Raw genomic sequence first — 56,614 nt, forward strand, 5'->3', positions numbered from 1 at the left:
AACACCGTCACCATCGCCGACTCCGCCGACCCCACCCAGGCCTCCTACCGGATGAGCGTCGACAACCTCGCCGACTGACTCCCGCCGCGGGACGGGGCGAGGAACTCCAGCCGGTTGCCGTGCGCGTCCTGGGAGTGGAAGCGGCGCATCCCCGGCAGCTCGTCGTTGCCCCAGGTGACCGGGTACCCGGCGGCGGCCAACCGGGCGGCGAGCGCGTCCAGGTCCGGCCGGAGCAGGCCCGGATGTGCCTTGCGGGCGGGGCTGAAGTCGTCCTCCACGCCCAGGTGCAGCTCCGCGCCGTGACCGGTGAACCAGCAGCCGCCCCGGGCCACGAGCGCCGGCGGCTTGGGCTTCTCGGTCATCCCGAGCACGCCGACGTAGAAGGCCCGCGACGCCGCCTCGGAGCCGCGTGGGCAGGCGAGCTGGACGTGATGGATCATGATGGCACCTCCTCGTCCCGAACGATGGCACGAGGTTGCGAAGTTAGCAAGACGAACGTACGGTTTTGTTGACGACGAGATCGGCGGTAAGTGTCCCCTAACCACGGCGGCACCCCGACCGGTGCGACAGACTGCTCAGGACTACTCACGGTCGCTGGTGTGAAGGAGTACGACGTGGCGAGCCTCGACACCTTCGGTGCGAAGACCCAGCTACGCGTCGGAGACGCGAGCTACGAGATTTTCAAGATCAGCAAGGTGGAGGGCCACGAACGGCTCCCCTACAGCCTGAAGATCCTCCTGGAGAACCTGCTCCGGACCGAGGACGGCGCGAACATCACCGCCGACCACATCCGGCAGCTCGGGGCCTGGGAATCCGACGCCGACCCGAGCGTCGAGATCCAGTTCACCCCGGCGCGGGTGCTCATGCAGGACTTCACCGGCGTGCCCTGCGTGGTCGACCTGGCCACCATGCGCGAGGCCGTCCGGGACCTGGGCGGCGACGCCAGCAAGGTGAACCCGCTCGCCCCGGCCGAGCTGGTCATCGACCACTCCGTCATCGCCGACCTGTTCGGCCGCGAGGACGCCTTCGAGCGCAACGTCGAGCTGGAGTACGAACGCAACAAGGAGCGCTACCAGTTCCTGCGCTGGGGCCAGACCGCGTTCAACGAGTTCAAGGTCGTCCCGCCGGGCACGGGCATCGTGCACCAGGTCAACATCGAGTACCTGGCCCGCACGATCATGGAGCGCAACGGCCAGGCGTACCCGGACACGGTGGTCGGCACCGACTCGCACACCACGATGGTCAACGGCCTGGGCGTGCTCGGCTGGGGCGTCGGCGGCATCGAGGCGGAGGCCGCGATGCTCGGCCAGCCGGTCAGCATGCTGATCCCGCGCGTGGTGGGCTTCAAGCTCTCCGGCGAGATGCCGGCCGGCACCACCGCCACCGACCTGGTGCTCACCATCACCGAGATGCTGCGCAAGCACGGCGTGGTCGGCAAGTTCGTCGAGTTCTACGGCCCGGGCGTGGGCGCCGTGCCGCTGGCCAACCGGGCCACCATCGGCAACATGTCCCCGGAATACGGCTCCACCGTGGCGATCTTCCCGATCGACGCCGAGACCGTCCGCTACCTGGAGCTGACCGGCCGCGACGCCGCGCAGGTCGCGCTCGTCGAGGCGTACGCCAAGGAGCAGGGCCTCTGGCACGACCCGGACGCCGAGCCGGAGTACTCGGAGCGCCTGGAGCTGGACCTGGGCACGATCGAGCCGTCCCTGGCCGGCCCGAAGCGCCCGCAGGACCGGGTCCCGCTGGGCAACGCCAAGACGCTGTTCCGTTCGGCGCTGACCGACTACGTGGCCGCCGACGAGACCGGCGGCGACCGTGGCCGCAAGTCGGGCGTGCCGCAGCTGGAGAAGCCGTTCGGCGTGCAGGGCCACGCCGACGAGGCGAGCGCCGAGTCCTTCCCGGCCAGCGACTCCCCGGCCAACGGGGTCAGCGACCCGGCCGACGCGCCGCGCGACCTGGAGACGGCGGCGGTCGGCTCCGGCGGGCGGGCCAGCAACCCGATCCGGGTCACCAGCGCCGACGGCGTCGAGTACGAGCTGGACCACGGCGCCGTGGTGATCGCGGCGATCACCTCCTGCACCAACACCTCCAACCCGCAGGTGATGATCGGCGCGGCCCTGCTGGCCCGCAACGCGGTCGACAAGGGCCTGACCCGCAAGCCGTGGGTGAAGACCACCCTGGCCCCGGGTTCCAAGGTCGTCATGGACTACTACGAGCGGGCCGGCCTCACGCCCTACCTGGAGAAGCTCGGCTTCCACCTGGTCGGCTACGGCTGCACCACCTGCATCGGCAACTCCGGCCCGCTGCCGGAGGAGGTCTCCGCCGCGGTGAACGAGGCGGACCTCGCGGTCGTCTCCGTGCTCTCCGGCAACCGGAACTTCGAGGGCCGGATCAACCCGGACGTCAAGATGAACTACCTGGCCTCCCCGCCGCTGGTGGTCGCGTACGCGCTGGCCGGCACGATGGACATCGACCTGGCCAACGAGCCGATCGGCGAGGACAGCGAGGGCAACCCGGTGTTCCTGCGGGACATCTGGCCCAACAGCGCCGAGATCCAGGACGTCATCGCCTCGGCGATCGGCGCCACCGGCTTCAGCGCCGCGTACGAGGACGTCTTCGCCGGTGACGAGCGCTGGCAGTCGCTGCCCACCCCGACCGGCGACACGTTCGCCTGGGCGGGCGAGTCCACCTACGTCCGCAAGCCCCCGTACTTCGAGGGCATGGAGCGGGAGCCGAAGGCGGTCGTCGACATCACCGGCGCCCGGGTGCTGGCCAAGCTGGGTGACTCGGTGACCACCGACCACATCTCGCCGGCCGGCTCCATCAAGGCCGACTCCCCCGCCGGGAAGTACCTCGCCGAGCACGACGTGCCGCGGCACGAGTTCAACTCGTACGGCTCCCGCCGGGGCAACCACGAGGTGATGATCCGGGGCACCTTCGCCAACATCCGGCTGCGGAACCAGCTGGTCCCCGGCGTCGAGGGCGGCTTCACGGTCAACCACCTGACCGGCGAGCAGAGCTCGATCTACGACGCCTCGGTGGCCTACCAGGAGGCGGGCATCCCGCTGGTCGTGCTGGCCGGCAAGGAGTACGGCTCCGGCTCGTCCCGGGACTGGGCGGCCAAGGGCACCATGCTGCTCGGCGTCCGGGCGGTCATCGCCGAGTCGTACGAGCGGATCCACCGCTCGAACCTGATCGGCATGGGCGTGCTCCCGCTCCAGTTCCCGGCCGGCGAGACCGCCGAGTCGCTCGGCCTCACCGGCACGGAGACGTTCTCCATCGCCGGGGTCACCGCGCTGAACGACGGCGAGACCCCGCGCACGGTCAGGGTCAGCACCGACACCGGCGTCGAGTTCGACGCGGTGGTCCGGATCGACACCCCGGGCGAGGCGGACTACTACCGGCACGGCGGCATCCTGCAGTACGTCCTGCGTCGCATGATCGCCAGCTGACGGCACGGACGGAGGGCCCCCTGCCATCGCGGCAGGGGGCCCTTCGCGCGTCCGGTCAGATGCGGCCGGTGCCGGCGCCCGCGACGACCAGGGCGGGCACGTCCGCCGCCGCGTCGAGGGTGTACGGGTAGTACGTGCGCGGCTCGACCACGGTGCCGTTCGTCTCCGGCGTGCCGGAGTCGACGTACACGTTGTGGCGCTGCACCGCCCGGCCGGGGCCGCTGTCGGCGTAGCCGCTCGCCGACCACATCGGGTGCGGCACGTCGCGGAAGTAGTTCCCCTCCACCAGCACGCCCGCGTTCTCCGTCGACGCCACGCCGTAGAGGGCGTTGCCGAGGAAGTAGTTGTTGTAGACGTGCACCGGCTCGCCGAAGCGGACCCGGGGGTGCCGCTGGCGGCTGTGGTCGAAGAAGTTGTGGTGGATGCTGACCTTCAGGCGGCCGACGTCGGTGGAGGCCGAGCCGTCGGAGTGACCGATCAGCATGGACTTGTCCGCGTGGTCGAAGTGGTTCCACGACACCGTCACGTAGTCGGCGCCCCGGACGATGTCGACCGACCCGTCCACCGCGCCGGAGAAGCGGTTGTGGTCGATCCAGATGTGGTGCGAGTTCTGGCCGACGTTGATCGCGTCGTCCTCCGCGTTCGTGAAGTTGATGTTGCGGACGATCACGTTGTACGACCGGTAGAAGTCCAGCCCGCCGCCGGTGATCTCGGCGTTGCCGACCCCGACGATGGTCTTGTTCGGGCGTACCCCCTGCTTGCTGGTGATCGCGATCCGCCCGGTGACCTGGATGACCAGCGGGCCCACCGTGTCGATGTGCTCCAGGAAGTCCGCCGCGTTGGTGGCGGTCACGGTCGGCCCGCCGGCGCCGCCGGTGGTGCCGTTCTGCCCGAGGGCCGCGACGGCGGCGAAGCCGTCCGGGCCCGCGGCGGCCGGTGCCGGGGCGGCCAGGGCCCGCGCCGGGGCGGTGGCGACGGCCGCGACCTTGCCGGGCCCGGCACCCGCCGGGACGATGGTCGGCACGCTCGCGGCCGGGTCGAGGGTGTACGGGTAGTACCCGCGCGGGTCCGGCACCGTGCCGCGGGTCTCGATCGGGTGGTTGCAGGCGACCAGGATGTTGCCCCGCTCGACGATGCGGCCGAGGTCGCCGCTGAAGTCGACCCGGCCCGGGTTGTTGACGCTGTAGAAGTAGTTGTTCTCCATCAGCACGGCGGCGTCGTACGTGGAGGCCACCCCGTAGCTGTTGTCGTGGTAGTGGTTGTTGTAGACGTGCGCGAGCGCGGAGAAGCGCACCCGCGGGTTGCGCTGGTCGGAGCGGTCGAAGAAGTTGTGGTGGTAGGTGACCCGCAGCCGGCCCATGTCCTGCGGGCCGGCGTCCTCGTCGTGGCCGAGCAGCAGCGTCTTGTCGTGGTCGTGGAAGTGGTTCCAGGAGACCGTGACGAAGTCCGAGCCGCGCTTGATGTCGACCGCGCCGTCGTCGCCGTTGGAGAACTCGTTGTGGTCGATCCAGATGTGGTGCGAGAACATCTGCACGTTGATCAGGTCGTCCGTCGCGCCGGTGAGGTGCAGGTTCCGGATGATGATGTTGTGCACCGCGTTCGCCGGGGGCGAGGTCACGTCGTCGTCGACCGGCACGCCGATGTTGAGCCCGCCGCCGGAGAGCGTCGCGTCGTCGCCGAGCCCGACGATCGTCTTGTCGGAGGCGACGTTCCACATCCCGTCGTTGGCGCCGGTGGGCAGCGTGATGGTGCCGGCGACCTGGATGACGTACGGCCCCGGGCGGGCGATGTGGTCGAGGAACTGCGCGGTGGTGGTGACCGTGACGACCGGCCCGCCGGCACCGCCGGTGGTCCCGTTCTGGCCGAGGGCGTCGACGCTGGCGAAGCCGTCCGCCGCCGCGAGCGAAGCGGTGCCGGCCGCCGCCTGCGGGGCGGTGCCGGGAGCCGCCTGCCGGGCGCTGCCGGGAGCCGCCTGCCGGGCGCTGCCGGGAGCCGCCTGCGAGGCAGTGCCGGGCGTCGTCTGCGCGGCGGTGCCGGACGCCGCCTGCGGGGCGGGTGGGGCCGGCGCGGCGGGCGGGAGCGCCGCGCCGGCCGGCGACGCCGGTGCCAGTAGCGCGGCGGCCAGTCCGGCGGCGGCGAGCAGCCGTCGGCGCCGACGGGGCCGTGGCGGCCCGTCGGGGTTGCGGGTCGCGAGCATGGGGTTCCGCCTTTCTCGTACGGCGGATCGCCGGAGCCGGCGCACGACGAGCCGGCGCCGTTCTCCGGTGCCGGGGCGCGGTCGCGCGACCGTTTCGGGGCACGCTCGCGCGACCGGACGCGAGGGGACGGGTCCCGCGTCGGGGTTGCGGACCGGCTCCGGCGATCAGCCAGGTGATGGACGGCGGAAAGCGCTTTCCAAGGCCCATGCTAGGCAGCCCAATTGATCGAAGTCAATCAATCACGCCCGGTGACCCCGCCCCGCTCCTGCGGGACGACGGCGACAGGCGCGGGGTTCACGCCGCGAGACCTTGGTACGGAAAGGCCCGAGGAGGGGCTGTTCCGTACCAAGGTCTCGCGGCGGGCGGCGCGGTGCGGTGGTGGTGTCGCGGTTACTCGGTCACGGCGGCGCGGCGGCGGGCCTCGCGGGTCTTCATGGCGTGCTCCATCAGGGTGATGAGCACCTCCTTGCTGGACTCCCGCTGCCGGGCGTCGCAGAGCAGCACCGGCACCCCCGGGTCGAGGTTGAGCGCCGCCTGCACCTCGTCGAGACGGTACTGCCGGGCCCCCTCGAAGCAGTTGACCGCCACGACGAACGGGGTGCCCCGGCCCTCGAAGTAGTCGATCGAGGGGAAGCAGTCGGCCAGCCGCCGGGTGTCGGCCAGCACCACCGCGCCGAGCGCGCCGAGCGCCAGTTCGTCCCAGACGAACCAGAACCGGTCCTGGCCCGGGGTGCCGAAGAGGTAGAGCACCAGGTCGTCGCTGATGGTGATGCGGCCGAAGTCCATCGCCACCGTGGTGGTCGTCTTGCTCTCCACCCCGGAGAGGTCGTCGATGCCGACGCCGGACTCGGTCAACACCTCCTCCGTACGCAACGGGCGCGTCTCGCTGACCGCACCGACCATGGTGGTCTTGCCGACGCCGAAGCCACCCGCGACGAGGATCTTGATCGCGGTGGGCAGTGGCGTCGCTCCCGCCGGCCGCTCAGAGTGCCCGTAGTCCATTGATTACCGCCTCGAAAACGCTGTTGTCGGGAAGGCCGGCCGTGGTGTGCGGCTCGCGTACCTGCACCAGGCTGCGGGCCGCCAGGTCACCGAGCAGGACCCGGATGGTGCCCACCGGCAGGTCCAGGTGGGCGGCGATCTCGGCGACGGACTGGATCCGCTGACAGAGCCCGACGATCGCCAGGTGCTCCGGGCCCAGCCCGACCTCCGGGGTCACGTCCGCGCGGGTCGCCGTCACCAGGGAGATCAGGTCGAACGTGCCGGTGACCGGCCGGGCCCGGCCACGCGTCATCGCGTACGGGCGCACGACCGGCCCGGCATGGTCGTCGACCCACTGGTGCTCCGAGGACTCCCCCTGCACCGTCATCGCGGCTACTTCTCGCCGGTCTGCTGCTCGCCGGTCCGGGACGGCGACGCCACGTACTTGCCGACGCGGGTGACCAGCATCGCCATCTCGTACGCGATCAGCCCGACGTCGGCGTCCTCACTGGCCAGAACGGCGAGGCAGGCGTTGCGCCCGGCCGCTGTGACGAACAGGAACGACGACTGCATCTCGATGATCGTCTGCTGCACCTGCCCGCCGCCGAAGCGCTTGCCCGCGCCCCGGGCCAGGCTCTGGATGCCGGCCGCCATGGCCGCCAGGTGCTCGGCGTCGTCCCGGCTGAGCCCTCGCGAGGCGGCCATCAACAGGCCGTCCGTCGAGAGCGCGACCGCGTGGTCGGCCTGCTTCACCCGGCCGACCAGATCATCCAGCAACCACGTCAGGTCGGCACTCGAAGCCGTCTTCTGCGCCACTCGTCGTCCTCTTCTCCCCCGGCAGTTGTTCGCCGTGCTCGTCTCGGCTGAGCGCCACGACGCGGGGATCCCCCGCGCCGTGGCGGCACCGGTCAGGTCGCTTGCAGGTCGTCGCCGGCGTCGGTTTCCTCGCCGGCCTCGGTTCGGCTGTCGCCCGCTCCGCCGAGCAGTCGGGCGGCGTCCGTACGGCCGCGCCGGGTGCCGGTCTGGTAGGAGCTCATCATCCGGCGTACCTGCTCCGGCGGGCGCACCGTGTCGTCGTCCTCGTCGCCGCCTCCGGTCGCCGGGTCGTCGCGCAGCTCCGGCACGATGCTGGCCTGCCGGACCCGGACCGGCAGGCCCGAGTCGGTGCGCGCCGTCACCTGGCGGGCCGTCGGCGTCGGGCCGGCGGCGGTCGCGGGCGCGGTGTCCGCCTCGGGCGCCTCGGCGGGCGCTTCCGTCGACACGGGCCGGGCGGTGGCCATCGGCAGGCCGGTCGGGAAGGTAGGGCCGTCCAGGGCGTACTGCTCGGATCCGCCGCGCTGCCGGACGGGCAGCGGCGCGTCGCGGGCCGGGGCGGTCGTCGGCAGGCTCCGGCCGCGCGAACGGGTGGGCAGGGCGCCCCCGTCGGCGTCGGGAGCCGAGGGCGCGTGGGACGCGAGCGGCGGCTCGGCCAGCGCCACCGGCGCCGTGGCGAGCGGCGGCTCGGCGGCGGGCGGCGCCTGACCGGGGACGCCGGCCACCGGGCCGGCGGCGGGCAGGCCGGCCGGGAACCCGCCGGAGGTGCTCGGGTCCTCGTCGTCGGCGGTGACCAGGTCGGCCGGGATCAGCACGACAGCCGTGGTGCCGCCGTACGCGGACTCCTTGAGCTGCACCCGCACGCCGTGCCGCTCGGTCAGCCGGCTGACGACGTAGAGGCCCAGGCGGGAGGCGTTGGCCAGGTTGAGTTCGGACTGGTCGACGATCCGGTGGTTCGCGGCGGCCAGGTCCTCCTCGCTCATGCCCAGGCCACGGTCCTCGACCTCGATGGCGAAGCCGTTGGCCACCATCTGTCCGCGCACCTCGACCGAGGTGTGCGGCGGGGAGAACGACAGCCCGTTCTCGATCAGCTCGGCGAGCAGGTGGATGACGTCGCCGACCGCGCGGCCGGTGAGCGAGACCGCGCCGAGGGGCAGCACGTTGACCCGGGTGTAGTCCTCGACCTCGGCGACCGCGCCGCGGACGACGTCGACCATCGGCACGTTGCGCCGCCAGGCGCGGCCCGGGGTGGAGCCGGAGAGCAGGATGAGGTTCTCGGCGTTGCGCCGCATCCGGGTGGCCAGGTGGTCGACCCGGAACAGGTCCTCCAACTCCTCGGCGTCGTGCTCGCGACGCTCCATCGCGTCGAGGAGGGTGAGCTGGCGGTGCACCAGCGCCTGGGTGCGCCGGGCCAGGCTGAGGAAGACGTCGCGCACGTTGCGGCGCAGCTCGGCCTGCTCGACGGCGGTGCGGATGGCGGTCTCCTGCACGGCGTTGAACGCCTTGCCCACCTGGCCGATCTCGTCGTCACCGAACTCCAGCGGAGGCGCCTCCTTGGCGACGTCGACCTCCTCGCCGTGGCCGAGCCGCTCGACCACGCCGGGCAGCCGCTCGTTGGCGAGCCGGAAGGCGGCCTCGCGCAGCCGCTCCAACTGCCGCAGCAGCGCACGGGTCGTCGTGACGGAGACGACGATCGAGGCGATGACCGCCAGCAGGCCCAGACCGGTGGCCAGTACGAGGCGCACCATGACCATCGCGGCCACGGTGGACGCCCGGCCCACGATGTCGTCGCCGCCCGCCACCACCGTGCTGTTGACGACGGCCAACGCCTGGTCGACCGTGTCACGCCAGTCGGCCCGGCTCACCGGCAGCTGCGGCGTCGGCTGGCCGCCGCGGATGATGCCGTCCTGCACCGAGCGCAGGCGCTTGAACGGCTCGCTCTCGACGAGTTGCTGATAGCGCCGCTGGTCGGCGGCGGAGAGCTTCGATCTGGTCTCCTCGCCGAGGAAACGCTCGGCGCCGACGAGCGCGGTGTACCGGGCGTACTCCGGCCCACTCATGCGGCCACTGCCGAACAGGCCGCTGAGCAGCGCGTCCTGTTGTGAGATCAGCTCCTTCATCCGGTTGAGCTGGATGAGGGCCGCGGCGTCCGCCGCCAGCTCCTTGTCGTCGAGACTGCCGGTGACGTCGTAGATCTGGAAAATGGAGCCAATGGCACGGGTGTAGGCGTCCGCCGCGGAAATCCGGTCGATACCGCGATCGAGTACCGCGCTGCGTACCGCCCCCAGCGCCTCCAACTGCGCCACCGATTCGTCGAGCTGCCGGCTCAACGCGTCACCGCCGGCGAGGTCGACCTGCCAGTGCCGCACCGACGTGGTGAAGGAGGTCGTCAGCTCCGCCGTCGTGCGCTGTTCGGCCTCGAGCGCCGCCCGCTGCTCCGGCCCCGGGTCACTGAGGTACGCCTGGGTCAGGCGGCGTTCCAGCTGGAGTTCCTGGAGCAGCGGCTCGCTGGGAACGTAGATCTTGGCGTTGAGCATCTGGACGCCGAGCAGATTGAAGCCGTCCCGCAGGGTCACCCAGGCCGCGAACGTCCAGAGCGCTACGAGGGAGAGCAGGAGAGCGACAACCTTCGTGCGGATACTCGTACCGCGAGAACGCATTGAACCGTCCCAGGCCGGCGTTGACTCAGGTCATCAACGGCAGATCGTAAAAGTGCGGATGTCCCGCCGGAGGGCCGTGCGGGACAAAGGCAGTGGGTACGCTAGCAGTGTCCACATGGCACCCTCAAGTTGCTGATTTCTGCCGTCCCGTCACGACATGTGCAGCACCGCGGAAATGTGCGAGTCGGCGGTGTGCGAGGTGGGAGGCGGCGAGCACCGCCGAGCGGACGATCGTGGTGGGGCAATAGAGCTCCTTGCCGTACCACAGTGGCGGCTGCCCGCCCCGGCCGACGCCCGCTCGCAGGTGGGCGCTTCCCCGCAGGGCGGCCACAGCCACCGCCGGTTCGTCCGACGGGACGGCCAGCAGGATCTGCAGGGCGTAGGCGGTCTCCTCCGCGGTGCCCGCCCACCGGCCCCACGACCCGTCGTCGCGTTGGTTGGCCAGCACCCAGCGCACCGCCCGACCGATTGTGCCCACGCTGTCGTCGTCCGGGCCGGATTCAGCCAACGCGAGCACGCAGCAGGCGGTGGCGTAGTACGGCGAGGCGTGCCACCGGTCGCGCCAGCTGCCGTCGGTCTCCTGCCGCTCCCGGAGCACCCGGGCCAGCCGGCCGACGGCGGTGTGGTGCCGGGAGCCGGCGCCCGGATCACGCGCGGCGTGCTGCGCCAGGGCGTCGAGCACGTGCGCGTTCGTGGTGACCGAGAAGCCGTCCTCCCCCGGCCAGGTGCAGAACCCCTCCGCCGTCTCGTACCCCCACAGACTCGCCGGGTCGAGCGGGCGGCCCAGGCGCCCGAGCGCGTACAGGGTCACGGCGGTGGTGTCCGCGTCGGGAAGCAGGCCCGCTCCGGTGGCGGCGCCGGCGGGGCCGACCGCGTCGGCCAGGCCCGCGAGGACCGCCTGCGGTGGTCGTACCTCGATGCCGGCCCGGGACAGCCAACTCAGGACCCAGGCACGTTCGAAGACGGTGATTGGCGTGGGGCAGGGCACCGGCCCGCCGCCCTCGCTGACCAGCCGGTCCAGGAAGGCGCGGGCCGCTCGCGCGTCGGTGTGCGGACCGGCGGTGGCCAGCCACGCGGCGGTGGCCGCCGGGGAGGCCCCGACAGTGGTCGGCTCGGCGGCGCGCGGCCGGGGCCACCGCTGGGCCGGCCCGTGGAGCAGCTCGCCGAAGTGCGCCAGCTTCGGGTGCAGTTCGGTGCCCGCGGCGTGTGCCGCCCGGACCGCGGTCAACCGTCGGCGGTCCGTCCCGGCGGGCAGGCTCAGCGGGTGCGTGACCGGCAGCGCGGCGTCCGGCCCGGACGTCCGCGCGTTGATCGATTCCACCAGGGCCGGCACGATGAGGTCGGCGGCGGGCGTGTCCGGCACGGCGGAGCCCGCCGCGAGCAGGGTGGAGAGGGCCCGCAGTCCGCGCCCGGCCGCGGCGGCCGAGGCCTGGCGGGCGGCCGTCGGCAGGTCCTCGTCGGCCAGCGCCGCCAGCAGGGCGTCCGTGGCGCTCAACGTCGGCACCAGCGCGTAGCCCTCCGGGGGTCCCCACGCGCCGTCGGCGCGCTGGTGCCGGACGAGGAACGCGACCCGGTCGGCGTGCCCGGCGAGCAGGGGCGCGACGGCGACCAGCCGGCCGGTCTCGTAGACGGAGGGGGCGACCTCGCCCCACGGTCTCCGCGCCATCGCGTCGACGAGTTCCCCCGCCAGGCTCCCGCAGTCGTCCGGGCCACGGCCGGCGCGCGGCGCGGCTGCCGTGCCCGCCCGGGATCCGCCGTGGCTCATGGCGTCCCCCAGAAGTCCGAGACCTGGTAGAAGCCGGCGGTGAAGGAGAGCTGCCGGCGCATGTAGTCGGCCTGCCGGGGCTCGCGCTCGGCCAGCAGGTCGAGCAGCCCGTGGCAGCGCCGCGTGAGCTGGGCCAACCGGTCGCGCACGAGGACCGGGTCGGGAACCAGCATGAGCGCGTTGAGGTCGCCCCACTGGACGTCCCGCCCGTGGGTGGCCAGATCGTTGACCAGGCGCAGCACCCGCTGCACCTCGCGGCCCACCGTCAGCAGCTCGTCCAGGTGCCGCAGGCAGTTGCCGTCGCCGGTGGCGGTCCAGTGCGTGACGTTGACGAAGGAACAGGCCAGGTTGTCGGCGTTGTCGAGGTACCGGTCGAGGGTGGGAAGGGATCCGCCCGGGGCGTTCTTCCAGTCCCACTCCCGGGCCACCGCGGCAAACATCCGCTCCAGCTCGTCGCGCCACACCGGCCGGAGCCGGTCGAACGCCGGCACGGTCGCCAGGTCGTCGCGGAGGTCGGCCAGCAGCCGGGCCAGGTGTCGCCCCGCCGGTGGATCGGCGCCGTCGGCGACCGCGAGGCACTCCGCCACCAGCGTGCGCACGTCGTCGGCGGACGTCGCGAGGTAGTCGACCTGCCAGTCGGCGGCGAAGACCCAGAGCAGCGTACGGGTGGTGATCCGCAGCTCGTCGGCGCTGTGCCAGGGAGCGGTGAAGGCGATGGCGGTGGCGACGGAACTGAGCATCGCGGAGTCGAACGTGTCGGCGGAGAAGAGTCCGGGGTGCGCGGCGGTGACCTCCTGCAGGTCGCGTACGCCCCGCGTGGCCAGGGCGCAGATCCTGCCCTGTTCGGCCACGTCGGCCTGGCCGGCCCTCGACCGCGCGTCCGTCGCGTTCACGGGGCGACCGGCCGCTGCACCGGCGACAGGGTCACCCGCAGCCGTTGCCGGGGCGAGAGCGAGGCGCCCATCCGTGGGGTCAGGTCGGCCGGCGCGGTCGGCCGGAACCGGAAGCGACTCAGCACCGTGCTCACGATGAGCTGCGCCTCCAGGAGGAACAGGTACTGCCCGAGGCACTGGTGCGGGCCCCCGCCGAAGGGGTAGTAGGAGTAGCGGTACCGGCGACGGGGCCGCTCCGGCGCGAAGCGCTCGGGGTCGAACCGCTCCGGGTCGTCCCAGAACATCGGCATCCGCTGGGTCACGTACGGGCTGACCAGCACCGTCGCGCCCGCCTTGATCCGTACCCCGCCGAGCACGTCGTCGGCGACCGCCGTGCGGGGCACCATCCAACCGGCGGGATACAGCCGCAGCATCTCGTCCAGCACCATGCGCCCGTACCGCAGTTCGGCGAGGTGCTCCCGCCGGACCCGGCCGCCGCCCACCACCCGGTCCACTTCGGCGTAGAGCCGCGCGGCGACCTCGGGTTGGGTCTCCAGCACCGGCCAGAGCCAGGACAGCAGCGCGATGGTGGTCTCGGTGGCGGTGGAGAACATGGCCACGACATCGCCGCGGATCTGGTACTCGTCCGGCACGCTGCCGTCGGCACGGGGCCGGCAGAGGGTGGAGATGATGTCGTCGTCGTCGCTCGGCCGGGCCCGCGCCTCTCGGATGATCGGCAGCACCACCTCGTCGATGGTCCGCACGGCCGCCCGGAACGCGCGGTCGCCGGGCATGGGCACCGAGTAGGGCACGAAGGGCACCAGCAGGCGGGCGATCATCGAGGTGGTGACGGTGTCGAGCGCGGCGCTGATCCGCTCGGCCTCCGGCACGGAGATCCGGTCGGCGAAGAGCACCCGCATGGTGGTACGCAGGACGATCCGGGTCAGCTCGGCCGCCGTGTCGATCGGCCGCCCCTGCCGGGCCGGCTCGTCCCACTCGTCGACCGCCTCGCTGATCACCTCGGCCATCCGGTCCACCATGGTCTCGACCCGCTTCGCCGTGAACAGGGGTAGCAGGGCGCCACGGCTGGACTCCCACACCTCCCCCTCGGCGACCAGGATGGCCTCCCCGACGACCCGGCGGACCGGGCGCCACAGCAGGCCCCGGCCGTCCCGGATGTAGTTGTCCGCGCGGTCGCGCAGCACGTACTGCAGGTGTTCGGGGTGACTGACCAGGTACGGGCGGAACGACCCGAGGTTGAGCCGGACGACCTCCCCACCGGATCCCTCCGCGAAGCCGACCAGCGCGCCGAGCGGATCCCGGAGCAGGGCGGGCAGCGCCTGTCGCAGCGGGATCGTGCGCGGGTTCGCGGGGAGGGGGACGCCGTGGCCGTCGGGCAAGCTGGACATGCGTACCAGGTCTCCTCGTCGTCTCGGCAGTCGCCCACGAGCGGGTCCCACGTGGAACTTCCACCGCCTGAGTGCGGAAGCATCTCACCAACGTGGACAACAGTTCCAGTGTTTGTGCTGCGAAATGTCCCACTGTCAACAGTGGACGGTCAGCGACGAGGCAACTCCCGCAGGTAGCGCCACTCGGCGGCCACCGGCCGGTACCCGAACCACGCGTTGACCGTCCGCATGGCGTCGTTGCCGGCGTCGTTGATCGTGGACGCCCACCGGAAGCCCGCCGACCCGGCGGCCCGCAGCGACGCGTGCTTCACCAGCCGGGCGAGGCCCCGGCCCCGCCACCCGCTCCGGGTGCCCGTCATTCCCGACAGGTAGCGGTCCCGGCCGTCGGTCAGCGCGAGGCTGAACGCCACCACCACACCGTCGGCCGTCGCCACGGTGCTGAGCGCCCGGTCCAGGTCCGGCCGGTGCCAGTACGCGGTCCGCCAGTCGGAGAAGCTGATCTCGTCCACCCCGACGTCGCCCGGCTCGTCCGCGGCGGCGGCCAGGTCCGCCTCGTACAGCGGACGCGGGTCGGCCAGCTCCGCCGCCGTGCCCAGCCGCACCCCGGCCGGCGGGGCGGGCGCGGCCGGCAGGACCGCCCTCGCCAGATCCAGGCCCAGGATCACGCTGCGCCGACCGGACCGGTACCCGCGCCGCTCGGCGAAGGCGAGGGCCGCCGGCTCGTCGTCGACCCGCGCGTACGCCCGGCGCACCCCGAGCCCGGCGAGCCGCTCCTCGGCGGCGGCGAGCAGCGCCGACCCGACGCCCCGCCCCCGCCGGTCGGGGCGCACGACCAGGTTGACGAAGCCGAGCCCCGGCTCCGCGCTCTCGTGCAGCAGCCCCGTCCGGGCGACGCCGGCGATCCCGTCGCCCGCCTCGGCGACGAGCATCCCGAAGCGCTCGGCCGGCTTGCCGGTCGCCTGCCAGGCGAGCAGTTCCGGCGTGACCACCAGGTGGGGCCGGGCGGCGCGGAGCAGGTCGGCGACCGGCGCCAGGTCGCAGGGGCCGGCGGCCCGGAGGCTGGGGACCATGGCTGGGCAACCTACCGCAGCGGCGGGCGCGGCGGGGGCACACGCCGGTGGAACCCGGGCGCGCCCGCGCGGCCTGTGCCAGGCTCAGGGCATGGACGACAAGACCATCCTGAACCGGATCTCCGAGCTGGTCGACGAGGAGCACCGGCTGCGCGCCGACGCGCAGGCCGGCGAGTCGGGCACGGACGACGACGCCCGCACCCGGCTGCGCGAGTTGGAGGAGTCCCTCGACCAGTGCTGGGACCTGCTGCGTCGGCGGCGGGCCGCCCGGCAGACCCACGGCGACCCGGACGCCCAGGGGACGCGCCCCAAGCCGGCGGTCGAGCGCTACCTCCAGTGACCGGGTCCCGGGCGGCCCGTTCCGGCCGCCCGGAACGTCGCGGTCAGCGGAGCCCCGCCTCCCGCAGCAGCAGCGCGGTCAGCGCGCCCGGGTCGGCGTCCGTCGCGGGCAGGCCCCGGCCCGCGAACCAGGTGGCGACCACCCGCACGTCGCGGGCCAGGAACTCCGGCCCCTGCGGGTTGGCCACCACGTCGACGACCTGCGGCAGGTCGATCAGCACCAGCCGCCCCGCGTGCACCAGCAGGTTGTACGGCGACAGGTCGCCGTGGGCGAGGCCGGCGCGGGCGAGCACCACGAGGGCGTCGACGAGCTGGCCCCACAGCTCACGCAGCTCCCCCGCCGTCGGCCTCAGCTGGGCCAGCCGGGGCGCGGCCAGTCCCTCGTCCTGGTCGCCGAGGAACTCCAGCATCAACTCGGTGCCGCGCACCTGCACCGGATAGGGGACGGTGATCGTGCCGTACCGGGCGCCGACCTCCCAGAGCCGGGCCAGCGCGGCGAACTCGGCCGCCGCCCACTGCCCGGCGATCATCTGCCGGCCGAAGGCGGTACGGCCGGCCATCGCCCGGTTCTCCCGGGACCGGCGGACCCGGCGTCCCTCCAGGTAGCCGGCGTCGCGGTGGAAGAGGCGGTGCTGGGGGTCCCGGTACCGCTTCGCCGCCAGCAGGCAGGACCGGTCGGTGCCGGGCACCGCCCGGCGGACCAGGTGGACGTCCGCCTCCTTGCCGGTCTTGAGCACCCCCAGCTCGGTGTCCTTGGCTGCCAGTTCGGTGACCAGCCACTCCGGGTGGGGTTGCGGGCCGTGCACGGCGTCGTCCCAGGAGGACCAGCGCTCCCCCGTGTCGGGGTCCGGCTCGGCGTCGGGGTCGGCGAGGGCGGGCTCGGCGGCCCGGCCCCGCTTCAGGAAGAGCTGTTCGTCGTCGTCGAAGCGGCGCTTGCCGCGGGTACGGCGCTCGCGCGCCGGAAGGTCGTGATCGCGCACTGCGGTGGTGATCCCTTGATCGAGGCTGATGGGGGCAGGTGGAAGCGACCTGCGAAGACGGCCATGACCGACCCCCTCTCCTCGACCGGGCGCGGACCCGGTTGCACGATGCGCCGACCATGCTCACGGGTCGGCGCGGCCCGGGTCAACCGAATTACGCCCGGCCGGCGGACCGTCGCCGCGCCCGTTACGCCCGACCGGCGGACCGGCGCCGCACCCGTCAGGCGGCGAGCACCGTCGCGACGGCGGCGATCACGCCGTCCGCCGTGCGGGTGGGGGCGAACCGGCTGTCGACCCAGCTCCGTTCCCGGTGCAGCCAGACGCTGGGCAGGCCCACGGCGGCGGCGCCCCCGATGTCCGCCTCCGGACCGTCGCCGACCACCCAGGCGTCGCGCAGGGGCAGCCGTACCCGCCGGGCGGCCAGCGCGAAGATCCTCGGGTTGGGCTTGCTGACGCCGACCTCCTCGGAGATGACCCAGCCGGCGACGACGCGGTCCAGCCCGGTACGCCGGATCATGGCCTCCTGCTGCCGCGCCCCGCCGTTGCTGACCACCACGGGCGTCCAGCCGGCCCCGTCGGCGATCCGCAGCGCGCAGGCGACCAGCGGATCGAGCCGGACCTTGGCCACCACGCCGTCGTGCAGCTCCTCGACCAGGTCGATGGACGGGATCCGCAGCCCGTAGCGGTCACGCACGGCGTCGGCCACGTCCCACCGGTCGGTCAGCCCGTCGGCGTCGACGGACAACAGCCAGTCGATGTCGGCCGGCGGCGCGCCGACACCGGCCAGGAAGCGCTCGCCCCAGGCGCGGAACGGACCGGCCCGGTCGAGCAGCGTGTTGTCCAGGTCCAGCAGGAGCAGCGGCACCCGGGCACCCTACGGGACCGCCACCGCCCGCCGACAGTGCCGAGCCCTCTCCGGACGCCCGTCAGGCCGGCAGTGCCGAACGGGTGCTGCCCTGGTCGGGCAGGCGGTCGAGCAGCATGCAGTGGGCCGCCCGGGTCGCCGCGAGGGCCTCCGGGGCGAGCGTGACGACCAGCACGGCCTCGCCGGTGTCCGCGCCCCGGGCCAGCGGCCGGCCCTCCGGGTCGTAGACCGCCGCGCCTCCGTTGAACCGCCACGGGTGGGCGCCGCCGACGAGGTTGGCGAACACCACGTACATCGTGTTGTCCAGCGCGCGGGCGGCGTAGTAGAGGTCGCGGCGGTGCTCGGAGCCGACCAGGTAGCCGCTCGAGCAGAGGTAGCCGTGCGCCCCGTCGACCGCCGCGGCCCGGCCGTGCTCCGGGAAGCAGCCGTCGTAGCAGATGCCGAGACCGAGCCGCCAGTCGTCGACGAGCAGGGTGGCGCCCCGGTCGCCGGCCACGAAGAGTTCCCGCTCGCCGCTCCACAGCTGCTGCTTGTCGTATCCGACGCGGACGGCGCCGGCGCGGTCGACCAGCAGGGCGGAGATCGTCCGCCGGCCGTCCGGGTGCCGGACGGCCGCGCCGACCACCACGGCGCCGCCGCCGTCGCGGGCCGCCTCGCGCAGCGGGTCCAGCCGCGGGTCGTCGACCCCGCCCGCCGCGTCGGCCGCGACGTCGGTGCCGGCCGGGTCGGCCGCGAGCGTCGGCAGGTGGTACGCGGGCAGGAAGAGCTCGGGCAGCACGCTCACCCGGGCGCCCCGCTCCGTCGCGTGGCGGACCAGCCGGGCGGCGCTCGCCGCGTTGCCGGCCACGTCGCCGGGGACGGGCTCGGCCTGCACGGCCGCGACGGTCAGCGGCGCGGCGGGGACCGCGACGGCGGTGGGGAGTGGCGTCACGGGGCGATCCTAACCGCGATCGCCCCACGCGGATGATCATGCGAGCGGCCAAACCAAGCCGTACGTACGGTTTGCACGGCGGGGGGCGAGCTGTCACGATCGACCCGTGCCCAGAGTAAGTCAGGACCAGCTCGACGCGCGCCGGCAAGAGATCCTCGCCGCCGCGCGGGCGTGTTTCGCCCGGCACGGCTACGAGGGCGCCACCGTCCGCCGGCTCGAGGAGGCCACCCGGCTGTCCCGGGGCGCGATCTTCCACCACTTCCGCGACAAGGACTCGCTCTTCCTGGCGGTGGCCGAGGACGACGCCGCGGCCATGGTGGAGACGGTGGCCCGCAACGGCCTGGTCCAGGTCATGCGGGACCTGCTGGCCGGCGCGGTCTCCCCCGACACCACCGGCTGGCTCGGCAGCCAGCTGGAGGTGTCCCGGCGGCTGCGGACCGACCCGGCGTTCGCCAAGCGGTGGGCGGAGCGCTCGGCCGCGATCGCCGAGGCGACCCGCGACCGGCTGGCCCGGCAGCGGGAGGCGGGCGTGCTCCGCGAGGACGTGCCGATCGACGTGCTGGCCCAGTTCCTCGAACTCGCCTACGACGGCCTGGTGCTGCACCTGGCGATGGGCCGCCCCGCCGGCGACCTCGGCCCGGTGCTCGACCTGGTCGAGGAGGCCGTCCGCCGCCGCTGACCCGCCCGCCACCCTGCCCGGCCTCCGACGCGCCCCGGGCAGCCGACCCCGGGCGCCGGCCGCCGTATCGCCGTGCGTATCGGTCCGGTAACTCGGTCCACGCGGTGGGTACGCCCTGGCGGGCCTGCTCCACAATTGGGTCGCGATCCCCCTCGCCCGACAGGAGCAGCCCATGACCGTCCTCGCCGCGCCTGGTGACACCTGGGGCATCCCCGGTCCCGTCTTCCTCGGGGCCTATCTCCTCGCGGCCGTCGTGATCATCGTCGGTACGGTCGTGCACCGGCGCTCGGTCCTCGCCGGCCCACCGGTGGGCGACGTGGGCCAGCTCGGCCCGCAGCAGGTCGCCTACCTCAACGGCGGGCAGCAACTGGCGATCTGGACCTCGCTCGGCGGGCTGCGCGGCAGCGGGGCGATCGGCGTGCGGCCGGACCGGCGGCTCACCACCGGCGGTCCGCTGCCGGCCGGGATCACGCCCCTGGACCAGGCGGTCCATTTCGCGGCCGGGCGGAACGCCACCACCAAGGAACTGGCCCGTGACGAGTGGGTCCGCCGGGCGCTCGACCAGCTCCGGACCAGTCTGGAGCAGCGCGGGCTCGCGCTCGCACCGGCCCGCCGGTCCGCGCTGCGCCGGGGCGCGTTCCTGCTCTCCGCCCTGCTGCTGGTCGGCGTGTTGCGCATCTTCGCGGGGCTGGGCAACGACCGCCCGGTGGGCTGGCTCGTGCTGAGCCAGGTTCCGCTGATCGTCGTGGCCGTCCTCCTGCACCGGGTGCCGTGGCGCACCCGCGCCGCCACCCGGGCCCTGCGCGACCTGCGGCGTCAGCACACCTATCTCGCGCCCGCCTCGGCCCCCGCCTACGCCACCTACGGCGCGGCGGGCGCCGCGATGGGCGTCGCGTTGTTCGGCACCGCGTCGCTCTACGCCATGGACCCCGGCTTCGCCGCCCAGGCCGAGATCCAGCGCCAGGCGATCAGCGGCAGCAGCGCCTCCTCCAGCGGCGGCGGGTGCGGCGGGGGCAGCTCGTGCAGCGGGGGCAGCTCGTGCAGCGGCGGCGGGGGTTGCGGCGGAGGCGGGTGCGGCGGATGACCGGCCCCGCCGGCGTGGGCATCGGCTGGCGGCCGGAGATCGCCGGGTTCGTCGCCGACCTGCCCGGGCTGCGCTTCGTGGAGGTGGTCGCCGAGAGCGTCGCCGCGACCGGGCCACCGCCCGCCGGGCTGGCCGCGCTGCGCGAGCGCGGCGTGACGGTCGTACCGCACGGCGTGCGGCTCTCCCTCGGCGGCGCGGAACCGGTCGACCCGGCGCGCGTCGCCCACCTGGGCGCGGTGGCGCAGCTGGTCGGGGCGCCGCTGGTCAGCGAGCACATCGCCTTCGTCCGGGCCGGCGGCGTCGAGGCCGGCCACCTGCTGCCGCTGCCGCGCAGCCGGGCGGCGGTCGACGCGGTCTGCGCCAACGTCGCCCGCGCGCAGGCCGAGCTGCCGGTGCCGATCGCGCTGGAACCCATCGCGGCCCTGTTCGACTGGCCCGACGACGAGCTCAGCGAGGCCGACTTCCTCACCGAGATCCTGGACCGCACCGGCGCGCTTCTGCTGCTGGACGTCGCCAACGTGTACGCCAACGCCCGCAACCGGGGCGCCGACCCGGTCACGCTGCTCGACCGGCTGCCGCTGGAGCGGGTCTCCTACGTGCACGTGGCAGGCGGCGCCGACCACGGCGGCTACTACCACGACACGCACACCGATCCGGTGCCCCCGGCGGTGCTCGACCTGCTACGCGAGCTGTGCGCCCGCCGCCGGCCGCCGGCGATCCTGCTGGAACGCGACGGGCACTACCCGCCCGCCCCGGTGCTCCGGGCCGAGTTGGACGCCCTCGCCGCCGCGTCCGGCTTCCCGGTGGTGACGTGAGCGGCGACCTGGCCGAGCGGCAGGCGGCGCTGGTGGCGGCGCTGGTGGCCGGCGGCCCGGTGCCGGCGGGCTTCGACCCGGCGGCGCTCGCCGCGGCCGGGGCCGCGCTGCTGCGCAAGCGCGCCGGGGAGGTGGCCCGGCACTGGCCGCTGCTGGCGGCCGGTCTCGGCCCGCGGTGGCCGGCGACCTTCGCCCGGTGGGCCGCGGGGCGGCCGACCGCGGGCTCGCTGCGCGACGGCTGGGACCTGGCCCGTGACCTACGCGACCGGGGCGAGCTGCCGCCGTTGGGCGCGGAGGAGCTGGCCGCGCGCGAGGCCGCCGACCGCTACGACGGGCACGGGCCGCCGCGCCCGCGCCGGCTGCCGGCGTGGGGGCGCGCCGGCGGGGCCGTCGCCGTCCAGGTCGCCGGGCGGGTACGCCTGCTGCGTCCCGCCCACCGCTGACCGCCCACCGCTCACGAGGGCCCCGCTGGCGGATCCGGCCGGGTGCGGCAGGATCGACGGCATGGATCTCGGACTGACCGATCGGGTGTACGTACTCACCGGCGCCTCCCGAGGGCTGGGCTACGCCACCGCGGAGTGCCTCGTCGCCGACGGTGCCCGCGTCGTGCTCTCCGCCCGCGACGCCGACGCGGTGGCCGCCGCCGCGCAGCGCCTCGGCGGGCCGGAGCGGGCGGTCGGGCTGGCCGCCGACCTGGCCGACGCCCACACGCCGGAGCGCCTCGTGGCGGCGGCGCGGGAGCACTTCGGACGGCTGGACGGGGCGCTGGTCTCGGTCGGCGGGCCACCGCCGGGCAGCGCCGCCTCGGTCACCGACGAGCAGTGGCGCCGGTCCTTCGAGACGGTCTTCCTCGGCACCGTCCGCATGGTCCGTACCGTCGCGCAGGAGCTGGCCGGGGGCGCAGGTGGCGCGGTCGGGCTGGTCCTGTCGACCTCGGCGCGCGGGCCGGTGCCCGGCCTGGGCGTCTCCAACGGCCTGCGACCCGGCCTGGCGGGCATGGCCAAGGACGTCGCCGACGAGTACGGGCCCCGGGGCGTGCGGGTGGTCGGTCTGCTGCCCGGACGGATCATGACCGACCGCAACGTGGAGCTCTTCGCCGCCACCGGCGATCCCGAACGGGCGCGCGCGGAGGCCGAGGCCGCCATTCCGCTGCGCCGCATCGGCGCGCCGGCCGAGTTCGGCCGGGTGGCCGCGTTCGTGCTCTCCCCCGCCGCGAGCTACCTGACCGGCGTCACCGTGCCGGTCGACGGCGGCGCGCTGCGGGGCCTGTGATGGTCACGCCCGCCGGCCGGCCGGGCCGCGGCTCCCCCACCCGACAGCGGGCGCGGGCGGCGGATGCGGCCGGACGGTATCCGCGGCCCACGCGGGAGGAACTCGCGGCGGCGGCGGAGCGGACCATTCCCGACGTCATCGCCCCCGGCCTGGACGTGCTCTTCGTGGGGATCAACCCGGGCCTGTGGTCGGCCGCGACCGGGTGGCACTTCGCCCGGCCGGGCAACCGGTTCTGGCCGGCGCTGCACCGGGGCGGGTTCACGCCCCGGCTGCTGCATCCCAGCGAGCAGGACGAGCTGCCGGGGTACGGCCTGGGCATCAGCAACATGGTCGCGCGGGCCAGTGCCCGCCCCGACGAGCTGACCCCGGCCGAACTGGTCGAGGGGGCGGAGATCCTCACCGGCAAGGTCGAGCGCCATCGCCCCCGGTGGGTGGCCGTGGTCGGGGTGACCGCGTACCGGATCGGGTTCGCCCGGCCGAAGGCCGGCTTCGGACCGCAGCCGGAGCGGCTGGCGGGCGCCCGGCTCTGGGTGCTGCCCAACCCCAGCGGCCTGAACGCGCACTTCACCCCCGAGACGCTCGGCGCCGCGTTCGGGGAGTTGCGGGCGGCGGTGACCGCCGGCTGAGGCGTCAGTTGGCTGCGGCCGGCGGCAGCGCCTCGTCGGCGAGGTAGGGCCGCAGCGGCGGCACGGCCACCGGCTCGGGCCCGGTCGCGTCGGCGTACGGGGTGGGCGAGTCGGCGACCGCGAACTGGGTGCGGTAGAGCTCGGCGTAGAGCCCGCCCACGGCCACCAGTTCCTCGTGCCGCCCCCGCTCGACGATCCGCCCGTCGTCGAGCACCAGGATCTGGTCGGCGTCGCGGACGGTCGAGAGCCGGTGTGCGATCACCAGCGCGGTACGCCCGGTCAGCGCCACCGACAGCGCCCGCTGCACGGCGGCCTCGCTCTCCGAGTCGAGGTGCGCGGTCGCCTCGTCGAGGATCACGATCGACGGGGCCTTGAGCAGCAACCGGGCGATGGCGATGCGCTGCTTCTCGCCGCCGGAGAAGCGGTAGCCGCGCTCGCCGACGAGGGTCTCCAGCCCCTCCGGCAGCGACCGGACCAGGTCGGCGACCTGGGCACCGGCCAGGGCCGCCCAGATCTCGTCGTCGGTGGCGTCCGGCTTGGCGTAGCGCAGGTTCTCGGCGATGGTCTCGTGGAACAGGTGCGAATCCTGGGTGACCACGCCGATCTCGTCGCGCAGCGAGTCGAGGGTGGCGTCGCGGACGTCGACCCCGCCGACCAGCACCTGCCCGTCGGTGACGTCGTAGATGCGGGAGATCAGCATCGACAGCGTCGACTTGCCGGCACCGGAGGGGCCGACCAGAGCCACCATCTGCCCCGGCTCGACCGCGAACGAAACGCCCTTGAGCACGGGCTCGTTGACCGTGCGGTCGAGGGCGGCGACCTCCTCCAGCGAGGCGAGCGAGATCTCGGCGGCGCTGGGGTAGCGGAACCGGACGTCGCGGAACTCGACCCGGCCGCTGGCCCGGGGCACCGGCACGGCGTCGGGCTTCTCCTCGATCGTCGGCTTCAGGTCGAGCACCTCGAAGACCCGGTCGAAGGAGACGAGCGCGCTCATCACGTCGACCCGGACGTTGGACAGCGCGGTCAGCGGGCCGTAGAGGCGGGTGAGCAGCAGGGCGAGGGTCACCACGGTGCCGGCGCTGACGTTGCCGGTGACCGCGAGCCAGCCGCCGAGACCGTAGGTGAGCGCCTGGGCCAGCGAGGCGACCAGCAGCATCGCCACGAAGAACGTCCGCGAGTACATCGCGGACTGGATGCCGATGTCGCGGACCCGCTCGGCCCGCCCGGCGAACCGGCGGGCCTCCACCTCGGGCCGGCCGAAGAGCTTCACCAGCAACGCGCCCGAGACGCCGAACCGCTCGGTCATCGTCGCGTTCATCTTCGCGTCGAGGTTGTAGGACTCCCGGGTGATCTCGGCGAGGCGCCTGCCGACCCGCCGGGCCGGGATGATGAAGACCGGCAGCAGCACGAGCGAGAGCGCGGTGACCTGCCAGGAGAGGGTGAACATCACCGCGGCGGTGAGCACGAGCTGGATGACGTTGCTGACCACTCCGGACAGCGTCGAGGTGAACGCCCGCTGCGCGCCGAGCACGTCGTTGTTGAGCCGGCTGACCAGCGCGCCCGTCTGGGTGCGGGTGAAGAACTGCAGCGGCATCCGCTGGACGTGGTCGTAGACCCGGGTGCGCAGGTCGAGGATGATCCCCTCGCCGATGCGGGCCGAATACCACCGCTGGGCGAGGGAGAGCAGCGCGTCGGCCACCGCGAGCCCGGCGATGACGAACGCCAGCCGGACCACCGCGTTGCCGGCGTCGGCGCCGCCCCGGGTGATCGTGTCGATCACGTCGCCGGCGAGCACCGGGGTGGCGACCCCGATGACCGCGGCCAGCACCACGGTGACCAGGAAGACCACGATGTCCCGGCGGTAGGGCCCGGCGAAGGCCACGATCCGGCGGGCCACGCCGCGCTTGAGCCGGTGGGTGGAGATCTCGTCGCGGTTGCGCATCGACCGGAGCATGCTCCAACCGGCCATGCCGCCGCCGGACATCGAGTTGGACACGTTCACCTCCGGGTCGTCGGGCTGACCGCACCGTCAGGTCAATTCTCCCGACGACTCTGACAACCTCGGCCGTAACCCCGATCTTCCCGAACGGTCCTTACTATTCTCCCCGCCCGGCGAGATCGCGCAGCCGGCGGGTCTGCGCCTCCCGCTCGGCCCGCTGCTGGTCGGCGGCGGACCGGCCGGTCGCGCCGGCCAGCAGGGCCTTGATCTCCACCACCGCGTTGCGGTCGTTGGCCAGCAGCCCGGCGGTCAGGTCACGCACCGCGGCGTCCAGCTCGGCGTTCGGCACGACCAGGGTGGCCAGGCCGATCCGGTCCGCCTCGGCGGCGTCCATCCGCCGGCCGGTCGCGCAGATCTCCAGCGCACGGCTGTAGCCGACCAGGTCGACCAGGCGACCGGTGCCGGCGAGATCCGGGACCAGGCCGAGCGTCACCTCGGCCATGGAGAGCTTCGCGTCCTCGGCGAGCACGCGCAGGTCGCAGGCGAGCGCCAGCTGGAAGCCAGCGCCGATCGCGTGCCCCTGCACGGCGGCGACGGAGACGACGTCGGGGCGGTGCAGCCAGGTGAAGCCGCCCTGGTATTCCGCGATCCGGTCGGCGCACTCCTGCTCGGGCAGGGTGGCCAGCTCGGCGAACGACCCCGGGCCGGAGGCGCCGGCCACCGACAGGTCGAGGCCGGCGGAGAACGCCCGCCCCTCGCCGCGCACGACGACGACGCGTACGTCGCCGGGGAGGTCCCGGGAGAAGTCGCTCATCGCGCGCCACATCGCCGGGGTCTGCGCGTTGAGCACGTCGGGCCGGCACAACGTGACCGTCGCGACCGGCCCGTCGCATTCCAGCCGGACCCCGGTCGCCTCGGCGGTCACCGGGCGACCCGGGGAGCGGCGCTGACGGACGACGCTGGTGGGCGGGTCACGCCTTCTTGCGGCGGCGGGCGCCGCCACGCTGCCGCAGCTGAACCCCGGACTCGGTGAGCACCCGGTGGATGAACCCGTAGGAACGGCCGGTCGAGGCCGCGAGCGCGCGGATGCTCTCACCCGAGGTGTACCGCTTTACCAGGTCCTTGGCGAGCGTCTGACGCTCGGCTCCGACGATCCGGCGACCCTTCTCAGTGCTGGTGGCTGTGCCAGTGGCTGCCATGCTGTGTCCTCACGTCCCAGACTGTGCGGTTCGGATACGGTCCCACCTATTAGACCGCCTCGAACGATCATGCGCCAGATATCAACTCTTCGCCAACCGACACGCTATGCGATGTCAGCTTCCCGATAGAGTGACCCTCCCGACGCGACCGGGGCCCGCCCGCCCCTCCGCGCCGGGCGGGGCGGGCGGGCGCGCCGTACCCTGCTGGCGTGATCGACCTGTTGGGCACCGCGGCCGGCGCCGCCGTGGTGTTCGCCGCCACCGACATCGACGACATCGTCGTCCTGACGCTGTTCTTCGTCGCCGCCCGCACCACGGGCCGGCCCCGCACCTGGCAGATCGTCGCCGGGCAGTACCTGGGCATCGGCGCGCTCGCGGTGGCCAGCGCGGTGGTCGCGGCCGGGCTGCTGGTGGTGCCCGAGCCGTGGACCGGGCTGCTCGGCCTGCTGCCGGTCGCCCTCGGCGTACGCGCGCTGCTCGACCGCGACGCCGACGAGACACCGGCGGTGGTGGGCTCCACCCTCGGCGTGGCCGGGGTGACGATCGCCAACGGCGCCGACAACATCGCCGTCTACGTGCCGGTGTTCCGGGCGCTCGGCCCGGCCGACAGCGCGGTGTTCCTGCTGGTCTTCGTGGTGCTCATCGCGCTGTGGTGCGCCGCGGGGGCCTGGCTGGGCGGCCACCCCCGGGTGGTCCGGCTGGTCGGACGCGTCGGCCACCGGCTCGTCCCGGCCGTCTTCGTCGCCATCAACGTGGTCATCCTGGCCACCTCGGGCGTCCTCCCCCACGCGCTCGGCCTGCTGCGCTGACCACGCCGACGCGCGCCGCGACACCGGGGCCGGCGGGCTGACCGCGCCGGGGATCGGGAGCCGGCGGGCGGCGCCGCGGGCCGCTCAGGCCAGCTCGACCAGTTCGAGCAGGTCGTCGCTCCAGGCGTCCTCGTCGCCGTCGGGCAGCAGGATGGCACGGTCCGGCTTCAGCGCCATGACCGCGCCGGGATCGTGGGTGACCAGCACGATCGCACCCGGGTAGCGGGCGATGGCGTCGAGCACCTGCTCCCGGCTGACCGGGTCGAGGTTGTTCGTCGGCTCGTCGAGCAGCAGCACGTTCGCCCCGGAGCAGACCAGGGTGGCCAGCGCGAGCCGGGTCTTCTCGCCGCCGGAGAGCACCCCGGCCGGCTTGTCCACGTCGTCGCCGGAGAACAGGAACGCCCCGAGGATCTTGCGCAGGTCCGTGTCGGTCTGCTCGATGGCGGCGCTGCGCATGTGCTCCAGCACCGTCCGGTCCACGTCGAGCGTCTCGTGCTCCTGCGCGTAGTAACCGAGGCGCAGGCCGTGCCCGGCGTGCACCTCGCCGGTGTCCGGCTTCAGCAGGCCGCCGAGCATCCGCAGCAGGGTGGTCTTGCCGGCGCCGTTGAGCCCCAGGATGGCCACCCGGGAGCCCCGGTCGACCGCCACGTTCACGTCGGTGAAGATCTCCAGCGAGCCGTACGACTTCGACAGGCCGGTCGCGGTGAGCGGGGTCTTGCCGCACGGGGCCGGGCTCGGGAAGCGCACCTTCGCCACCTTGTCGGCGACGCGTACCTCCTCCAGGCCGGAGATCAGCTTCTCGGCCCGCCGGGCCATGTTCTGCGCGGCGACGGTCTTGGTGGCCTTGGCCCGCATCTTGTCGGCCTGCGCCATCAGCGCGCCGGCCTTCTTCTCGGCGTTGGCCCGCTCCCGGCGGCGGCGCCGCTCGTCGGTCTCGCGGGCCTCCAGGTACGCCTTCCAGCCCAGGTTGTAGACGTCGACCACGGAGCGGGTGGCGTCGAGGAACCACACCTTGTTGACCACCGACTCCAGCAGCGAGCCGTCGTGGGAGATCACGATCAGGCCGCCCTTGTGGTTGGCGAGGAAGCTGCGCAGCCAGGTGATCGAGTCGGCGTCGAGGTGGTTGGTCGGCTCGTCGAGCAGCAGGATGCCGCCGCCGTTCTCGCCCGCGTCGCGGAACAGGATCCGGGCCAGCTCGATGCGACGGCGCTGACCGCCGGAGAGCGTGCCGATGGTCTGGGCCAGCGCCCGGTCCGGCAGGCCGAGGTTGGCGCAGATCCGGGCGGCCTCGGCCTCGGCCGCGTACCCGCCGAGGGAGGCGAACTGGTCCTCCAGCGCGCCGTAGCGACGGACCAGCTTGTCGTCGGCGCCGTCGGCGAGCCTGGTCTCGATCTCCTTCATCTGGGCCATCAGCACGTCCAGGCCCCGGGCGGAGAGCACCCGGTCGCGGCCGGTGACCTCCAGGTCGCCGGTCCGGGGGTCCTGCGGGAGGTAGCCGATGGCGCTGCGCCGGTCGATCTGGCCGGCGTACGGCTGGCCCTCGCCGGCGAGCACCTTCAGCGTCGTGGTCTTGCCGGCGCCGTTGCGGCCGACCAGGCCGATCCGGTCACCCGGCTGCACCCGCAGCGTGGTGTCGGACAGCAGGATGCGGGCGCCGGCGCGCAGCTCCAGGCCGGTGGCAGTGATCATGTCGGAGGACTCGCTCTCGGGGTCTGGAAGGGCTGACTCAGGGCACGCGAAAGCGCCGGCGAGCACGAGGCCCGTCGGCGCGGGGCGGTTCAGCCTTCGCAGAGCAGCACGGGACCAAGTGTACCGGGCGCCGCGCGGGCGCCCCGCCGGATTACCGACCAAGATCATCGGGTACCGAAACGCAGTCCGGACCCGGTCCGGTACCGCAACCACCAAAACGGATCAAATCGGTGATCGGGGTAGACATGGAGCTGAACGAGAACGCGCGGATCGACACCAGCCAGGTGGACGACCGGCGAGGGTCCGGCGGGGGCGGCGGGCTGGGCGGCATCCCCATCCCGATCGGCGGCGGCCGGGGCGGCATCGTCGGCCTCGTCATCGCCGTGGTCGTCGCGCTCGTCGGCGGCGGCTTCGGCCTGAACGCGGCCACCAACGGCGGCGACGAGCCGCGGGGCGACAACGCGTCGCTGGAGCAGAAGTGCTCGGCCGAGGACGCGCTCCAGCAGCTCGACTGCCGCAACGCCCTCTACGTCAACTCCATCCAGGCGTACTGGCAGAAGGCCCTGCCCGAGGCGTTCGGCGAGCAGTACCGCCCGTCCCGGACGGTGTTCTTCAGCCAGGGCGTCAACACCGCCTGCGGGCAGGCCGACTCCGGCGTCGGCCCGTTCTACTGCCCCGCCGACGACCTCGTCTACATCGACCTCACCTTCTACCAGGTGCTCGCCCAGCAGCTCGGCGCCTCCGGTGAGTTCGCCCAGCCCTACGTGCTCGCCCACGAGTACGGCCACCACGTGCAGGACCTCCTCGGCACCGAGGCCCAGATGCGCCGCCAGCAGCAGCGCGACCCGGACAGCGCCAACGAGCTTTCGGTCAAGCTGGAGTTGCAGGCCGACTGCTACGCCGGCGCCTGGGCGAAGAACGCCACCGGCACCGCCGACGCGAGCGGCCAGAAGATCTTCACCAGCATCAGCGAGCAGGACATCCAGCAGGCCATCGACGCCGCCGAGAAGATCGGTGACGACGCCATCTCCGAGCGGGCCAACCGGCCGGTGAACCCGGACGAGTTCACCCACGGCTCCTCCGCCCAGCGCAAGGAGTGGTTCACCCGGGGCTACTCCACCGGCGACCCGAAGTCCTGCGACACCTTCCGCGGCAGCCTCTGACCTCACGGGAGACCGTCCCTCGGCGGCCGGTGGGCGAGCGTCCGCCGGCCGCCGTCGTGTCCCCGGTGCGGGCCCACCACCCGTCGCGGGCACGAGAGGCCACGGGCCACGTCCCGACGGGCAGGATCGTGGCGGGCCCGAGGAGGTCGCGAAGGCTGCGGGCCAGGATCCGGACCGACCGGGAAGGTCAGGCCGGGTCGCGGACCAGGATCCGGACCGCCCGGGCCGCCGCGATCGCGCCGACGAGCACGGCGTGCCGGGGCTCGGGCACGTCCAGCAGCCGCTCGGCGCGCAGCGCCGCCAGCGGGGCGAGCCGCCGGTCGGCCAGCACGGTGTCCACCGCCCGCCGGTCCCCGCCGCAGACCAGCGCGCCCAACGACGGCGCCTCCGGCAGCAGCAGCCGCACGGCCAGCTCGGCCGCGTCGCCCAGCGCCGCCTTCGCCTGGTTGTCGCGCCGCCGGGCGAAGCGCTGCTGGGACCAGCCCCCGGCGGCGGTGCGGCCCTGCACGTAGCGGGTGTCCACCTTGGAGACCACCAGCTCCTCCCCCGCCGCGACGCCCACCGCCACTGCTCCCTTGCGGGCGAGCAGCAGGCCGAGCCGGCGGGGTGTGGTCGCGGCGGCCACGAAGCCGGGCACGTCCGGGGCGGCCGGCGCGCCGGGCGGGGTGTGCAGCTCGGCGGTGGCGCCGTCCGGGGCGGCGAGCAGCAGCCCGTACGCCTGGACGGTGGCGGTGGGCGGGCCGTGCCGGTCGGCGAAGCCCTCGACCCAGCGGGCGACCCGGGCCGGGTCCGCCTCGACCCAACGGCCGCCTCCGGCTGCGGGTCGGCTGCTCATACGCCCGAACCTACGGCACCGGGCCGCCGACGGGTCAGTCGGGCAGCAGCATCGCCACGGCCAGGGCGGCGATGATCGCGCTGGAGAGCAGCCCGGTCACGAGCCGACCGCGCGGGCCGGTCAGCATCCGGCCGACCAGGGTCCCCCCGCCGGCGATCAACAGCTGCCAGCTCGCCGAGGCGACGAACGCGCCGAGCACGAAGAGGCCGGCGGCGAGCGGATCCGGCTCGGCGCGGTCCGTGCGGCCCAGCACGAGCGCGGCGAAGTAGACCACGGTCGCGGGGTTCAGCAGGGTCAGCGCGAGCACGCCGGTGAAGGCGCGGACCGGGGTGTCCAGGCCCCGGCGGACGCCGGCGGCGCCGGTCGCGACGCGGGGCCGCAGCGCGCGCCAGGCGCCGTGACCGGCGAGGACGAGCAGCACCAGTGCGGCGGTCAGCCGCAGCGGCCCGGCGACCGGCGCGATCAGCCCGGCGACGGCGGCCCCGCCCAGGGCTGCCACGGCGGCGTAGAGCCCGTCGGCGGCGGCCACCCCGAACGCGGCGGCGGCGCCGACCCGGAACGACGTGCGGGCGCTGAGCCCGAGAATGAGCACCGCGATCGCGCCGACCGGGATGGCGACGCCGTAGCCGGCGAGCAGACCGGCCAGGAACGCGCCGGTCACGACGATCGGCGGCGGATCGGGACGCGACCGGAGGCGGTCCGCTGTCGCCACGCGGCGGCGGCCGTGGCGACGGGGACGGTCTTCGTCGGGTACGTCTCGATCACCCGCTCATCCTCGGCTCCGCCCCCGTGGCCCCGCCACCGGATTCCCCACCGACGCCGGTCGTCCGCAGTGGGACGCAGTCGTAGGGCTTGACGTGGCCCCACCTCCGTCGTTACTGACGGTCACAGTCACGCCGGCGAAACGAGTTCCTACGTCGGTGTGGTGGGTCTTGGGGCGACGGTGGGGATCGGTGGAAGTCGGCGCAGTGCTCGGATGGCTAGCACGGCGAGCGGTACGCCTACCGCTAGCACGGCGATGACCTCTACGGAGGCAATCGTGGCGAGTGTTGTCCGCTCTGCCTGGTTGCTGTAATCGGGCAGGGTGGCCGTTCGCAGGGCGAGCGCGGTCACGGCGAGCAGGGTGAGCGCCAGTGACCATGGCAGCCTCCGAGATGGACGGCTGGATACTCGACCGGCCAGGTGGACCACCACGGCGACGGTAACCGCCGCGCAGGACAGGCCCGGCCAGTCCAGCAGCCTCAGCGCCGGTCGGGCCGCCTGGATGGTGAACAGCGGCACAGGGACGAGGAAGATGCCGATCGGCAGCGCGAGGAGCCAAGGGCGGCGCGGCACCGGTGTGGCGCCGTGGTGAAAAGCCGCCATCGCGAGTAACAGGAGCACGTCGACGAATCGCATCGCCCAGGGCGACACCGACAGCGGTACGTCACCGAGGCCCTGTTCCACAGCGGTGGTGATGGCCGGAGGCACGATGGCGAGCAGGGCGACCGCCTGGGCCACCCGTCGGTGCCCGAGGACGAGCGCGACGTAGGCCGGTAACCACGCGTAGCCGGCGAGATCCCACGCGGTGTGCCAGATGTTCGACGGCGGGCTGAGCGGCCAGTCCAGTGCGGGAGCCGGCAACCAGGCGATCTTCCAGGAGAGCCAGAGTGTGACGGCGATGCTGGCGGTGACCATGACGGCGTGGGCCAACATCGCCATCAGGGTCGCCAGGCGCACGGCTTGTCCCCAGGCGAACGAGCGGGGTGGCGCGTCGGCACCGCCGAGACGCAACCGGACGGCGAGGGACACGATGCTGGCGACCTCGGACAAGCTCGGCCGGCCGTAGTCCGTGACATACGCGGTGGTCTCGGAGTCGCCGGTGTCCATGCTGTCCACGAAGGCGGCGACCATGTCGTCTTCCCATTCCTGCCGGTAAGCGGCGGGCAGCAGCCGAAGAACGAACCGGTAGCGCTCCTCCAGGCGGCTCACGACGGCGTCCCCGTGATCGGATTCCGCCACACGCGCAGCCGGGTAGAGGCGAGGCGTGCGTTGGCGGCCAGTCGTTGAGCCTCTGCGTCGAGGGCATGGCCGCCCCGCTCGGTCAACCGGTAGTACCGGCGTAGCCGTCCTCGCCATACCTCCTCGCGGTCCAGTTCGACCAGGCCATCACCGACGAGTCGGTCCAGGACCCCGTACAAGGAGCCGATCTTCAGCTGCACGCGGCCCCGCGACAGTTCTGCCACGTCCGCGACGATCCCGTAGCCGTGACGCGGAGCGTCGAGCAGCGCGGTGAGGATGAAGAAGGCTGGCTCTGTCATAGCCCGGGAACTCATCCACCTAATATAGTGGCAGACAAGATATCCGTCCGCGACGGAGTCAGACTGGCACCAGTGGACTCACCGGGCCCTGGCACGCGCGGAGCCCACGCGGAGAAGGAGTGATCATGGGCGACGGTGACGCGACGGACGCCGGCGACCTGGGCGGGCCGGATTTCGCTCCGGCGATACCGGCGGTGGAGAGCAGCGTCGTCGGCGCCCCGCCCACCAACGGAGCGGCCATCGTCCTGGGCCCCGGATACCGCGGTCAGGTCCTACTGCCCCGGGCTCCGCAGCGGGTCCGGCCGCTACCCCCAGTCGCAGGCAGTGACCCTGGCGGCGGAGCTGGAGAGGATTCACGGGCAGCGGCCGACGATCATCCGTAACGGGGCCGGAAGCTGGCGAACGACCGCACGTCGGCAAGACCGCGCGCTGGGCGCCGTCGATCCTGCTGGTGCGCGGCTGCGGCTCAGACGCCGCACGAGCGTTGCGCCTCCCGCCGGAGAGCAGGTCGCTTCGGGACCGGCCCGACACACCGGTCGCGCGGTTGTGCAGGTAGGTCCAGCGGGCGCCGTCGTGCCCTGCTCAGCCGCGCCCACCAGGAACTGCTGGGCATGTCCGACTTGATCAGCAGTCCAGAAGGCCCACCGTGGACAAGCTGTCCGACGATCCCTGACTTGAGCTGACAGGCGGCGCGCTCGACGGGTACCGGCGCGGGGCCGGTCAGACGTTGAAGCCGAGGGAGCGGAGCTGGTCGCGCCCCTCGTCGGTGATCTTGTCCGGCCCCCACGGCGGGAGCCACACCCAGTTGATCCGGATGTCGTCGACCAGGCCGCCGCCCGGGCCGGTGGTCAGCGCCTGCCGGGCCTGGTCCTCGATCACGTCGGTCAGCGGGCACGCCGCCGAGGTCAGCGTCATGTCCAGGGTGGCGACGTTGTCGTCGTCGACGTGCACGCCGTACACCAGGCCGAGGTCGACCACGTTGATGCCCAGCTCGGGGTCGACGACGTCCTTCATCGCCTCCTCGAGGTCGGCGATGGCGGCCTTCCCCCGGGCAGCCGGCGCAGCGTCCGTGGCCGGCGCATTCTCGGCGACCCCGGCGTTCGCAGCCGGGGCGGCGGCGCCCTCGGTCGCCGGGGTGGCGGTGTCCTCGCTACTCATGCCTCAACCTCCGAAGGGCTCGCGCCCACGCCGGCGCGTGCCGCGGCGTCCTTGAACGCCATCCACGGCAACAGCGCGCACTTGACCCGGGCGGGGTAGCGGGCGACGCCCGCGAACGCGACCCCGTCACCGAGCACGTCCTCGTCCGGCGTGACCTGGCCACGGCCGGACATCAACTCGACGAACGCCTCGTGCACCCGGAACGCGTCGCCCGCGCCCCGGCCCACCAGCAGCTCGTGCAGCACGCTCGCCGACGCCTGGCTGATCGAACAGCCCATGCCGTCGTACGAGACGTCGTGCAGCACGTCGCCGTCGGTCGCCACCCGGACGGTCACCTCGTCACCGCAGGTCGGGTTGACGTGGTGCGCCTCGGCGACCCGGGCGCCGGTGGCGTCCGCGTCGCGCAGGCCGCGGCCGTGCGGGTGCTTGTAGTGGTCCAGGATGATCTCCTGGTAAAGAGATTCAAGCTGCATCAGGGGTGAACTCCCGTCGATCCGCGGGCTCCTGCGTCGCCGCTCACTCGAACACCTTCCGCACCTGCTCCAGGCCCGCCACCAGGGCGTCGATCTCCCCGGTGGTGGTGTAGAGGTAGAACGAGGCCCGCGTCATGGCCGGCACGCCGTACCGGGTGCACACCGGCTTGGCGCAGTGGTGGCCGACGCGCACCTGCACGCCGAGCGAGTCGAGCACCTGCCCGACGTCGTGCGGGTGGATGTCGCCGAGGGCGAACGAGATCGTGCCGCCCCGGCCCACCGGCACGGCCGGCCCGAAGATCCGCAGGTCGGGCACCGTGGCGAGGGCGTCCAGCGCGTACGCCGTCAGCTCCTTCTCGTGCCACTGGATGGCCCGCATCCCGATGCCGGTGAGGTAGTCGACGGCCGCGCCGAGCGCGACCGCCTCGGCGATCGGCGGGGTGCCCGCCTCGAACCGGGCCGGCGGCGCGGCGAACGTCGACCGGGCCATGCTGACCGTCTCGATCATCGACCCGCCGCCCAGCACCGGCGGCATCGCCGCCAGCAGCTCGGCGCGGCCCCAGAGCACGCCGATGCCGGTCGGGCCGCACATCTTGTGCCCCGTGAAGACGATGAAGTCGGCGTCGTAGTCGACCACGTCCATCGGCATGTGCGGCACCGACTGGGAGCAGTCGAGCAGCAGCAGCGCGCCCACCTCGCGGACCCGCGCGGTGATCCGCGAGGTGGCGTTGACCGTGCCGAGGATGTTGGACATGTGCACCAGCGAGACGATCTTCGTCCGCTCGGTGACCAGGTCCGCCAGCCCCGACTCGTCCAGGCGCCCCTGGTCGGTGACCGGGAACCAGCGCAGGGTCGCGCCGGTGCGTTCGCAGAGCAGCTGCCACGGGACGATGTTCGAGTGGTGCTCCATCTCGGAGATGACCACCTCGTCACCGGGGCCGAGCCGGAAGCGCGGGTCGGCGTCGGGCCGCAGCGAGGCGTTGGAGAACGCGTACGCCACGATGTTGATCGCCTCGGTGGAGTTCTTGGTGAACACCACCTCGTCCACGCTCGGCGCGTTGATGAACGCGGCGATCTTCGCCCGCGCGCCCTCGTACGCCTCGGTGGCCTCGGTGCCCAGGGTGTGCACCGAGCGGGAGACGTTGGCGTTGTGCATCGCGTAGTGCTCGCCGAGCACGTCGAGCACCTGCCGCGGCTTGTGCGAGGTGTTGGCGCTGTCGAGGTAGACCAGCCGGTGCCCGTTGACCTCCCGGTCGAGGATTGGGAAGTCGGCGCGCACCTTCGCCACGTCGTAACGCGGCACGTCGTCGTACTGCGGCATCCCCGACGGGATCGCGATGGAAGTCATGTCGACCGGCCCACCCATTTCTTCAGAGAGGACTCAGGCCCGCGCCGCGCCGGCCCCGGCGGCGTACCGCTCGTAGCCCTCTTCCTCGAGCTTGTCGGCCAGCTCGGGGCCGCCCTGCTCGACGATCCGGCCGGCGACGAAGACGTGCACGAAGTCCGGCTTGATGTAGCGCAGGATCCGGGTGTAGTGGGTGATCAGCAGCATGCCGGTGTCGCCGGTGTCGCGGACCCGGTTCACGCCCTCGCTGACCACGCGCAGCGCGTCCACGTCGAGGCCGGAGTCGGTCTCGTCGAGGATGGCGATCTTCGGCTTGAGCAGCTCCAGCTGCACGATCTCGTGCCGCTTCTTCTCGCCGCCGGAGAAGCCCTCGTTGACGTTGCGCTGGGCGAACGCCGGGTCCATCTGGAGGCGCTCCATGGCCCCGCGCAGCTCGCCGCCCCAGGTGCGCAGCTTCGGCGCCTCGCCGTCGATGGCGGTCTTGGCGGTACGCAGGAAGTTCGCCACCGAGACGCCGGGGACCTCGACCGGGTACTGCATGGCCAGGAAGAGGCCGGCGCGGGCCCGCTCGTCCACGGACAGGGCCAGCACGTCCTCGCCGTCGAGGGTCACCGAGCCACCGGTGATCTCGTACTTGGGGTGGCCGGCGATCGAGTAGGCCAGGGTGGACTTGCCGGAGCCGTTCGGGCCCATGATCGCGTGGGTCTCGCCCGAGCGGACGGTCAGGTCGACACCGGCCAGGATCGGCTTGAGCTCACCCTCGGGCAGCTTGACCGACACCTTCAGGTCGCGGATCTCCAGGGTGCTCATTATCGGGTCACTCCATTGCTCGGCGTGAGACTGACGTAGATGTCGCCGTCTCGGACTTCGACGGGATAGACGGGAACGGGTTCGGTGGCGGGCAGCCCGGTCGGCTCGCCGGTCCTCAGGTCGAAACGGGATCCGTGCAGCCAGCATTCCAGCGTGCAGCCGGAGACCTCCCCCTCGGAGAGGGCGACCGCGGCGTGCGAGCACTCGTCGTAGGCGGCGTAGAAGACGCCGTCCTCGCCGTGCACCAGCGCGATCGGGGTGCCGTCGACATCCGCGCTGACCACGGTGCCCTTCGGCACGTCCGCGGTGGAGCAGAGGCGGATCATCAGGCGCCGGCCTTGGTGAGCCGGGCCTCGATGGCGTCCCCCAGGCGCTCGCGCAGCGACTCGACCGGGATCTTGTTGATCAGCTCGGCGAAGAAGCCGCGGACCACCAGGCGCCGCGCCTCGGACTCCGGGATGCCCCGGGCCATCAGGTAGAACAGCTGCTCGTCGTCGAAGCGGCCGGTCGCGCTCGCGTGCCCGGCGCCGGCGATCTCGCCGGTCTCGATCTCCAGATTGGGTACGGAGTCCGCCCGCGCGCCGTCGGTCAGCAGCAGGTTCCGGTTGATCTCGTACGTGTTGGTGCCGGTCGCCTCGGCGCGGATCAGCACGTCGCCCACCCAGACGGTGCGCGCGCTCTCGCCCTGCAGGGCGCCCCGGTAGCCGACGTAGCTGCGGCAGTCCGGCACGGTGTGGTCAACCAGCTGGCGGTGCTCCAGGTGCTGCCCCGAGTCGGCGAAGTAGAGGCCGTACAGCTCGGCCTCGCCGCCCCGCTCGGTGTACTCCACCGAGGTGTACTGCCGGACCAGGTCGCCGCCGAGGGAGACCTGGACGTGCACCACCTTGGCGTCGCGGCCCAGCCGGACCCTCAGGTGCTGGGCCTGGACGGCGTCGTCGGCCCAGTCGGCGACGGTGACCAGGGTCAGCTTCGCCCCGTCGGCCACCGCCACCTCGACGTTGTCGGCCAGCGTGGCCGAACCGACGTGCTCCAGCACCAGGGTCACCTCGGCGAACCGGCCCACCTCGACGAAGGTGTGCCCGAAGGCCACGCCCTCGGCGCCCTCGCCGACCACCCGCAGGCTCACCGGCTCCGCCACCACCGCGTCGCGGGCGACCTGGACCAGCAGCGCCTGCCCGGCACCGCCGTAGGCGAGCGCGCTGACCCGGTCGACCGGGGTGAGCACGCTGCCCACCCGCGGGTCGTCAGAGCTGATCGGCCCGACGGTGACGCCCTCGGGCAGGCCGCCGTACTCGTGGCGGACCGTGCCGGTGGCGGCCTGCGCCCCGGCGGTGAGCCCCCGCAGCCGCTTGAGCGGGGTGAAGCGCCACTCCTCCTCCAGGCCGGTCAGGGCCGGGAAGTCGGCGACGTCGTACGAGCGGAGCGCCTGCGACTTGGTGCTGGGCGGCGCGGAAGCCTGGGTAGTCATCTCTTCCTTGGTCTGTTCTGCGACGACGGTGTCATTGGTCGGAGGGTCGGTCGGTGTTCGCGCGACCCGGCCGGACGGGACGGCGTTCGCGCGCTCCCGCAGGGGCCGGCTGGCGTCAGCCGACCGCGCCCTCCATCTGGAGCTCGATCAGGCGGTTGAGTTCCAGGGCGTACTCCATCGGGAGCTCCTTGGCGATCGGCTCGATGAAGCCACGCACGATCATCGCCATCGCCTCGTCCTCGCTCAGGCCCCGGCTCATCAGGTAGAAGAGCTGGTCGTCGCTGATCTTGGAGACGGTCGCCTCGTGCCCCATCGACACGTCGTCCTCGCGGATGTCGACGTACGGGTAGGTGTCCGAGCGGGAGATCGTGTCGACCAGCAGCGCGTCGCACTTGACCGTGCTGCGGCTGCTGTGCGAGCCCTCCAGCACCTGGACCAGGCCGCGGTACGACGTGCGGCCGCCGCCCCGGGCGATCGACTTGGAGATGATCGTCGAGGAGGTGTGCGGGGCGGCGTGCACCATCTTGGCGCCCGCGTCCTGGTGCTGCCCCTCGCCGGCCATGGCCACCGAGAGCACCTCGCCCTTGGCGTGCTCGCCGGTCATGTAGACCGCCGGGTACTTCATGGTGACCTTGGAGCCGATGTTGCCGTCGACCCACTCCATCGTCGCGCCCTCGTGGCAGACGGCGCGCTTGGTGACCAGGTTGTAGACGTTGTTCGACCAGTTCTGGATGGTCGTGTAGCGGCACCGGGCGTTCTTCTTGACGATGATCTCCACGACCGCGCTGTGCAGCGAGTCGGAGGAGTACAGCGGCGCGGTGCAGCCCTCGACGTAGTGCACGTACGCGCCCTCGTCAACGATGATCAGCGTCCGCTCGAACTGGCCCATGTTCTCCGTGTTGATCCGGAAGTAGGCCTGCAGCGGGATCTCCACGTGCACGCCCTTCGGCACGTAGATGAACGAGCCGCCGGACCACACGGAGGTGTTCAGCGCGGCGAACTTGTTGTCGCCGACCGGGATCACCGTGCCGAAGTACTCCTTGAAGACGTCCTCGTGCTCGCGCAGCGCGGTGTCGGTGTCCAGGAAGACGACACCCTGCTCCTCGAGGTCCTCGCGGATCTTGTGGTAGACGACCTCGGACTCGTACTGCGCCGCGACGCCGGCGACCAGCCGCTGCTTCTCCGCCTCGGGGATGCCCAGCCGGTCGTAGGTGTTCTTGATGTCCTCGGGCAGGTCCTCCCAGCTGGTGGCCTGCTTCTCGGTGGACCGGACGAAGTACTTGATGTTGTCGAAGTCGATCCCGGTGAGGTCGGCGCCCCAGGCCGGCATCGGCTTGCGACCGAACAGCCGCAGGCCCTTCAGCCGCAGGTCGAGCATCCAGGCCGGCTCGTTCTTCTTGGCCGAGATGTCCCGCACCACCGCCTCGTCGAGGCCGCGCTGGGCGACCGCCCCGGCGACGTCGGGGTCGGCCCAGCCGTACTCGTAGCGACCCAGCGCGGCGAGCTGCTCTTCCTGGGTCAGGGGCTGGACGATCTGCTCGGTCATCTATCTGTCCTCACAGTGGTGACGGTCTTACCGGACTGGGCACGCCCCGGCTGGGTGGGAATGTGCGTGGTGCACACCCCGTCGCCGTGCGCGATGGTGGCCAGGCGCTGCACGTGGGTGCCGACCAGGCGGGAGATCACCGCGGTCTCGGCCTCGCACAGCTGGGGGAACTCGGCGGCCACGTGCGCCACCGGGCAGTGGTGCTGACAGAGCTGGCCGCCGGAGGCGATCGTGGACGCGTTCGCAGCGTAGCCCTCGGCGGTGAGCGCTCCGGCGAGTGCCTCGGCCCGCGCGATCGGGTCGTCGCCGGCGTCCTCCATGGCGGCCCGGCAGCGGGCCTCCAGCGCGGCGACCTGGTCGGTGGCGAACGCCTCGACCGCCTCGGGGCCGCCGTTGCGCGAGATCCAGCGCAGCGCGGCGGTGGCCATGTTGTCGTAGTGGTGGGTGCCGCAGCGGACCCGGGCCGCGTCGGTCAGCACGAACACCTTCGCCGGCCGGCCCCGGCCGCGGTGGCCCCGGACGGTCTGGTCGCGGGCGACCACGTCACCGTCGGCGAGCATCGCGTCGAGGTGCCGGCGGATCGCGGCCGGGCTGAGCCCGAGGGCCGAGCCGAGCTGCGCGGCGGTGGTCGCGCCCCGCTCCAGCAGCAGCTGGGTGACCCGGTCACGGGTGGAGAGATCCGCGACGGACGCGGACTGGCCGGCGGCCGGGGCGGCCGCCGGCTGGTGCTCGGAGAGCGCCGCCACGTTTTTCACAACGCCAACGTTACGTAATTCGCCCGGAGCCCGCAAACCCGGGTCCCGGTGATCCGAACCACCGCACGGACGGAGTCACCCGATCGGGCTCCACTACGGTGCGTAGGATTTGCGCCGTGAAGCGATCCGTCCGGTTCCCGGTCTCCACCGCCCTGCTGCGCCGTCTCGCGTACGCCAATATCGTCGCGAACGTGGCGATCGTCGTCACCGGCGGGGCCGTCCGATTGACCGCGTCCGGTCTCGGCTGCCCCACCTGGCCCCGGTGCACCGACGAGTCCTACACCACCACCCCCGAGATGGGTGTGCACGGGGTGATCGAGTTCGGCAACCGGCTGCTCACGTTCGTCCTGGTGCTGATCGCCGGGGCGACGTTGCTGGCGGCCCTGCTGCACCGTCCCCGCCGGCGCAGCGTGGTGCTGCTCGCGATCGCCGTCGTGCTGGGCATCGTCGCGCAGGCCGTGATCGGCGGGATCACGGTGCGGACACAGCTACACCCCTCGATCGTGGGCATCCACTTCGTGGTCTCGATGGTGCTGCTGCTCGCCGCGTACGCCCTCTGGCGTCGCGTCGACGAGCCAGACGCCCCGAAGGTCCTCCTGGTGCCGGGGCCGATCCGGGCACTGGCCTGGACGACCGTGGCGGCGAGCGCGGGGGTGATCGTCCTCGGGGTGGCGGTGACCGGCAGCGGTCCGCACGCCGGTGACGCCGACGCGGTCCGCAACGGGCTGGATCCGCAGACGGTCTCGCAGGTCCACGCCGACCTGGTGTTCCTGCTCATCGGCCTGAGCGTGGGGCTGTGGCTCGCCCTACGGGCGGTGGGAGCGCCCCCCGGCGCCGTCCGCGCCGCCGCGGTGCTGCTCGTGGTCGAACTGGGTCAGGGCGTGGTCGGATTCGTGCAGTACTTCACCGACCTCCCGGCCCTCCTGGTCGGCGCGCACATGCTGGGCTCCTGCCTGGTCTGGCTGGCCACTCTGGCGGCGCTGTGGTCGATCCGGGAGCGCCAGCCGGTCGCGCCGTCGCCGGGGCCGGCCCCCGTGCCGAGCGAGACGCCCGCCCCGGTTCTGGCCTGAGCGGTCAGCGGCGGGCGTCCAGGCGGGCCAGGATCGCGTCGGCCAGGCGGTCGGCGGCGCCGTCGGCGTGGGCGAGGAACAGCGACGGCTCGGTGAGCTCCAGCTCCACCAGGAGCGGCGCGCCGTCCGGGCCGGGGATCAGGTCCACCCGGGCGTAGAGCAGCCGCCCCGGCCCGCCGGGCACCGCCGCGAGGGCCCGCTCCGCCACCGCCAGCTGCTCCGGGGTGGCGGTGCGGGTGGTGATCTCCTCGGGCCGGTACAGCCCGTCGACGCCGACGTCCGGGCCGGTCAGCATCGGGCCCTTGCGGATCGCGTGGCTGAACGTGGGGCCGTCCGGCCCGGCCAGGAAGAGCAGCGCCGTCTCACCGGCCGCGTCGACCGCGTCGAGGTATGGCTGCACCATGGCGAGCCGCCCCGCGTCCGCCAGCCGCCGCACGTGCGCCACGGCCAGTTCCCGGTGTCGCGGATCGGCCAGGTCGTAGCGGCCGGTGTCCCGGCTGCCGGCGCTGACGGCCGGCTTGACGACGTACTCGCCGCGGGCGGGCGGTCGCCAGCCCTCCCCCGGCGCGACCCAGGACGTCGGCACGGTGGGCACCCCGGCCGCGGACAGCTCGGCCAGGTACCGCTTGTCGGTGTTCCAGCGCACCACGTCGGCCGGGTTGGCCAGGGCGGGGACCCTCGACGCCCAGGCGACGAACTCGTCGCGCCGCAGCGCGTAGTCCCACGGCGAGCGGAGCACCGCCAGGTCGTACGCCGGCCAGTCGGCGGTCGGGTCGGCCCAGTCCAGCGCCTCGGCGCTCACGCCCCGACGCGCCAGCGGGTCGAGCAGCAGCCGGTCGTCCGGGTCGAGGTCGGGCAGTTCGGCACAGGTGACGAAAGCGACCCGGGGTTTCCCCCGGGTCGACTGGTGGTGATCGGTCAATTTATGTCAACGGGCCATCGTGCGCCGGGCCATCGACCGCCAGAGGTCGTTGCTCGGACGCATCTGGTCCATCAGTTCACGCTCCCAGGCGTTCTCGACGGTGACTCCCGCCTTCGCGCAGGCCTGCCGCGCCACGACGGTGTCGTCGGCGAACTGGTCGCCCCACACCCCGTCCTCGCCCACGAGGACGATGCGCGCGCCACGCTTGCCGACGTACTCGATGACCGCCTTCGCCCCACCGTGACCGGCGGCGAACGACTTGATGCCGGCGACCAGGCCCTGCGGGGCCTGCCCGGGGGTCTGTTCGGCCGTCAGCGTCGTATCGGAACCATCTGCCATGACGGGAAGCGTAAGCAGACTTCCACCCGGGCGGGCGAGAACCATGAACCTTTTGTGATGCCAATTACCTGCGGGTTTACGGAGAACCACAGGCGATATGCCCGGTCGTATACGGACTTGTCATCCCAAAGCGCCGCCCCGAACCAGGCCGGCCCGGGGCATCCAAGCGGTTCCGGACCGATGCCGACGGTGTCGCCGATGTAACAAGAAACCGGACATGGCATACACGATGATGATTTGCCGCACGGCGGCCGCCGGGCCGGGAACAGGGGACGGGTCGGGGCAGGTCAGGCCGGGCCCGGCCGGCTCGTGCGCGCGGCGCGGTCGGATCAGCGCGCCGAGGGCGGTTGTATGAGCACGTCGAGCGCCGTCGGGGCCGGCACGCCGACAGCGGTCCGACCAGCGCGTCGCGCGGCCGTCAGATCAGCGCGTCGAGGGCGACGGCGGCGAAGAGGATGGTCAGGTAGGTGGTCGACCAGTGGAACAGCCGCATGGGCTTGACGGCCTGCCCCCGCGCCACCCGCCGGGCGAGCTTGTGCGCCTCCACCACGAAGATGGCGCCGACCACCACGGCGGGCACGCCGTAGATCAGGCTCATCCCCAGCGGCCACACGGCCAGCGAGGACGCCACGGTCAGCCAGGCAAAGCCGATGATCTCGGCGTTCACCCGCCGGGTGGAGGCCACCACCGGCAGCATCGGGATGCCGGCCCGGGCGTAGTCGTCCTTGTACTTCATGGCCAGCGGATAGAAGTGCGGCATCTGCCAGAAGAAGACCACCGCGAACAGCGCCCACGCGGCCGGGGCGAGCGTCCCGGTCACCGCCGCCCAGCCGATCAGCACCGGCGCGGCCCCGCAGGCCCCGCCCCAGAACGTGTTCGCCGTCGTGGTGCGCTTGAGCCAGAGGGTGTAGACGACGTCGTAGTAGACGATCGCGGCCAGCGTGAGCGCGGCGGCCAGCAGGTTGGTGAACACCGCCATCATCGCGACCGACACCGTCGCCAGCACCAGCCCGAAGATCAGGGCGTTGCGCGGCGACACGGTGTGCGCCGGCAGCGGGCGGCGCTTGGTGCGCCGCATCAGCTGGTCGATGTCCCGGTCGATGTAGCAGTTGATGACGCTGGCCGCGCCGGCGGCGAGCGAGCCGCCGACCAGCACCACGGCCACCAGCCAGAGCGACGGCAGGCCGCCGTCCGCGAGCATCATCGCCGGCACCGTGGTGACGAGGAGCAGCTCCACGATCCGCGGCTTGGTCAGCGTCACGTAGGCCGCGACCACCGCGCGGACGTCCCGGCGGGCCACCGCCGACGTCTCCGTCGCAGTCCGCACCGGCGGCTGCCCGGCAGAGTTGCTGACGGGGCGCTCGGTGATCATGCTCACGGATTGCCACCTTCCGGCGTCGGCAGGGGAGGTCGGACCGGCCGGACCCGACTGGGGCCACACGCCGCACCACAGACTACGCGTCGTCGTTTTGGCTGCCCGGGCGACCCGACAACGGTGCGGGCCGTCACACCGTCGAGGCGGGGCCACGGACCGGCGCCGACCAGTACAGACCGGCATGCAGAGATCCCTGGGCGGACGTTTAGGACCGCTCGATAGGGTCATCACTGAGGGTTCCGCCCATCTGCCGAGGAGCACAACCATCGTGGCTGCCAACCGACCCGAGCACCCCGCACTCAACTGGTCCGACCTCGACCGCCGGGCCGTCGACACCGTCCGCGTGCTGGCCATGGACGCCGTGGAGAAATCCGGCAACGGCCACCCGGGCACCGCGATGAGCCTCGCGCCCGCGGCCTACCTGCTCTTCAACCGGGTCATGCGGCACAACCCGGCCGACCCGAACTGGCCCGGCCGGGACCGCTTCGTGCTCTCCGCGGGCCACTCCAGCCTCACCCTCTACATCCAGCTCTTCCTCTCCGGCTACCCGCTGGCCCTGCAGGACCTGGAGTCGCTGCGGCAGTGGGGCTCGCTGACCCCGGGCCACCCCGAGCACGGTCACACCCCCGGCGTGGAGACCACCACCGGGCCGCTCGGGCAGGGCCTCGGCAACGCGGTCGGCATGGCGATGGCCGCCCGCCGCGAGCGCGGCCTGTTCGACCCGGAGGCCGAGCCCGGCCGCTCGGTCTTCGACCACGACATCTGGTGCATCGTCTCCGACGGCGACATCGAGGAGGGCATCAGCCACGAGGCCAGCGCGCTCGCCGGGCACCAGCAGCTCGGCAACCTCACGGTGATCTACGACGACAACGAGATCTCGATCGAGGACGACACCCGGATCGCCAAGAGCGAGGACGTAGCCGCCCGCTACGAGGCGTACGGCTGGCACGTGCAGACCGTCGACTGGCGCACCGGCGACGCCGACCAGGGCGACTACCACGAGGACGTCGAGGCCCTGCACCGGGCGCTGCTGACGGCGAAGGCCGAGACCGGCCGCCCCTCCTTCATCGCGCTGCGCACCATCATCGGCTGGCCCGCGCCCAACAAGAAGAACACCGGCAAGATCCACGGTTCGGCGCTGGGCGGCGACGAGGTGGCCGCCACCAAGCAGCTCCTCGGCTTCGACCCGGCGCGGACCTTCGAGGTCGACGAGGAGGTGCTCGGGCACGCCCGTCAGGTGATGGAGCGTGGCGCCCGGGCCCAGCAGGAGTGGACGACGGCGTTCGACGGCTGGGCGAAGGCCAACCCGGAGCGCCACGCGCTCTACGACCGGATGGCCGGGCGGATCCTGCCGAGCGGCTGGACCGAGGCGCTGCCGGAGTTCCCGGCCGACGCCAAGGGCATCGCCACCCGGGCCGCGTCCGGCAAGGTCCTGGAGGCGCTCGCCGGAGTGCTGCCGGAGCTGTGGGGCGGCTCGGCCGACCTGGCGGAGAGCAACAACACCACCATGAAGGGCGAGCCGTCCTTCGTCCCCGCCGTCCACGCCACCAAGGACTTCCCGGGCCACGAGTACGGCCGCACGCTGCACTTCGGCATCCGCGAGCACGCCATGGGCGCGATCCTCAACGGCATCGCGCTGCACGGCGGCACCCGCCCGTACGGCGGCACCTTCCTCGTGTTCAGCGACTACATGCGCCCGTCGGTGCGGCTCGCCGCGCTGATGAAGCTGCCGGTGGTCTACGTCTGGACGCACGACTCGATCGGCCTCGGCGAGGACGGCCCGACGCACCAGCCGGTCGAGCACCTGAGCGCGCTGCGCGCCATCCCCGGCCTGGACGTGGTCCGGCCGGCCGACGCCAACGAGACGGCCTGGGCCTGGCGGCAGGCGCTGGAGCACACCGACCGGCCGACCGCGCTGGCGCTGAGCCGGCAGGCGCTGCCGACGCTGGACCGGTCGACCCTGGCCGGCGCCGAGGGCGTGGCGAAGGGCGGCTACGTGCTGGCCGAGGCGTCCAACGGCAAGCCGCAGGTGATCCTCATCGGCACCGGCTCCGAGGTGCAGCTCTGCCTGACCGCCCGCGACCGGCTGGAGGCCGACGGCACCCCGACCCGGGTCGTCTCGATGCCCTGCCAGGAGTGGTTCTTCGCGCAGGACGAGGCGTACCGGGAGTCGGTGCTGCCGCGCGGGGTAAAGGCACGGGTGAGCGTGGAGGCGGGCATCAGCATGTCCTGGCACGGCATCGTCGGCGACTGCGGCGAGAGCGTCAGCCTGGAGCACTACGGCGCGAGTGCCCCGCACTCCGTGCTCTTCGAGCAGTTCGGCTTCACGCCCGACCGGATCGTGGCCGCCGCGCACGCGGCACTGACCCGGATGGGCGACATCACCGGTTTCACGACCGGCAACTGAGGGGAGCGTGGACGGTATGACGGACAGGCTGAGTGAACTCACCGCCGCAGGCGTGGCGGTCTGGCTCGACGACCTTTCCCGGGTACGGCTGTCCTCCGGCGGGCTGGACCAGCTCCGCCGGGAGAAGCACGTGGCCGGGGTGACCACCAACCCGACCATCTTCGCCAAGGCACTGAGCGACGCCGACGAGTACGACTGGCAGCTGCGCGACCTCGCCACCCGTGGGGTGGAGGTCGAGGAGGCCGTGCGGATGCTCACCACCTACGACGTGCGGTGGGCGTGCGACGTGATGCGCCCGTCGTACGAGGGCAGCGCCGGGGTCGACGGCCGGGTCTCCATCGAGGTGGACCCGCGGCTGGCCCACGAGACCGACAGGACCGTCGCCGAGGCCAAGGCGCTGTGGTGGCTGGTCGACCGGCCGAACCTCTTCATCAAGATCCCGGCCACCGAGGCCGGCCTGCCGGCGATCACCGCCACCCTGGCGGAGGGGATCAGCGTCAACGTCACGCTGATCTTCGGGCTGGACCGCTACTCGCAGGTGATGGAGGCGTTCCTGGCCGGCCTGGAGCAGGCGAAGGCCAACGGGCACGACCTGTCGAAGATCGGGTCGGTCGCGTCGTTCTTCGTCTCCCGCGTCGACAGCGAGGTCGACAAGCGGCTGGAGAAGCTCGGCTCCGACGAGGCCAAGGCGCTGCGCGGCAAGGCCGCCGTCGCCAACGCCAAGCTGGCGTACGAGCGCTACGGCGAGGTGTTCTCCTCCGACCGCTGGCAGGCCCTCGCCGACGCCGGCGCCCACCCGCAGCGGCCGCTGTGGGCCTCCACCTCGACCAAGAACCCGGACTACCGGGACGTCATCTACGTCGAGGAGCTGATCGCCCCCGGCACGGTCAACACCATGCCGGAGCCGGTCGTGCACGCGTACGCCGACCACGGCGAGACCCGCGGCGACACCATCACCGGCTCGTACGACGAGGCCCGCAAGGTCTTCGCGGACCTGGAGTCGGTCGGCATCGACATGGCCGACGTCATCGAGACCCTGGAGCGCGAGGGCGTGGAGAAGTTCGAGACGAGCTGGCAGGAACTGCTCGACGGCGTCCGCAAGTCGCTGTCGGCCGCGGGCCGGGGCGCCGGCCACCCGGGCGACGCCGCGAAGGGCAACGCGCAGGCCGCGCAGCAGGCAGGGGGCAACGCGTGAGCGAGCTGCTCGCCGGGGCGGTCGAGGCCGCCGCCGGGCTCTCCGTGCACGGGGCCGACACGGTCGACAAGTCGGCCCCCGCCTCCACCCGGGACGCGCTGGTGAACGCCGGCGTGCCGGGCAAGCTGGCCGCGAAGGACGCCACCCTGTGGGGTCCGGACGCGCAGGCCGAGGCGAAGATCCGCCTCGGCTGGGTGGACACCCACCTGCGCAGCCGGGAACTGCTCCCCCAGCTCGCCGAGCTGAAGGCGGAGCTGGCCGACCTGGACCACGTGGTGCTCGCCGGGATGGGCGGCTCGTCGCTGGCCCCCGAGGTCATCGCCCGCACCCTCGGCAAGCGGCTGACGGTGCTCGACACCACCGACCCGGGACAGGTCCGGGCGGCGCTGGCCGACCGGCTGGAGCGCACCGTGGTCGTGGTGGCCAGCAAGTCCGGCTCGACGGTCGAGACCGACAGCCACCGCCGGGCCTACTGGCAGGCGTTCCTCGACGCGGGGATGACCGAGGCGGAGGCCGGCCGGCACTTCGTCGTCGTCACCGACCCGGGCTCGCCGCTGGAGGCCACCGCCGCCGAGATGGGCGCCTTCACCGTGCTCGCCGACCCGAACGTGGGCGGCCGCTACTCCGCGCTGACCGCGTTCGGGCTGGTCCCGTCCGCGCTGGCCGGCGTGGAGGTGGCCGAACTGCTCGACGAGGCCGACGCGCTGGCGCGGTCGCTGGGCGGGGACCGCGACAACCCGGGCCTGGCGCTCGGCGCGGCCCTCGGGGCGGCGGCCACCATGGGTCGGGACAAGGTCGCGCTGGTCTCCGACGGCACCGGCATCGAGGGCCTCGGCGACTGGGCCGAGCAGTTGATCGCCGAGTCCACCGGCAAGGCCGGGGTCGGCATCCTGCCGGTCGTCGTCGAGTCGCCGCAGAGCCCCGGCGCCGCCGGCGACGACGTGCTCACCGTGACCTACGGCGGCGCGCTGCCCGCCGGCGCCGTCCCCGGCGGCGGCGTCGACGCCGACGTGGCGGTCAACGGCCCGCTCGGCGCGCAGTTCCTGGCCTGGGAGTACGCCACCGCGATCGCCGGCGTGGTGCTCGGCATCGACCCGTTCAACCAGCCCAACGTCACCGAGTCCAAGGAGAACACCAACCGGATCCTCGCCTCCGGCCCGCCGGCGGAGACGCCGTCGTTCACCGAGGGCGCGATCGAGGTGTACGCGCCGCAGGGCGCCCCGGGCGACCTGGCCGGCGTGCTGCGTCAGCTGGTCGACGGGGCGGGTGACGACGGCTACCTCGCGGTGATGGCGTACCTCGACCGGTTCGCCGACGCCGACGCGGCCCGGCTGCGGCCGCTGCTGGCCGCTGCCGCCGGGCGGCCGGTCACCTTCGGTTGGGGGCCGCGGTTCCTGCACTCGACCGGCCAGTACCACAAGGGCGGTCCGCAGGTCGGCAGCTACCTCCAGCTCACCGGCGCGGTCGTCGACGACCTGCCGGTGCCGGGCCGGCCGTACACCTTCGGGGAGTTGCAGGCGGCGCAGGCCGCCGGCGACCGGCAGGCCCTGGCCGAGCGGAAGCGCCCGGTGGTGCGGCTGCACCTGACCGACCGGTCGGCGGGCGTGGCCCAGCTGCTCGATGCGGTCGAGGCGCTGCGGACGTGACGATGAGGACCATGGACGACGCGGAGCGAGGAGGCGGCGTGAACCCGCTGCGCGACCCGCAGGACCGCCGGCTGCCGAGGATCCCGGAGTCGTGCGCTCTGGTGATCTTCGGCGTCACCGGTGACCTGGCCCGCAAGAAGCTCCTGCCCGCCGTGTACGACCTGGCGAACCGGGGGCTGCTGCCCCCGGGCTTCGCCGTGCTCGGCTTCGCCCGCCGGGACTGGGGCGACGGGGACTTCGAGTCGCTCGCCCACGAGGCGGCCAAGAAGCACGCGCGCACCCCCTGGCGGGAGGAGGTGTGGGCGCGGCTGGCGGGCAACATCAAGTTCGTCGGCGGCTCGTTCGACGACGACGCCGCGTTCGACCACCTCTCGGAGATGCTGGACGAGCTGCGCCAGACGCACGGCATCCCGGGCAACGCCGCCTTCTACTTCTCCATCCCCCCGGCGGCGTTCCCCGTGGTCCTCAAGCAGCTGGCCCGCACCGGGATGGCCGACAACGCCAAGTCCGGCGGCTGGCGCCGGGTGGTGGTGGAGAAGCCCTTCGGGCACGACCTGCCCTCGGCGAAGGCGCTCAACGACCTGGTCGACGACGTCTTCACCCGCAAGGACGTCTTCCGCATCGACCACTACCTGGGCAAGGAGACCGTCCAGAACATCCTCGCCCTGCGGTTCGCCAACAACCTGTTCGAGCCGCTGTGGAACTCCAAGTACGTCGACTCGGTGCAGATCACCATGGCCGAGGACGTCGGCATCGGCACCCGCGCCGGCTTCTACGACTCGGCCGGCGCGGCCCGCGACGTGCTCCAGAACCACCTGCTCCAGCTGCTGGCGCTGGTGGCGATGGAGGAGCCGACGAGCTTCGACGCCGACGAGATCCGCACGGAGAAGCTCAAGGTGCTCCGGGCGATCACCCTGCCGAAGGACGTCGCCGAGGGCACCGTGCGCGGCCAGTACCTGCCCGGCTGGGTGGGCGGCGAGCGGGCCGTCGGGTACCTGGAGGAGGAGGGCGTCCCGGCGGACTCGACCACGGAGACCTACGTGGCCGTCCGGCTCGGCATCCAGAACCGCCGCTGGGCGGAGGTGCCGTTCTACATCCGGGCCGGCAAGCGGCTGCCGCGCCGCGTCACCGAGGTCGCCATCATGTTCAAGAGGGCGCCGCACCTGCCGTTCAACGAAGCCGACATGGAGTCGCTGGGCAACAACCAGCTCGTGATCCGGGTGCAGCCGGACGAGGGCGTCGTGCTCAAGTTCGGCTCCAAGGTGCCCGGCACCACGATGGAGGTCCGCGACATCGCGATGGACTTCCAGTACGGCGAGGCGTTCACCGAGTCCAGCCCCGAGGCGTACGAGCGGCTCGTGCTGGACGTGCTGATCGGTGACCGCACCCTCTTCCCGGACGCCGCCGAGGTCGAGCAGAGCTGGCAGGTGGTGGACCCGCTGGAGCACGCGTGGGCGGGCACCAGGCCGGAGCCGTACCGGGCCGGCGAGTGGGGCCCCCGGGCCGCCGACGAGATGCTGGCCCGCGAGGGCCGGGCGTGGCGGCGGGCGTGAGCGCGAGGAGTGAGCCGGTTCTGCGAGCCCCGCAGTCGCGAACGAAGGCAGGTGCCGTGAGCGCGAGGAGTGAGCCGGTTCTGCGAGCCCCGCAGTCGCGAACGAAGGCAGGTGCCGTGAGCAGGCGCAGCGAGCAAACCAGGAGGCTCCGTTGATCGGCCTGTGGGACACCACCGGCAACGAGGTGGTCAAGGCGCTGGCCGCCGAGCGGCGCAGCGCCGGTGGGGTGGCCAGCGGCATGGCGCTGACCCTCATCGTGGTGGTGGACGAGAAGCGGGTCCGCGAGGCGGAGGCGGCGGCGACCATAGCGGCCGCCGCCCACCCCTGCCGGCTGGTGGTGGTGGTCCGCACCGACGTGGAGCGCGAGCGCAACCGGCTGGACGCGGAGATCGTCGTCGGCGGCCGGCTCGGCCCGTGCGAGGCGGTGGTCACCCGGATGTACGGGCGGCTCGCCCTGCACGCCGAGTCGGTCGTGATGCCGCTGCTGGTGCCGGACGTGCCGGTGGTGACGTGGTGGCACGGCGAGCCGCCGGCCGAGATCGCCACGGACTTCCTGGGCGTGGTGGCCGACCGGCGGATCACCGACTCCGCGCAGGCCGGCGACCCGATCGAGGCGCTGCACCAGCGGGCCCGGGACTACGCGCCCGGCGACACCGACCTGGCGTGGACCCGGATCACCCCGTGGCGCACGCTCGTGGCGGGGGCGTTCGACACCACCCAGGCCAGGGTGACCGAGGCGACCGTGGTGGCCCCGCCCACCGACCCGACCGCCGCGCTGATGCAGGGCTGGCTGGCCGCACGGCTCGGCATCGAGCCGGTGTGGGAGCCCAGCGACGCGTCCCCCCGGATGCGGGAGGTGCAGCTGCGCTGCGCCAACGGCGACACGCTGACGCTGACCCGGGACGACAGCGTGGCGACGTTCCGGCGTACCGGCCAGGAGGACCGGCAGTTGCCGCTCGTCCGCCGGCCCCTCGGCGACGAACTGGCCGAGGAACTGCGCCGGCTCGACGCCGACCAGGTGTACGCGGAGGCGCTGGGCACGGCGGCCGGGCTGACCGACCTCGACCAGCGCCCGCCGCAGCGGGTACACGTCTGGAAGGACCCGGCCACGGCCCAGCGGGCCGAGGCGGGCGTCACCGCGCACGCGGGAACGAGCGCCGAGCACTGAGCGCCCGACTGCCGGGGGCACCACGGAAGACCGGCCGCGCGACGGCCGGAGAAACGAAGGCACACAGATGAGTGAGGCGAGTGTCGCCGTCCACGCCGACGCCGACCTGCTGGCCCAGGCGGTGGCCGCCCGGTTGGTGGTCAAGCTGCTCGACGCGCAGGCCGAGCGGGGCCAGGCGTCGGTGGTGCTGACCGGCGGGCGGATCGCCGCCGCGGTGCACCGGGCGGTGGCGGCGTTGCCGGCGCGCGACGCCGTGGACTGGTCCCGGGTGGACGTGTGGTGGGGCGACGAGCGGTTCCTGCCCGCCGGCGACCCCGAGCGCAACGAGACCCAGGCCCGCGCCACGCTGCTGGACGCGGTGCCGCTGGACCCGGCCCGGGTCCACGCGATGCCGGCGTCCGACGGCCCGACCGGGCCCGACCCGGAGGAGGCGGCGGCACGGTACGCCGAGGAACTGGCCCGCGCGGCGCGTCCGGGGCACGCCGCGCTCCCCCACTTCGACGTGCTGATGCTGGGCGTCGGCGAGGACGGGCACGTCGCCTCGGTCTTCCCCGAGCACCCGGTGCACCACGACAGCCGGCCGGTCAGCGCGGTGCGGGGCAGCCCGAAACCCCCGCCGGTGCGGACCACGCTGACCCTTTCGGCCATCAACACGGCCGAGGAGGTCTGGCTGGTGGCCAGCGGGGCGGACAAGGCACAGGCGGTCGGCATGGCGCTGGCCGGGGCCGGGCCGGTGCAACTGCCGGCGGCCGGCGTGCAGGGCACGGGCCGGACCCTGTGGCTGCTGGACCGGGCGGCGGCGGCCGACGTGCCGGCCCGCCTGCGCAGCCTGCGCTGAGGGTGGGAGAGGGCCCCCTGCCGACGCCTGGCGTCGACGGGGGGCCCTCACCCGTCGTGGACGGAACGCCGCCTAGCTGACCGGACGGCCACGCCGGCGGCGCAGGTCGGCGAGGGCCTCGGCCAGGATGGCCGCCCCCTCCTCCGCGGTGCGCCGCTCCTTCACGTACGCCAGGTGGGTCTTGTAGGGCTCGGGCCGGGCGCGGCCCGGCGGGTTCTGCGCATCCTGGCCGGCGGGGAGGCCGCACCGCGGGCAGTCCCACACCTCCGACGCCTCGACCTCGGCGGCGAGCCGGATCTGGGTGTGGTGGTCGTTGCGGCACCAGTAGGCCACCGTCCGGCACGGGGCCGGTTGGTGGCGCGCGGCGCGGTGGTCGGGCGCGGATCCGACCCGGGTGCCCCGGATGACGTTGCCAATGGGCACGGCTGCTCGCTCCTGTCGTCGGAGGGGAACCGCCGCGGAGAGGGCGGCGGGCGACGCGGTGCAGCGGATGAAACGAACTGCGCGCGGCCCGTCGGTGACGGGCCGCGCGCAGATTGTACTCGGCGGGCTCAGACGGTGCCGCTGGCCATCTGGAGGCGGAGCCAGAGCCCCAGCCCGACGATGCAGGCGAACCAGACGATGCCCACCAGGACGGTGTAGCGGTCCAGGTTCTTCTCCGCCACGGAAGAACCGGCGAGGCTGGAGCTGACGCCACCGCCGAACATGCTCGACAACCCGCCGCCCTTACCGCGGTGCAGCAGGATCAGCATCGTCAGCAGGATGCTCGTGATGACCAGCAACACGATCAACGTGTATGCGAACCAGATCGGCATGGCTGGGGTCAGTCCTCTCGTTACGATCCTCGCCCGGGCAGATCGGGCACGGCGGCACCGACCGACGGACGGGCGGAGTCAAGGATAGCGAGCGATCAGCGGGAGATGTGCTCCGGGAACCGGCAGATCTTCGCGAACTCCTCGGCGTCCAGGCTCGCGCCGCCCACGAGCGCCCCGTCGACGTCCGGCTGGGCCATGATCGCCGCGACGTTCGAGGACTTGACCGAGCCGCCGTAGAGGACCCGGACCTTGTCGGCGGTGTCCTGGCCGAAGGACTCGGCCAGGCGCTGACGGACCGCGCCGCAGACCTCCTGGGCGTCCTCCGGGGTGGCCGTCTTGCCCGTGCCGATCGCCCAGACCGGCTCGTACGCCACCACGACCTTCTCCACCTGCTCGGCGGTGAGCCCCTTCAGGGCGCCGTCGAGCTGGTCGCTGCAGTGCGCCACGTGGGTGCCCTTGTCCCGGACGTCGAGCCCCTCCCCCACGCAGAGGATCGGGGTGAGCCCGTGGGTCAGCGCGGCCTGCACCTTGGCGTTGACGATCGCGTCGTCCTCGTGGTGGTAGGCGCGCCGCTCCGAGTGCCCGATCACCACGTAGGTGCAGCCCAGCTTCGCCAGCATCGGGCCGGAGATGTCCCCGGTGTAGGCCCCCGACGCGTGCGGCGAGAGGTCCTGTGCGCCGTAGCCGATGAGCAGCTTGTCGCCGTCGACGGCCGTCTGCACCGTACGCAGGTCGGTGAACGGCGGCAGGACCACCGTCTCGACGTCGGTGAGCTGCTTCTCGGTGAGGCTGGCCGCCAGCTTCTGCACCAGCAGGTTGGCCTCGAGGTGGTTGCAGTTCATCTTCCAGTTGCCGGCCATCAGGGGCCGGCGGGTGACGCTCGCCATCAGTTCTCCAGGGCCGCGATGCCGGGGAGGGTCTTGCCCTCCAGGTATTCCAGGGAGGCGCCACCGCCGGTGGAGATGTGCCCGAAGGACGACTCGTCCAGCCCGAGCGCCCGCACCGCGGCGGCGGAGTCACCGCCACCGACGACGGTGAACGCGTCGGTCTTCGCGATCGTCTCGGCGATCCCGCGGGTGCCGTGGGCGAACGCCGGCATCTCGAACACGCCCATCGGGCCGTTCCAGAAGATCGTCCGTGCGCCCTTGAGGGCGGCGGCGAACCCGGCGACCGTCTCCGGCCCGATGTCGAGCCCGACCCGCTTGCTGGGGATGCCGTCGGCCGGCACGGTGTCGTGCGCGGCGTCCGGGGCGAACGCGTCCGCGGCCACCACGTCGACCGGGAGCATGATCTTGCCCTCGGAGCGCTCCAGCAGGTTGCGGCAGGTCTCGACCATCTCCTCCTCCAGCAGCGAGGAGCCCACCTCGTGGCCCTGCGCCTTGAGGAAGGTGAAGCACATGCCGCCGCCGATGAGCAGCCGGTCGACCGTCGGCAGCAGCGCCTCGATCACCGCCAGCTTGTCGGAGACCTTCGAGCCGCCGAGCACCACGACGTACGGGCGCTCCGGCTCACCGGTCAGCCGGGACAGGACCTCCACCTCGCGCAGCACCAGCCGGCCGGCGACGTGCGGCAGCCGGGCCGGCACGTCGTGGACGCTCGCGTGCTTGCGGTGCACCGCGCCGAACGCGTCGTCGACGTAGGCGTCGCCGAACGCGGCGAGCTGGTCGGCGAAGGCGCTCCGCTCGGCCTCGTCCTTGCTGGTCTCGCCGGAGTTGAAGCGCAGGTTCTCCAGCAGCGCGACCTCGCCGTCGGCGAGCGCGTCCACCGTGGATCGGGCCGACTCGCCGACGGTGTCGGTGGCGAAGCGCACGGGCGCGCCGAGCAGCTCGCCGAGGCGCCCGGCGACCGGGCGCAGGCTGAACTGCGGGTCCGGGGCGCCCTTCGGGCGACCCAGGTGCGAGCAGACGACCACCTTGGCGCCGGCTCCGGTGAGGGCGCTCAGGGTGGGCAGCACGGCGCGGATCCGGCCGTCGTCCGTGATGTCACCGGACTGCTTGTCGAGCGGGACGTTCAGGTCGGCGCGCACCAGCACGCGCCGACCCGACACCCCCTCGGCGAGCAGGTCGTCGAGGGTACGGATGCTCACAGCGACTGACCGACCAGCTTGACCAGGTCGACCAGGCGGTTCGAGTAGCCCCACTCGTTGTCGTACCAGCCGACGACCTTGACCTGGTTGCCGACGACCTTGGTCAGCGGCGCGTCGAAGATGCACGACGCCGGGTCGGTGACGATGTCCGACGAGACGATCGGGTCCTCGTTGTAGACCAGGATGCCCTTGAGCGGGCCCTCGGCGGCGGCCTTCAGCGCGGCGTTGACCTCGTCCACCGTGGTCTCACGGTTGACGTTGACGGTGAGGTCGGTGGTCGAGCCGGTCGGGATCGGCACCCGCAGGGCGTAGCCGTCCAGCTTGCCCTTCAGCTCCGGCAGCACCAGGCCGATCGCCTTCGCCGCGCCGGTCGAGGTCGGCACGATGTTCAGCGCGGCGGCGCGGGCCCGACGCAGGTCCTTGTGCGGCGCGTCCTGCAGGTTCTGGTCCTGCGTGTACGCGTGGATCGTCGTCATCAGGCCGTGCTGGATGCCGAACGTGTCGTGCAGGACCTTCGCCATCGGCGCGAGGCAGTTGGTGGTGCAGGAGGCGTTCGAGATGATGGTGTGCTTGGCCGGGTCGTACTGGTCGTGGTTCACGCCCATGACGACCGTGACGTCCTCGTTCTTCGCCGGAGCGGAGATGATGACCTTCTTGGCCCCGCCGTCGACGTGCGCCTTCGCCTTGGTGGCGTCGGTGAAGAAGCCGGTGGACTCGATGACCACGTCCGCGCCGACCTCGCCCCACGGCAGCTTCGCCGGGTCCTTCTCGGCGTACGCCTTGATGGTCTTGCCGCCCACGGTGATCTCGTCGGCGGTGGCCTTCACCTCGTGCGGGAGGCGACCCAGGATGCTGTCGTACTTGAGCAGGTGGGCGAGCGTCGCGTTGTCGGTCAGG

54 protein-coding genes (1 of these 54 cut by a window edge) are annotated in these 56,614 nt (G+C 73.0%); 17 read left to right on the forward strand and 37 right to left on the reverse strand.

The annotated features are described in order from the left end of the window. Positions 1–44: 44 nt before the first annotated feature. The gene (locus ACSNN9_RS05585; protein WP_436671541.1) at positions 45–440 is read right to left on the reverse strand and encodes a VOC family protein; all 396 of its coding nucleotides are present in this window, start codon (positions 438–440) and stop codon (positions 45–47) included. Positions 441–599: 159 nt separating this feature from the next. Here ACSNN9_RS05585 and ACSNN9_RS05590 point away from each other — a divergent pair, with 159 nt between their 5' ends. Beyond that, on the forward strand, positions 600–3,455 hold the full coding sequence (locus ACSNN9_RS05590; RefSeq protein ID WP_436671543.1) for an aconitate hydratase: 2,856 nt from the start codon (positions 600–602) through the stop codon (positions 3,453–3,455). Between the two features lie 55 nt (positions 3,456–3,510). Here ACSNN9_RS05590 and ACSNN9_RS05595 read toward each other — a convergent pair whose 3' ends face one another. The 9 genes from ACSNN9_RS05595 to ACSNN9_RS05635 all read right to left on the reverse strand — a co-directional run bounded on the left by ACSNN9_RS05595 (position 3,511) and on the right by ACSNN9_RS05635 (position 15,223). Continuing rightward, positions 3,511–5,652: a pectate lyase family protein gene (locus ACSNN9_RS05595; protein WP_436671544.1), complete on the reverse strand. Its 2,142-nt coding sequence runs from the start codon at positions 5,650–5,652 to the stop codon at positions 3,511–3,513. A gap of 391 nt (positions 5,653–6,043) precedes the next feature. Next, a complete protein-coding gene (locus ACSNN9_RS05600; RefSeq protein WP_436671545.1) occupies positions 6,044–6,655 on the reverse strand; it encodes a GTP-binding protein in 612 nt (203 codons plus the stop codon). Beyond that, entirely contained in the window at positions 6,636–7,022 is a 387-nt protein-coding gene (locus ACSNN9_RS05605) for a DUF742 domain-containing protein (RefSeq protein WP_121400719.1), read from the reverse strand. Before ACSNN9_RS05605 ends, ACSNN9_RS05600 begins: the two co-directional genes overlap by 20 nt. Before the next feature lie 5 nt (positions 7,023–7,027). Beyond that, the gene (locus ACSNN9_RS05610; protein WP_357880558.1) at positions 7,028–7,450 is read right to left on the reverse strand and encodes a roadblock/LC7 domain-containing protein; all 423 of its coding nucleotides are present in this window, start codon (positions 7,448–7,450) and stop codon (positions 7,028–7,030) included. 92 nt (positions 7,451–7,542) lie between these two features. Then, positions 7,543–10,107, reverse strand: a complete 2,565-nt coding sequence (locus ACSNN9_RS05615; RefSeq protein ID WP_436671546.1) for a nitrate- and nitrite sensing domain-containing protein — start codon at positions 10,105–10,107, stop codon at positions 7,543–7,545. Positions 10,108–10,231: 124 nt separating this feature from the next. Then, on the reverse strand, positions 10,232–11,872 hold the full coding sequence (locus tag ACSNN9_RS05620; RefSeq protein ID WP_436671547.1) for a prenyltransferase: 1,641 nt from the start codon (positions 11,870–11,872) through the stop codon (positions 10,232–10,234). Next, positions 11,869–12,765, reverse strand: a complete 897-nt coding sequence (locus tag ACSNN9_RS05625) for a terpene synthase family protein (RefSeq protein ID WP_436671548.1) — start codon at positions 12,763–12,765, stop codon at positions 11,869–11,871. The genes ACSNN9_RS05620 and ACSNN9_RS05625 overlap by 4 nt, the downstream gene beginning before the upstream one ends. Then, the gene (locus ACSNN9_RS05630) at positions 12,762–14,099 is read right to left on the reverse strand and encodes a cytochrome P450 (RefSeq protein ID WP_436671613.1); all 1,338 of its coding nucleotides are present in this window, start codon (positions 14,097–14,099) and stop codon (positions 12,762–12,764) included. The genes ACSNN9_RS05625 and ACSNN9_RS05630 overlap by 4 nt, the downstream gene beginning before the upstream one ends. 203 nt (positions 14,100–14,302) lie before the next feature. Next, a complete protein-coding gene (locus ACSNN9_RS05635) occupies positions 14,303–15,223 on the reverse strand; it encodes a GNAT family N-acetyltransferase (RefSeq protein ID WP_436671549.1) in 921 nt (306 codons plus the stop codon). 91 nt (positions 15,224–15,314) lie between these two features. On the opposite strand from ACSNN9_RS05635, the gene ACSNN9_RS05640 reads away from it, so the two are divergent. Continuing rightward, positions 15,315–15,563: a DUF2630 family protein gene (locus ACSNN9_RS05640; RefSeq protein ID WP_121400713.1), complete on the forward strand. Its 249-nt coding sequence runs from the start codon at positions 15,315–15,317 to the stop codon at positions 15,561–15,563. Between the two features lie 43 nt (positions 15,564–15,606). On the opposite strand, the gene ACSNN9_RS05645 is transcribed toward ACSNN9_RS05640, so the two are convergent. The 3 genes from ACSNN9_RS05645 to ACSNN9_RS05655 all read right to left on the reverse strand — a co-directional run bounded on the left by ACSNN9_RS05645 (position 15,607) and on the right by ACSNN9_RS05655 (position 18,338). Then, positions 15,607–16,542: a serine protein kinase RIO gene (locus tag ACSNN9_RS05645; RefSeq protein ID WP_436671550.1), complete on the reverse strand. Its 936-nt coding sequence runs from the start codon at positions 16,540–16,542 to the stop codon at positions 15,607–15,609. Positions 16,543–16,762: 220 nt separating this feature from the next. Further along, entirely contained in the window at positions 16,763–17,407 is a 645-nt protein-coding gene (locus ACSNN9_RS05650) for an HAD family hydrolase (RefSeq protein WP_436671551.1), read from the reverse strand. Between the two features lie 61 nt (positions 17,408–17,468). Then, a complete protein-coding gene (locus tag ACSNN9_RS05655) occupies positions 17,469–18,338 on the reverse strand; it encodes a carbon-nitrogen hydrolase family protein (RefSeq protein WP_436671552.1) in 870 nt (289 codons plus the stop codon). A gap of 106 nt (positions 18,339–18,444) precedes the next feature. Here ACSNN9_RS05655 and ACSNN9_RS05660 point away from each other — a divergent pair, with 106 nt between their 5' ends. From ACSNN9_RS05660 to mug, 6 genes are all read left to right on the forward strand, one after another. Then, a complete protein-coding gene (locus ACSNN9_RS05660) occupies positions 18,445–19,017 on the forward strand; it encodes a TetR/AcrR family transcriptional regulator (RefSeq protein ID WP_121400709.1) in 573 nt (190 codons plus the stop codon). A gap of 172 nt (positions 19,018–19,189) precedes the next feature. Continuing rightward, the gene (locus ACSNN9_RS05665; protein WP_436671553.1) at positions 19,190–20,101 is read left to right on the forward strand and encodes a TIGR04222 domain-containing membrane protein; all 912 of its coding nucleotides are present in this window, start codon (positions 19,190–19,192) and stop codon (positions 20,099–20,101) included. Further along, positions 20,098–20,916 carry a DUF692 domain-containing protein gene (locus ACSNN9_RS05670; protein WP_436671554.1) on the forward strand — a complete coding sequence of 273 codons (819 nt, stop codon included), beginning with the start codon at positions 20,098–20,100 and terminating at the stop codon, positions 20,914–20,916. Before ACSNN9_RS05665 ends, ACSNN9_RS05670 begins: the two co-directional genes overlap by 4 nt. Next, entirely contained in the window at positions 20,913–21,359 is a 447-nt protein-coding gene (locus ACSNN9_RS05675) for a hypothetical protein (RefSeq protein ID WP_436671555.1), read from the forward strand. The genes ACSNN9_RS05670 and ACSNN9_RS05675 overlap by 4 nt, the downstream gene beginning before the upstream one ends. Before the next feature lie 61 nt (positions 21,360–21,420). Continuing rightward, the gene (locus ACSNN9_RS05680) at positions 21,421–22,188 is read left to right on the forward strand and encodes an SDR family oxidoreductase (protein ID WP_436671556.1); all 768 of its coding nucleotides are present in this window, start codon (positions 21,421–21,423) and stop codon (positions 22,186–22,188) included. Continuing rightward, positions 22,188–22,814 carry a G/U mismatch-specific DNA glycosylase gene (mug, locus tag ACSNN9_RS05685; RefSeq protein ID WP_436671557.1) on the forward strand — a complete coding sequence of 209 codons (627 nt, stop codon included), beginning with the start codon at positions 22,188–22,190 and terminating at the stop codon, positions 22,812–22,814. The genes ACSNN9_RS05680 and mug overlap by 1 nt, the downstream gene beginning before the upstream one ends. Positions 22,815–22,818: 4 nt before the next feature. On the opposite strand, the gene ACSNN9_RS05690 is transcribed toward mug, so the two are convergent. The 3 genes from ACSNN9_RS05690 to ACSNN9_RS05700 all read right to left on the reverse strand — a co-directional run bounded on the left by ACSNN9_RS05690 (position 22,819) and on the right by ACSNN9_RS05700 (position 25,952). Further along, the gene (locus tag ACSNN9_RS05690) at positions 22,819–24,798 is read right to left on the reverse strand and encodes an ABC transporter ATP-binding protein (RefSeq protein WP_436671614.1); all 1,980 of its coding nucleotides are present in this window, start codon (positions 24,796–24,798) and stop codon (positions 22,819–22,821) included. A gap of 112 nt (positions 24,799–24,910) precedes the next feature. Beyond that, entirely contained in the window at positions 24,911–25,678 is a 768-nt protein-coding gene (locus tag ACSNN9_RS05695; RefSeq protein WP_425692750.1) for an enoyl-CoA hydratase/isomerase family protein, read from the reverse strand. 46 nt (positions 25,679–25,724) lie between these two features. Continuing rightward, positions 25,725–25,952 carry a helix-turn-helix domain-containing protein gene (locus ACSNN9_RS05700; RefSeq protein WP_007462679.1) on the reverse strand — a complete coding sequence of 76 codons (228 nt, stop codon included), beginning with the start codon at positions 25,950–25,952 and terminating at the stop codon, positions 25,725–25,727. Between the two features lie 209 nt (positions 25,953–26,161). On the opposite strand from ACSNN9_RS05700, the gene ACSNN9_RS05705 reads away from it, so the two are divergent. After that, positions 26,162–26,761 carry a cadmium resistance transporter gene (locus ACSNN9_RS05705; RefSeq protein WP_436671559.1) on the forward strand — a complete coding sequence of 200 codons (600 nt, stop codon included), beginning with the start codon at positions 26,162–26,164 and terminating at the stop codon, positions 26,759–26,761. An 84-nt stretch (positions 26,762–26,845) separates the two neighbouring features. On the opposite strand, the gene ACSNN9_RS05710 is transcribed toward ACSNN9_RS05705, so the two are convergent. Beyond that, the gene (locus ACSNN9_RS05710) at positions 26,846–28,450 is read right to left on the reverse strand and encodes an ABC-F family ATP-binding cassette domain-containing protein (protein WP_436671560.1); all 1,605 of its coding nucleotides are present in this window, start codon (positions 28,448–28,450) and stop codon (positions 26,846–26,848) included. Positions 28,451–28,695: 245 nt separating this feature from the next. Between ACSNN9_RS05710 and ypfJ the strand changes: the two genes are divergently transcribed. Next, positions 28,696–29,613 carry a KPN_02809 family neutral zinc metallopeptidase gene (gene ypfJ, locus ACSNN9_RS05715; RefSeq protein WP_436671617.1) on the forward strand — a complete coding sequence of 306 codons (918 nt, stop codon included), beginning with the start codon at positions 28,696–28,698 and terminating at the stop codon, positions 29,611–29,613. Between the two features lie 187 nt (positions 29,614–29,800). On the opposite strand, the gene ACSNN9_RS05720 is transcribed toward ypfJ, so the two are convergent. The 12 genes from ACSNN9_RS05720 to ACSNN9_RS05775 all read right to left on the reverse strand — a co-directional run bounded on the left by ACSNN9_RS05720 (position 29,801) and on the right by ACSNN9_RS05775 (position 40,303). After that, complete coding sequence (locus tag ACSNN9_RS05720) at positions 29,801–30,448, reverse strand: acVLRF1 family peptidyl-tRNA hydrolase (RefSeq protein WP_436671561.1); 648 nt, start codon at positions 30,446–30,448, stop codon at positions 29,801–29,803. A gap of 34 nt (positions 30,449–30,482) precedes the next feature. Beyond that, the gene (locus ACSNN9_RS05725; RefSeq protein ID WP_436671562.1) at positions 30,483–31,109 is read right to left on the reverse strand and encodes a LysE family transporter; all 627 of its coding nucleotides are present in this window, start codon (positions 31,107–31,109) and stop codon (positions 30,483–30,485) included. Positions 31,110–31,360: 251 nt separating this feature from the next. After that, positions 31,361–32,419, reverse strand: a complete 1,059-nt coding sequence (locus tag ACSNN9_RS05730) for a hypothetical protein (RefSeq protein WP_436671563.1) — start codon at positions 32,417–32,419, stop codon at positions 31,361–31,363. Further along, a complete protein-coding gene (locus tag ACSNN9_RS05735) occupies positions 32,416–32,763 on the reverse strand; it encodes a PadR family transcriptional regulator (RefSeq protein ID WP_436671564.1) in 348 nt (115 codons plus the stop codon). The genes ACSNN9_RS05730 and ACSNN9_RS05735 overlap by 4 nt, the downstream gene beginning before the upstream one ends. 705 nt (positions 32,764–33,468) lie before the next feature. After that, positions 33,469–33,906 carry a metal-sulfur cluster assembly factor gene (locus tag ACSNN9_RS05740; RefSeq protein ID WP_436671565.1) on the reverse strand — a complete coding sequence of 146 codons (438 nt, stop codon included), beginning with the start codon at positions 33,904–33,906 and terminating at the stop codon, positions 33,469–33,471. After that, entirely contained in the window at positions 33,903–34,379 is a 477-nt protein-coding gene (sufU, locus tag ACSNN9_RS05745; RefSeq protein WP_436671566.1) for a Fe-S cluster assembly sulfur transfer protein SufU, read from the reverse strand. The genes ACSNN9_RS05740 and sufU overlap by 4 nt, the downstream gene beginning before the upstream one ends. Positions 34,380–34,422: 43 nt before the next feature. Further along, the gene (locus ACSNN9_RS05750; RefSeq protein ID WP_436671567.1) at positions 34,423–35,727 is read right to left on the reverse strand and encodes a cysteine desulfurase; all 1,305 of its coding nucleotides are present in this window, start codon (positions 35,725–35,727) and stop codon (positions 34,423–34,425) included. Between the two features lie 33 nt (positions 35,728–35,760). Further along, positions 35,761–36,534, reverse strand: a complete 774-nt coding sequence (gene sufC / locus ACSNN9_RS05755) for a Fe-S cluster assembly ATPase SufC (RefSeq protein ID WP_436671568.1) — start codon at positions 36,532–36,534, stop codon at positions 35,761–35,763. Further along, on the reverse strand, positions 36,534–36,860 hold the full coding sequence (locus ACSNN9_RS05760; RefSeq protein ID WP_436671569.1) for a non-heme iron oxygenase ferredoxin subunit: 327 nt from the start codon (positions 36,858–36,860) through the stop codon (positions 36,534–36,536). The genes sufC and ACSNN9_RS05760 overlap by 1 nt, the downstream gene beginning before the upstream one ends. Then, complete coding sequence (gene sufD, locus ACSNN9_RS05765) at positions 36,860–38,002, reverse strand: Fe-S cluster assembly protein SufD (protein ID WP_436671572.1); 1,143 nt, start codon at positions 38,000–38,002, stop codon at positions 36,860–36,862. The genes ACSNN9_RS05760 and sufD overlap by 1 nt, the downstream gene beginning before the upstream one ends. Positions 38,003–38,117: 115 nt before the next feature. Next, positions 38,118–39,548, reverse strand: a complete 1,431-nt coding sequence (gene sufB, locus ACSNN9_RS05770; protein ID WP_088999372.1) for a Fe-S cluster assembly protein SufB — start codon at positions 39,546–39,548, stop codon at positions 38,118–38,120. Beyond that, a complete protein-coding gene (locus ACSNN9_RS05775; protein ID WP_436671575.1) occupies positions 39,545–40,303 on the reverse strand; it encodes a helix-turn-helix transcriptional regulator in 759 nt (252 codons plus the stop codon). Before ACSNN9_RS05775 ends, sufB begins: the two co-directional genes overlap by 4 nt. Before the next feature lie 98 nt (positions 40,304–40,401). Here ACSNN9_RS05775 and ACSNN9_RS05780 point away from each other — a divergent pair, with 98 nt between their 5' ends. Beyond that, positions 40,402–41,373, forward strand: coding sequence for a COX15/CtaA family protein (locus ACSNN9_RS05780; protein ID WP_436671576.1), 972 nt, complete (start codon positions 40,402–40,404; stop codon positions 41,371–41,373). 4 nt (positions 41,374–41,377) lie between these two features. Here ACSNN9_RS05780 and ACSNN9_RS05785 read toward each other — a convergent pair whose 3' ends face one another. From ACSNN9_RS05785 to ACSNN9_RS05795, 3 genes are all read right to left on the reverse strand, one after another. Further along, positions 41,378–42,295, reverse strand: coding sequence for an ATP-grasp domain-containing protein (locus ACSNN9_RS05785; protein WP_436671578.1), 918 nt, complete (start codon positions 42,293–42,295; stop codon positions 41,378–41,380). Positions 42,296–42,301: 6 nt separating this feature from the next. Further along, positions 42,302–42,634, reverse strand: a complete 333-nt coding sequence (locus ACSNN9_RS05790; protein ID WP_132240329.1) for a hypothetical protein — start codon at positions 42,632–42,634, stop codon at positions 42,302–42,304. A 418-nt stretch (positions 42,635–43,052) separates the two neighbouring features. Beyond that, positions 43,053–44,012, reverse strand: a complete 960-nt coding sequence (locus tag ACSNN9_RS05795) for a heme o synthase (protein ID WP_436671580.1) — start codon at positions 44,010–44,012, stop codon at positions 43,053–43,055. A gap of 265 nt (positions 44,013–44,277) precedes the next feature. On the opposite strand from ACSNN9_RS05795, the gene tkt reads away from it, so the two are divergent. The 6 genes from tkt to pgl all read left to right on the forward strand — a co-directional run bounded on the left by tkt (position 44,278) and on the right by pgl (position 52,816). After that, a complete protein-coding gene (tkt, locus tag ACSNN9_RS05800) occupies positions 44,278–46,416 on the forward strand; it encodes a transketolase (protein WP_436671581.1) in 2,139 nt (712 codons plus the stop codon). Positions 46,417–46,432: 16 nt separating this feature from the next. Beyond that, positions 46,433–47,611 (forward strand): transaldolase, encoded by a 1,179-nt coding sequence (tal, locus tag ACSNN9_RS05805; protein WP_436671582.1) that lies wholly within the window; start codon positions 46,433–46,435, stop codon positions 47,609–47,611. Beyond that, complete coding sequence (locus tag ACSNN9_RS05810) at positions 47,608–49,257, forward strand: glucose-6-phosphate isomerase (protein ID WP_436671584.1); 1,650 nt, start codon at positions 47,608–47,610, stop codon at positions 49,255–49,257. The genes tal and ACSNN9_RS05810 overlap by 4 nt, the downstream gene beginning before the upstream one ends. A gap of 11 nt (positions 49,258–49,268) precedes the next feature. Further along, positions 49,269–50,810 carry a glucose-6-phosphate dehydrogenase gene (gene zwf / locus ACSNN9_RS05815; RefSeq protein ID WP_436671585.1) on the forward strand — a complete coding sequence of 514 codons (1,542 nt, stop codon included), beginning with the start codon at positions 49,269–49,271 and terminating at the stop codon, positions 50,808–50,810. A gap of 151 nt (positions 50,811–50,961) precedes the next feature. Further along, on the forward strand, positions 50,962–51,978 hold the full coding sequence (locus tag ACSNN9_RS05820; protein ID WP_436671587.1) for a glucose-6-phosphate dehydrogenase assembly protein OpcA: 1,017 nt from the start codon (positions 50,962–50,964) through the stop codon (positions 51,976–51,978). Between the two features lie 67 nt (positions 51,979–52,045). Beyond that, positions 52,046–52,816 (forward strand): 6-phosphogluconolactonase, encoded by a 771-nt coding sequence (gene pgl / locus ACSNN9_RS05825; RefSeq protein ID WP_436671588.1) that lies wholly within the window; start codon positions 52,046–52,048, stop codon positions 52,814–52,816. Between the two features lie 72 nt (positions 52,817–52,888). Here the strand turns inward: pgl and ACSNN9_RS05830 are convergent, their stop codons facing one another. The 5 genes from ACSNN9_RS05830 to gap all read right to left on the reverse strand — a co-directional run. Continuing rightward, a complete protein-coding gene (locus tag ACSNN9_RS05830) occupies positions 52,889–53,239 on the reverse strand; it encodes an RNA polymerase-binding protein RbpA (protein ID WP_436671590.1) in 351 nt (116 codons plus the stop codon). Positions 53,240–53,367: 128 nt separating this feature from the next. Next, positions 53,368–53,631 carry a preprotein translocase subunit SecG gene (gene secG, locus ACSNN9_RS05835; protein ID WP_121400676.1) on the reverse strand — a complete coding sequence of 88 codons (264 nt, stop codon included), beginning with the start codon at positions 53,629–53,631 and terminating at the stop codon, positions 53,368–53,370. Between the two features lie 95 nt (positions 53,632–53,726). Continuing rightward, a complete protein-coding gene (tpiA, locus tag ACSNN9_RS05840; protein WP_436671593.1) occupies positions 53,727–54,518 on the reverse strand; it encodes a triose-phosphate isomerase in 792 nt (263 codons plus the stop codon). Further along, positions 54,518–55,717: a phosphoglycerate kinase gene (locus tag ACSNN9_RS05845; protein WP_436671595.1), complete on the reverse strand. Its 1,200-nt coding sequence runs from the start codon at positions 55,715–55,717 to the stop codon at positions 54,518–54,520. Before ACSNN9_RS05845 ends, tpiA begins: the two co-directional genes overlap by 1 nt. After that, positions 55,714–56,614: the 3' portion of a type I glyceraldehyde-3-phosphate dehydrogenase gene (gap, locus tag ACSNN9_RS05850; protein ID WP_393103754.1), read on the reverse strand. Its footprint extends 104 nt past the window's final position; the window shows 901 of its 1,005 coding nt (coding positions 105–1,005); the start codon falls outside the window, past its right edge; the stop codon is at positions 55,714–55,716. The genes ACSNN9_RS05845 and gap overlap by 4 nt, the downstream gene beginning before the upstream one ends.

The sequence above is a fragment of the Micromonospora sp. URMC 107 genome (assembly GCF_051386315.1).
In the GTDB taxonomy this organism is placed as follows: Bacteria; Actinomycetota; Actinomycetes; order Mycobacteriales; family Micromonosporaceae; genus Micromonospora.

Coding starts and splice junctions, on each gene's coding strand:
- ACSNN9_RS05615 (WP_436671546.1), bottom strand. CDS start 10,107: ATGCGTTCTCGCGGTACGAGTATCCGCACGAAGGTTGTCGCTCTCCTG.
- ACSNN9_RS05640 (WP_121400713.1), top strand. CDS start 15,315: ATGGACGACAAGACCATCCTGAACCGGATCTCCGAGCTGGTCGACGAG.
- ACSNN9_RS05680 (WP_436671556.1), top strand. CDS start 21,421: ATGGATCTCGGACTGACCGATCGGGTGTACGTACTCACCGGCGCCTCC.
- ACSNN9_RS05635 (WP_436671549.1), bottom strand. CDS start 15,223: ATGGTCCCCAGCCTCCGGGCCGCCGGCCCCTGCGACCTGGCGCCGGTC.
- ACSNN9_RS05620 (WP_436671547.1), bottom strand. CDS start 11,872: ATGAGCCACGGCGGATCCCGGGCGGGCACGGCAGCCGCGCCGCGCGCC.
- ACSNN9_RS05600 (WP_436671545.1), bottom strand. CDS start 6,655: ATGGACTACGGGCACTCTGAGCGGCCGGCGGGAGCGACGCCACTGCCC.
- ACSNN9_RS05690 (WP_436671614.1), bottom strand. CDS start 24,798: ATGTCCGGCGGCGGCATGGCCGGTTGGAGCATGCTCCGGTCGATGCGC.
- ACSNN9_RS05735 (WP_436671564.1), bottom strand. CDS start 32,763: ATGAGTTCCCGGGCTATGACAGAGCCAGCCTTCTTCATCCTCACCGCG.
- ACSNN9_RS05700 (WP_007462679.1), bottom strand. CDS start 25,952: ATGGCAGCCACTGGCACAGCCACCAGCACTGAGAAGGGTCGCCGGATC.
- sufB (WP_088999372.1), bottom strand. CDS start 39,548: ATGACCGAGCAGATCGTCCAGCCCCTGACCCAGGAAGAGCAGCTCGCC.
- ACSNN9_RS05710 (WP_436671560.1), bottom strand. CDS start 28,450: ATGATCACTGCCACCGGCCTGGAGCTGCGCGCCGGCGCCCGCATCCTG.
- ACSNN9_RS05760 (WP_436671569.1), bottom strand. CDS start 36,860: ATGATCCGCCTCTGCTCCACCGCGGACGTGCCGAAGGGCACCGTGGTC.
- ACSNN9_RS05670 (WP_436671554.1), top strand. CDS start 20,098: ATGACCGGCCCCGCCGGCGTGGGCATCGGCTGGCGGCCGGAGATCGCC.
- sufC (WP_436671568.1), bottom strand. CDS start 36,534: ATGAGCACCCTGGAGATCCGCGACCTGAAGGTGTCGGTCAAGCTGCCC.
- ACSNN9_RS05750 (WP_436671567.1), bottom strand. CDS start 35,727: ATGACTTCCATCGCGATCCCGTCGGGGATGCCGCAGTACGACGACGTG.
- tpiA (WP_436671593.1), bottom strand. CDS start 54,518: ATGGCGAGCGTCACCCGCCGGCCCCTGATGGCCGGCAACTGGAAGATG.
- ACSNN9_RS05790 (WP_132240329.1), bottom strand. CDS start 42,634: ATGGCAGATGGTTCCGATACGACGCTGACGGCCGAACAGACCCCCGGG.
- ACSNN9_RS05585 (WP_436671541.1), bottom strand. CDS start 440: ATGATCCATCACGTCCAGCTCGCCTGCCCACGCGGCTCCGAGGCGGCG.
- tal (WP_436671582.1), top strand. CDS start 46,433: ATGACGGACAGGCTGAGTGAACTCACCGCCGCAGGCGTGGCGGTCTGG.
- secG (WP_121400676.1), bottom strand. CDS start 53,631: ATGCCGATCTGGTTCGCATACACGTTGATCGTGTTGCTGGTCATCACG.
- pgl (WP_436671588.1), top strand. CDS start 52,046: ATGAGTGAGGCGAGTGTCGCCGTCCACGCCGACGCCGACCTGCTGGCC.
- ACSNN9_RS05665 (WP_436671553.1), top strand. CDS start 19,190: ATGACCGTCCTCGCCGCGCCTGGTGACACCTGGGGCATCCCCGGTCCC.
- zwf (WP_436671585.1), top strand. CDS start 49,269: ATGGACGACGCGGAGCGAGGAGGCGGCGTGAACCCGCTGCGCGACCCG.
- ypfJ (WP_436671617.1), top strand. CDS start 28,696: ATGGAGCTGAACGAGAACGCGCGGATCGACACCAGCCAGGTGGACGAC.
- ACSNN9_RS05740 (WP_436671565.1), bottom strand. CDS start 33,906: ATGAGTAGCGAGGACACCGCCACCCCGGCGACCGAGGGCGCCGCCGCC.
- mug (WP_436671557.1), top strand. CDS start 22,188: ATGGTCACGCCCGCCGGCCGGCCGGGCCGCGGCTCCCCCACCCGACAG.
- ACSNN9_RS05595 (WP_436671544.1), bottom strand. CDS start 5,652: ATGCTCGCGACCCGCAACCCCGACGGGCCGCCACGGCCCCGTCGGCGC.
- sufD (WP_436671572.1), bottom strand. CDS start 38,002: ATGACTACCCAGGCTTCCGCGCCGCCCAGCACCAAGTCGCAGGCGCTC.
- ACSNN9_RS05605 (WP_121400719.1), bottom strand. CDS start 7,022: ATGACGGTGCAGGGGGAGTCCTCGGAGCACCAGTGGGTCGACGACCAT.
- sufU (WP_436671566.1), bottom strand. CDS start 34,379: ATGCAGCTTGAATCTCTTTACCAGGAGATCATCCTGGACCACTACAAG.
- ACSNN9_RS05720 (WP_436671561.1), bottom strand. CDS start 30,448: ATGAGCAGCCGACCCGCAGCCGGAGGCGGCCGTTGGGTCGAGGCGGAC.